The sequence below is a fragment of the Fictibacillus barbaricus genome, assembly GCF_031457135.1.
Taxonomy (GTDB): domain Bacteria; phylum Bacillota; class Bacilli; order Bacillales; family Fictibacillaceae; genus Fictibacillus; species Fictibacillus barbaricus_A.
Genome location: NZ_JAVDWA010000012.1, coordinates 1 through 57,671, shown reverse-complemented (window position 1 = coordinate 57,671; position 57,671 = coordinate 1). Strand labels below are relative to the sequence as shown.

Genomic DNA, 57,671 nt, shown 5'->3' with positions numbered 1-57,671 from the left:
GCCAGTTCACGAGCTTCTTCATCTGTCATTTCCGGCCAGAAGTCTACACCTGCAGCTTCTTTAATCGCATCTACCATGTGAACTCTTTTCCATTTAGGTTTAAGATCTACTTCATAATCACCGTATTTTACAGTAGTTGTGCCAAGTACATCTTGTGCGATATGCGCAACAAGGTTTTCAGTCAACTCCATAATATCCAGATAATCCGCATACGCTTCATACAACTCAATCATTGTAAATTCCGGGTTATGGCGAGTAGATACTCCCTCGTTACGGAATACACGACCGATTTCATAAACTTTCTCAAGTCCGCCTACAATTAGACGCTTTAAGTGAAGCTCGATAGCGATACGCATATAAAGTTCCATATCTAATGTATTATGGTGAGTAATAAAAGGACGAGCAGACGCTCCACCTGGAATAGAATGCATCGTTGGTGTTTCAACTTCTAAGTAACCATGGTCATCTAAGTAACGGCGCATTGAACGGATAATTTTAGAACGTGAAATAAAAGTATCTCTTACTTCTGGATTCATGATTAAATCCACATAGCGCTGACGGTAACGCTGTTCCACATCTTTTAAGCCGTGGAACTTATCGGGAAGCGGACGTAAAGATTTAGTAAGCAATTGAAAATCTTTAGCTTTAATAGAAAGTTCGCCTACTTTTGTCTTAAATACAGTTCCTGTTACACCAACCCAGTCTCCGATATCAATAGAATCAAACAATTCGTATTGTTCTTCTCCTACTGCATCTGTTCTTACGTAGATTTGGATTTTGCCTGTAAGGTCTTGAATATGAGCAAATCCCGCTTTCCCTTTACCGCGTTTTGTCATGATACGGCCAGCCATTGTTACTTCAAGCTCCAGGCTGTCTACTTCTTCTTTTTCTTTTTCTCCATATTCAGAAATAAGTTCGGAAGCTGTGTGGGTACGGTTAAACTTTGTACCAAACGGATCCATTCCTTTTTCTGTTAGAGCAGCTAACTTTTCACGCCGCACACGCAGCAAATCGTTTAATTCTACTTCTTGACTCATGGGAACACTCCTAGCTTTAGCAGTTTTGAATATCAATAATGGTATAGATTAATTCGCTGCCATTTGGCGCCTGAATACTAATGGTAGTATTTATGGTTTTTCCAAGGGCAGCTTTGGCAATCGGAGAATGTACCGATATTTTATTTTCACGCGGATCCGCTTCAAATGGATGTACAATCATATATGTATATCGCTCATGAAAAACGGTTTCCTCTATTGTAACTGTTGAACCGGCTTGTACAAAGTACCCAGATTCTTTTACAACAGGCCATGTTAAGGATCGTGATAACAAACTTTCAATTTCGTTCATTCTATTGATAATGAAATCTTTATCTGGCGAATGCCGAAATTCCCGCTTGCGTTTAGACAGTTCTTTCAGTTCATTTTCTAGCTTCCTGGTGCCTTCTTGTGTGAGTTTTAGCATATTCATATGCTATTCCCCCTGTAAATTTAATAGGCTATTTTGCAGTCATTGTTGGTAGTTGATCTCCGTTTCAGGATGCTCGCTTTCCGCGGGGCTGGCGGTGAGCCTCCCTGGCACTTTGTGCCTGAGGGGTCTCACCTGTCCACCTAATCCCGCTGGAGTCTCGCACCTTACACTCCAATCAACCTTGCATTTGAGGCAGTTTAAAAATTACCCTGAATCAACATTTTTTTAGAAAAGAGCCTTTTAATTAAAGAAAACACAGGCTGCTGCTATCTCGTTTTTAAGCAAACAACAGCCAGTCATCTGATGATCTGGCTGTATGTCACTATTGTCAGCTAATGATCTTTTGCTGACTTTCTTCCATTTCCAATTGATCTACGTAATCAAATAATAGCTTGTTCATATCGTTACGTGTTGTCATTTGGTTGACCCCGTTACGAACAGACCCTGTTTTCGGCAGGCCTTTTAAATACCAGGCCGCATGCTTTCTCATTTCTCTTACCGCTACGTTTTCACCTTTAATTTCGATCAAGCGATCCAAGTGCAGCATGCAGATGTTCATCTTTTCACGAGCATCCGGGTCCGGAACAATTTCGCCGTTTTGAAGGTATTGAACCGTTCGGTAAAGCATCCAAGGGTTACCTAGAGCGGCTCTTCCGATCATAACACCATCGACTCCATACTTCTCAAGACGTTCCTTTGCTTCTTGAGGAGTTGAAATGTCACCATTTCCGATTACAGGAATGGAAACATTCTTCTTTACTTCACCAATGATATCCCAGTCAGCAGTACCTTCATACATTTGAACACGAGTACGTCCATGAACCGCTACTGCCGCTCCGCCGGCACGTTCAACGGCTTGTGCGTTTTTTACCGCATAGATGTGATCCTCATCCCATCCGATACGCATTTTTACCGTAACTGGCTTTTGGACAGCATCAACTGTCGCAGCAACCATTTCATAAATCTTATCTGGGTCTAAAAGCCACTTTGCTCCTGCATCACATTTTGTGATTTTCGGAACCGGGCAACCCATATTGATATCTATAATATCTGCATTCGTATGTTTATCAACATATTTAGCTGCGGCGACTAATGATTCGCGTTCTCCGCCAAAAATCTGCAGGCTTAATGGTTTTTCCCTCTCATCGACATAAAGCATCTTTAGAGATTTTTCATTTTCGTACAGAATCCCTTTATCACTGACCATTTCTGCACAAACAAGTCCTGCTCCAAATTCTTTTGCGATCAATCGGAAGGCCGGGTTGCAAACACCTGCCATAGGTGCCAGAACAACTGGATTTTTCATTGTAATATCGCCAATTTTCAACAACCATATCACCTCGTTTCCATTCCGTCTTTCCATTTATCTTATTACTGTAGCTCTTCGACTTTAATACTGAATTGATCTGCAATTTTATAAAGCAGATCCACTTTAGGCTTTCGGCTGCCTCTTTCTACCTCGCCAAGAACGGATACGGATATTCCAATATCTTTAGCGAGCTGTTCTTGTGTATAGCCTTTTAACTTTCGGAACGCGCGTATGCGTCTTCCCAGTCGATCTTCTTCCATATGCGTACACCTTCTTTATCTCTTTGTTCGCAAAGGACTTGATGCAAAGAAATTGATCCCCCTGGATAAATATCATCTGGGGCAACTTCACTTAGAGGTATAAGAACAAATGCCCTTTCCAGCATACGTGGATGTGGAATTTCTAACACTTCCGTTTGTATACTTACACCATTATACAATAAAATGTCAAGGTCTATTGTTCGAGGTCCCCATTTTCGGATCCTTTTTCTTTCCAATTCCTCTTCCACTTCATGCAGTTTACTCAAAAGAGCATGTGGAGAAAGGGTGGTTTTCAGTTTTATAGCTAAATTTAAAAACAATGGCTGATCCGTAACTCCTACTGGATCTGTTTCGTAAATGGATGAAATTTTCTCAATCTCAATGTCATGGTACTCTGCCAATGATTGAATCGCTTTTTTGAGCAATTCTTCTCTGTCACCCATATTTGACCCAATTGATAAATAAGCCGTTTTCATTTTGCTATTACCCTCTGCCACGTGTGATTTCCACAGCTACCGAATCATAATGACCTGGGATTGGAGGATCCGGCTTGATTACTTTAACCGTCGTTTCATCTATGGAAGTGAACTTGCCAAGCAATGTTGCAGAGATGGATTCAGCGAGCGACTCTAGCAATTTCACTGAATCGCCTTCCATGATTTCCTTCACAGCGTCATAAACCTCTTTGTAGTTTACGGTTGCATCTAAATCATCTGATAATCCCGCTTTTGAAAGATCGAGCGTCAGCATCACATCGATATTAAACCGCTGCCCGAGTTTTTGTTCTTCCGGAAAAACACCATGATACCCGTAAAACTTCATACCGTTCACATATATTTTATCCATGGGTTTCAGCACCCTTCCCCAGCATAATATCCATCATCTTAGCCATTCGGCTCATTTCTTTAACGTCATGGACACGAATAATCGAACATCCTCTTTCGATTCCAAGACAAATGGTTGCACCTGTTCCTTCTACCCGTTCTTCAACCGGCAGATCAAGCGCTTTTCCGATCATGGATTTTCTTGAAGTTCCTAGTAAAACAGGATAGCCCATATTTACGACTTCATTCAGTCTTCTCATCGTTTCAAGATTTTGTTTAAAGGTTTTTACAAATCCGATACCTGGATCTAAGATGATGTTTTCAGGTTTTACCCCTGCCTTTACAGTGATGGCGATGCTATGTTCCAAGTCAGCGATTAAGTCAGGCATGAATTCTTGATAGTTCGTATCGAAACGGTTATGCATTAAAATAACAGGCACGTTTGTTTGGGCCATGACGTTAGGCATTTCAAGATCTTTTTTCGCACCCCATACGTCATTAATGATGTGAGCACCCGCTTTGACAGCTTCTAATGCTGTATGGGCTTTGTACGTATCAATAGAAATCGGAATATCTACTTCTTTTCTTAAAGCTTCAATAACAGGAATGACTCTCTCCAGTTCTTCTTCCGCAGTTACGTAAGATGCACCCGGCCTTGTTGATTCACCGCCAATATCTATGATATCCGCACCGTCGCTGACCATCTTTTTCGCATGGACAATGGCTTGTTCGATCCGATTATGATGACCTCCGTCAGAAAAAGAGTCAGGTGTAACATTTAAGATGCCCATAATATACGTCTTTTTCGAAAAATCGAGTACATACTCTCCGCATTTCAGCTTAGACTGCTTCATCATCAATTCATGCATGTTTCAATCTACCCTTTCACCAATACTCAAATTCGAGTCCGTTTTTCTTCCGTATGCTGACGGTATAAGTTTTGATATTTTTGAAGGATTTGCCCTTCATTTCCGGCAAATTCTTTCTCTTCCAAGCGGCGAACAGGCACAAGCTCCTGAATCGAGTTCGATAGAAATACTTCATCAGCACATTTAAGCTCATTTATAGTATAGTTCCCCGTTTCGACCGGAATGTTCAGCAGCTGTGAAGCATGAAGCATCCATTTTCTTGTAATGCCGTCTAAAATACCTGTTGATATACAAGGTGTGAACAGCACACCTTTACTAACCCAAAATAAGTTTGAAACCGTACCTTCGCTGACATAACCTTCTTTCGTTAAAAAGACACCTTCTTGCGTCAGTGGGTTTGTCAGTTCTCTTTTGCCTAAAATACTATTTAAATAATGATGCGATTTTAATCGTTTTTCACCCTCAGGCGTATTGCGGACTGTTTTTAGTGTAACCAGTTCTTTTTCAGCTGATTTAGCTGCTTGAGCCAGTGGTTTCGTAAAGAGTATAACCGCAGGCTGTTCATAAGGATCTGTCTGCAGTCCAATATCACCCGCACCTGCTGAAATGTTTAGACGAAAATAAGCATCACTTAATCCATTTTTATTTAATAGTGTGGTAACCATCTCTGTTACATCTGCTGTATTGATTTTTATTGAAATATTCAATTCTTCCAAAGCTTCATGAACCCTGTCGATATGATTATCAATTAAAAACGGAAATCCCTCGTATGTTCTGAAAGTCTCGAAAGCACCGAGTCCATACATAAATCCATGATCAAAAGGAGAAATCCTCGCCTCTTCCTTCGATACGATTTGTCCGTCTACATAGATGTACATGCATTTTTGCCTTTATAAAAAGTAATAAAATTCTTTAATAATTTCTTTCCGTCTTCCGTTAAGATCGATTCTGGGTGGTATTGTACCCCTTCGATCGGAAGTTCTTTGTGGCGAATTCCCATAATCTCTCCTTCTTCTGTCCAAGAAGAAATTTCAAAGCAATCCGGCAGGGTTTCTCTTTTAACAATCAATGAATGATAGCGCGTTGCTGTAAATCCATTATTGAGTCCTTCGTAAACCGTTTTCCCATCATGAAGTACCGGGGATGTCTTTCCATGCATTAAACGGCCGGCACGAACAACATCTCCCCCAAACACTTGGGCAATTGATTGATGACCAAGACACACGCCAAAGATCGGAAGTTTACCGGCAAAGTACTGAATCGCTTTTAAGCTTATACCCGCTTCATCCGGCGAACAAGGTCCTGGGGATATCATCAAAAATTCAGGGTTTAGTTTCTCGATCTCTTCAATCGTAATCTCATCATTTCGTTTTACGACAAGCTCCTCACCCATTTCACCTAAATACTGAACGAGGTTGTACGTAAAAGAATCATAGTTATCAATCATCAAAATCATCTCGTCTCATCTCCTCTCATGCTGTGTTAAACCAATATGGATCCGTGCTCACTTTGTTCTTTCGCACGCCACAGCGCCTCTGCTTTTTTTAAAGACTCTTTGTATTCGTTTTCCGGCACTGAATCAATTACAATACCCGCACCCGCTTGAACGTGTGCAGTACCATTTTGACATACCATCGTCCGAATTGCGATATTCATTTCTGTATCACCGTTAAAACCGATCCAGCCGATGCTTCCTGTATAAACACCTCTTCTGACCGGTTCAAGCTCTTCGATGATTTCCATTGTTCTCACTTTTGGGGCTCCAGTAATTGTTCCCCCAGGGAATGTGGCTTGAATGCAATCGAACGCATCACATTCAGGCTTTAGTTTGCCTACAACATTAGAAACGATATGCATCACGTGCGAATATCTTTCAATCACCATAAACTCATCTACGTTCACACTGCCGTAAACAGCCACTTTCCCAAGATCATTTCTTTCTAAATCCACGAGCATGACATGTTCAGCCCGTTCCTTCTCATTTTCGATCAATGTATTTGCAAGCTGAAGATCTTCCTCTTCTGTTTTTCCACGAGGACGTGTACCCGCGATCGGGCGAGTACTGATTAGATTCCCTTTTTTCTTTACGAGCAGTTCCGGGGATGCACTGACAAGCTGAAACTCCGGCGTTTGCATATATCCCATGTACGGAGAAGGATTAATTCTTCTTAATTCTTCATACACGTGAAAAGGTGCTGTCTGCAGTGCCTTGGATTGGCGGACCGAAAGATTTACCTGAAACACATCACCATCTGATATATACGACTGAATTTTTTTTACAGCCTCTACAAAAACATCCTCTGTCATGGACACATGCGTAAAGTCATTGCTATCTTGATACATTTTATCTGTTGACTCTATCGTCTTGACCGTACATGGCGTTTGCCACATTTCTTCAAAGGCGCGAAGTTTGCTCGAACTGTAGGAGTTCTCCTTATCCTCACTTAAAACGATAATCCAAAGTTTATTTGTTTCATGGTCATAAACAAATAGATCCTTGAACAATAAAAAATATAAATCAGGCAAGCCGAGGTCATCATTTGCTGAGTTCTCCAGCTTTTCAAATTCTCGCGTAAGGTCATAACTGAGATAACCGATGGCTCCGCCTGTAAAATCAGGCAGACCTTCTATTTGTTCGACCTGAAAATTTTCAAACCATTCTTTAAAAAGTTGATAAATGGAACCCTTTTGCACCGTAGTTCCGTTTTCTGTTTGAATTGAAAGCACATCTTCTTTTCCCGATACTTCAGCAAAAGGTGTAAGTCCGATAATGCTATACTTTCCAGTCCTGCCGCTCTCCAACAAAATGTGGCGTGGCTCTGTATCTGATAATGCTTTATATTTCTGAAACCATTCTTCTTTGGAAAGGGAAATACTCGTGTGCTGCACATGCCATTTTTTCTTCATCCCCATAAACGGTCACTCTCCCAAAAATCATCTTCTTCCATTGTACATGAGCTGATTTTAGTTTTACACAGCCAACTTGTTATTTCCTGTATTTTCAATTGCTGAAATAAATAAAAAAGCCCCCGGTAAGGGAGCATTTCAACAGGCAGATTTATGATCTATTCTTCAAATTTATAAAGAGCCGTACTTAAGTATCTTTCACCGTTACTCGGGATAACAGCAAGTACCTTTTTCCCTTTACCGAGTTTTTTCGCTACTTTTAAGGCAGCAGATATGGCTGCACCTGAAGAGATTCCGCCTAAGATACCTTCTTCACGCGCTGCTCTTCTCGCATACTCAAACGCTTCGTCATTTGTTACCGTCAAAACCTCATCATAAATATCTGTGCTTAACGTACCTGGCACAAAACCTGCTCCGATTCCTTGAATCTTATGCGGCCCTGGTTTTCCACCTGACAAAACAGGAGAATCTGTCGGTTCAACTGCGTAGATTTTAATGTCAGGATATTTCTCTTTAAGTACTTCACCTGCACCAGTAATCGTTCCGCCTGTACCGATTCCAGATACAAACCCATCAAGACCATCAGGGAATTGAGCAAGAATCTCTTTTCCAGTCGTTCTGCGATGCACTTCTGGGTTTGCTTGATTTTCAAACTGCTGCGGCATAAAGTATCCATTTTCTTTTGAAAGCTCTTCTGCCTTCGCAATAGCACCCTTCATTCCTTCAGGTCCTGGCGTTAAAACGAGTTCCGCCCCATAAGCCCTTAATAAGTTCCGTCTCTCTAAACTCATTGTGTCAGGCATGACAAGAACCGTCTTATAGCCTTTTGCTGCTGCTACCATCGCAAGACCGATTCCAGTATTTCCGCTCGTTGGCTCAACAATCGTATCGCCTTCTTTTAACTTTCCGTCTTCTTCTGCCGCTTCGATCATGGCTAAAGCGATACGATCCTTAACACTGCTGCCCGGGTTCATGAATTCTAGTTTTAAATAAACATCAGCCATGTCATCTGTCGCAAGACGATTTAACTTTACTACAGGGGTTTGACCAATTAAGTCCGTAACCGATTGTGCTACTCTAACCATCGTCATCACTCCTAAAACCGAGTATTTTTATTGGATTTATTGTATCAATTCTAAAAATCACCTGTCAATTTTTGTGCACTATTATAATGATACGCACATAGGGTGTTTTTCATGAGGTGAATCGCAGTTAACAAATACTATGGCTGTTTCAAATAATTTGTCGCTCTTGAAAGTTGTGAATCTCCGTTTCAGGATGCTCGCTTTCCGCGGGGCGGGCGGTGAGCCACGTTGAAAGACATTTGAAGTACTTGCTTCTGCGTCTCCAAGTAAACGCTATCGAAACGGGCTTCCTCGTCGCATGCCTTAAGAGTAAAATACTAAGGTGGCAGGCACGCACCTTTCACTCCAATCAACTTGTCAATGTTGTGAATGAGCTTATGAGCAAAAAGCAGCAAATAAAAAACGACTCAAAAGCAGCTTTTACTTTTGAGTCATTCCTAAATCTATTAATTTTTCGCTTGTTCAAGTAATTCTTCAAGTTCCTCTTTTGAGAATGTATACTTCGCATTACAGAAATGGCAGTGTGTTTCTGCTTTTCCGTCTTCTTCGATAATCTCTTTGATTTCTTGTTCTCCAAGGCTTACAATAGCTTGACCGAAACGTTCATGCGAGCATTTGCATTGGAACTTAACTGGAGATTTTTCAAGAATTTTCACCTGATCTTCACTTAACAGTTCAAAAAGGATTTCTTCAGGTGTCATTCCTTTTTCGATCAGACGTGAAATCGGAGGAATCTCTTTGATTCTTTGTTCTAATAGGTCAATGATTAAGTCTGAAGCATTCGGCAGTACTTGAATGATAAAACCGCCTGAAGCTTTAATTGAATTGTCCGGGTTAACGAGCACTCCAACACCTACAGCGGAAGGCACTTGCTCTGAAGAGGCAAAGTAATACGTAAAATCTTCACCTAATTCGCCCGAAACTAAAGGAACTTGCCCAGTGAATTTTTCGCGCATTCCAATGTCTTTAACGACTGATAAGAATCCGTTTTTCCCAACTGCGCGGGCTACATCGAGCTTACCGTGGCTGTTTAGCTCAAAGTGTGTTTGCGGGTTTGTTACATAACCGCGTGTTTCACCCTTAGTATTGCTATCTACGAGAATAACGCCAATTGGTCCGCCGCCTTCAATCTTAACGGTAATGCTGTTGTCTTCACCTTTCAGCATCATACCCATCATTGTTGAAGCCGTCATTGCTCTTCCTAAAGCAGCTGAGGCTGTTGGCCATGTTTCATGTCTTTTTTGTGCTTCACTAACCATTTCTGTAGTTGAAATCGCATAAGCTCGAATCTGTCCATCAAATGCAAGAGCTTTAATTAAATAGTCATTCATTTAAACTCATCCTTTAGACGTTCTTGTTTTTATCGTAAATCAATAATAGACCTTTAAGTGTTAAGAAAGGATCTACATGGTCAATAAGCGTACATTCGGCTGCGATTAGACTCGCAAGTCCGCCAGTCGCAATAACCGTTGGCTCTTCAGCAGATTGCTGCTTCATTCTTTTTACAATACCCTCAACTTGTCCCACATATCCATATAGAATACCAGCCTGCATGGCATTAATCGTGTTTTTGCCGATTACACCTTCTGGCTTCGCGATTTCAATACGCGGAAGTTTAGCGGCTTTTGTATAAAGTGCTTCTGTCGATATATTAATACCTGGCGCAATCGCTCCACCCATGTATTGCTTTTGTTCATTGATGTAACAGTATGTTGTTGCAGTCCCAAAATCAACAATAATAAGCGGTGAATCATATTCATGAATCGCTGCAACCGCATTAACGATTCGGTCCGCACCCACTTCTCGTGGATTTTCATATTTGATGTTCAAGCCGGTTTTAATACCAGGACCTACAACGATTGGACGCTGTCCGAAATATTTAACACACATCCGCTCTAAAGCGAACATGATTGGAGGCACTACGGAAGAAATAATGATCCCTTCAATTTCTTCTTTATGGATATTTACATGTCTAAACAAATCCAATACGAGCATGCCATACTCGTCTTCTGTTTTTTCTCGTGAAGTATGGATTCTCCAATGATGTTTTAATTCATTATTTTCATATAGACCTAAAACAATATTCGTATTCCCTACGTCGAACACAAAAATCATGAGTAATGTCCTCGCTTCTAATCTAAAGTTTCTCTAATAGTTTATACACAAAATGAGGCAGAGTAAAGCAATGAGGAATTTGCAATGAAAAAAGACTGTTGTCGCAAACATTGCTGCTCTTGAAAGTAGTTGATCTCCGTTACAGGATGCTCGCTTTCCGCGGGGCGTGCGGTGAGCCACCTTGGCACTTTGTACCTGCTGTGTCTCACCTGTCCCGCTTGTCCCGCAGGAGTCTCGCACCTTGCACTCCAATCAACTTGCTAATGCTGCGAATGAACGAAATTAGCCAAAAGCATTACCCTTTTAGAAAAGTGTCTTAAAAATACAAAAAGAACACCTCAATATTTTGAGGTGTCCTTTGAATAATTAATCTTGTTTTGGTTCCTCATCGTCCTTCTTGTTAAGTGTTACTTTAACATCATCAGAAGGAGTTGAGATCGTCTTTCTTTCTGGAAGTGTTCCTGTTTTAACAAGTTCCTTGATTTGAACTTCATCAAGGGTTTCAACTTTTAATAGCGTTTGAGCGATGATTTCTAGCTTAGGATTATGTTCAGTCAGAATCTGACGGCAGCGCTCGTAAGATTCTTTAATAATACGCTGAACTTCTAGATCGATTTCATGCGCGATCGCATCACTATAGTTTTGTTCATTGTTGAAGTCTCTTCCAAGGAATACTTGACCGCCTTGAGATGAACCAAATTGCATCGGTCCAAGACGCTCACTCATACCAAACTCTGTTACCATGCGGCGGGCAATGCCTGTCGCACGCTGGAAGTCGTTATGAGCACCAGTACTTACTTCGTTGAACGTAATCTCTTCGGCAACACGGCCTCCAAGAAGTCCTACGATTTTATCAAGCAATTCTGGCTTCGTCATGAAATATCGGTCTTCTTTAGGAAGCATAACTGTATATCCGCCAGCCTGGCCGCGAGGGACAACCGTTACTTTATGAACAGTGTCTGCACCTTCAAGGACTAGACCGATTACAGTATGACCCGCTTCATGGTAAGCGACGATATTCTTTTCTTTTTCAGAGATGACACGGCTCTTCTTAGCTGGTCCAGCAATGACACGGTCAATTGCTTCATCAATGTCATCCATATCAATTTTCTTTTTGTTTGTACGAGCAGCAACCAATGCCGCTTCGTTCAGCAAGTTTTCTAAATCGGCACCAGAGAAACCTGGTGTGCGCATAGCAATCGTTTTTAAGTCTACATCAAGAGCAAGCGGCTTATTGCGAGCATGTACTTGAAGAACTTCTTCACGTCCTTTTACATCTGGGCGGTTAACCGGAATTTGACGGTCAAAACGTCCTGGACGAAGAAGGGCAGGATCAAGAATATCAGCTCGGTTCGTTGCAGCAATGATGATGATTCCTTCATTGGCACCAAAACCGTCCATCTCTACGAGCAATTGGTTCAGCGTTTGTTCACGCTCATCATGACCGCCGCCTAAACCAGCACCACGCTGACGTCCAACAGCATCAATTTCATCGATAAAAATGATACATGGAGCGTTTTTCTTAGCATTTTCAAATAAATCACGAACACGTGATGCACCGACACCAACGAACATCTCTACGAAATCAGAACCTGAGATCGAGAAGAAAGGAACGCCAGCTTCACCTGCTACTGCACGAGCAAGCAATGTCTTACCTGTACCAGGAGGTCCCACTAAAAGAACACCCTTAGGAATACGTGCACCTAATGCTGAGAACTTGCGCGGATCTTTCAGGAACTCAACAACTTCTACAAGTTCTTGCTTTTCTTCATCTGCACCGGCTACATCTTTAAATGTAACTTTTTTCTTCTCTTCGTTATAAAGTTTCGCCTTGCTCTTCCCAAAGTTCATGACACGGCTTCCGCCGCCTTGAGCTTGATTCAACAAGAAGAAAAATAAAATAAAGATAATTACAAACGGGATAATCGATGTAAAGAATGTTACCCAGCCGCTCGTTTGTTCTTGCTGTTTAAATTCCACGTGTGAGCTTTTCGCAAGGCTTTTGATTTCATCTAACGTGTTGCCAGTAAGCGGTGCATTCGTCTGGAAGACTTCTCCTTCAGCAGCACCCTTCAGTTTTCCTCGAACAACGTAAACGCCGCCCTCAGGCTGATAAACAATACTTTCAACTTTGTCAGCTTGAATGTAGCTAGTCAGCTGATCATAGCGAATTTCTTTCACTTCATTGTTGTTACCGTTAAAGAAACTTACGACACCAACAACTACTAAAAAGATGAGTAAATAAAATATAGTATTACGGAAGATGCGATTCATTCCTTACCTCCTTAGGCGAACAATCAAATCGTATACAGTTCTGCTATTCTTTCGTTTCGTAAATCTCTGGTTTCAATACTCCGATATAAGGCAAGTTGCGGTATTTCTCGATATAATCTAATCCGTAACCGACTACAAAAGCATCGGGAACGATAAAACCAGCTTTGTCAGGCTTAATATCGATTTTTCTTCCAGTAGGCTTATCTAACAGTGTTACGATTTTAACTGATTTTGCTTTTCGTGCTTTAAACAATTGAACCAAATAACTAAGCGTTAATCCACTGTCGATAATATCTTCTACAATGATGATGTCTCGTCCTTCTAAAGTCGTATCTAAATCTTTTACGATTTTCACTTGTCCAGAAGAAACAGTAGAAGTTCCATAGCTGGATACAGCCATCAAATCAATTTCGAGATGGATATCCATGCGCTTAATAAGATCGGCCATAAAAGGAAGTGCTCCTTTTAAAACTCCTATCACTAGCGGGAAACGATCCTTATATTCCTCAGACAGCTCACTTCCAAGTTCTTTAATCTTGTTTTGAATCGCTTCTTCAGAAATAAGCGTTTCTAAAATTTCATCATGCATGTTTAACAAGCCTCCTAGACGTCATGGCGATTTTTTTGAAAGCGTAAGACTACCCATTGTTCAGAATGATTTATGTGATCGCTCTTTGCGGCAATCAGTCCGGGCAGCCATATGATCCTGCCGCTTGAGTCCTCGACAACCGGCCAAACTTTCCGTTCTTCCTGTGCCACTTTAGCATCAATAAATATATCTTTTAATTTCCGTGTACCAACGCCGGCAATCGCCATCCGGTCACCTGGTCTGCGGGTTCGAACTCTTAATGGGAGACTTACATCATTCTTCGAAAACACAAAAACATCTTTTCCCCTGATTGAAACGGGTTTATTCTCTGTAATTTCAGCAGATAAGCTGCCAATGGGCAATTCTACAAACCCAGGAAGTTCAAAAGAAAAATCATAAATCGATTCTTCTTTTGTTTTGATCGGCTCAAAACTCATAGAACATCTGTCATAAGATCGGCTTACAAAAAGTCCTGACGGAAAATGCAAAACACCGGATGGCTGCTCACTTTCGAGCAAACTTCGAAAGTTTTCCTTATGTACAGAGGAAAGAGATGAAGGAATTTTTTTATACAGATAGTTCAATATTAGTGTAATCCCTCTTTTTTGTAAAGGAATAGGCATTTTGTTAAACGAGCATACAGATAACTCTATTTTCCCCTCTGTTTTCGTTATTAAAACCTTTTCAATCGCTATTTTGGTTTGTTCGATTAAATACGTTTCATCTTCCGAAATAGTTTCACTTAAATACTGAAATCTTTCATGAACATACGGGTTTTCTTGTTTTAAAAAAGGAAGCACTTTTTTTCTGTAACGATTTCTTACGTACTTTTCACTATCGTTACTTGGATCAAATACAGGATGCAATTTTTCCACCTTACAATATTGCTCGATTTGAGCTCTTGTTATTCCTAAAAACGGACGAATAATCTCACCATTTGAAAAAGGCCGTTTAATCGGTATACCCGCTAAACTGTAACCTTCACTTCCTCTCGTGATCCTCATGAGCATCGTCTCTACTTGATCATCACCATGGTGTGCTAAAGCAAGGGCATCAGCCTTATGCCTTTTCATCACCTCGTCAAAAAAGCGGTACCTGCATGTCCTAGCCGCTGTTTGGCTGGACAGGTGATGTTCCTTTTGATAGAGAGCAACATCCCCTCGGCTGCCTTCAAACAAAATTTCTCTTTCCGAACAAAATTGTTCAACGACTTTTAATTCATTTTCGGATTCTTCACCTCTAAGCATATGATTGAATGAGGCTGCAATGACAGAAATCTTGTAGTAGGCTGACCGCTTCCATAAGAAATGCAGCAGCGCTAGTGAATCCGGACCGCCTGAAACACCTACAACAACTGTTTTTGCGGATGAGAGAAGCCGGTGCTTTTTTATAAACTGCTCCACTTCCTGCAACTTAATCCGCTCCTTCGTTCTAATTCTCCATCAAATCATATCAAAGAATCTATTCAACTTACACCATTACATCGTTTGTCCGAGCATATAGAACAAATAAACAACAAAAACAAAAGTAAATACAAGAAAGGTTTCAGCTAAAAAGCTTTTTTTCTTTTTCTTTTGCGCCTGTCTTGTAGCTGGTTTTTGATTATTTGATTTTGTCATTTGCTTCTGGTTTGTTTTGTTCTGGTCTTTCGCATTTAATAAAACGACAAGTTCATTCCTCATCTCTTCTGCATACTGGTACTTTCCGTTAAGTGCTTTTTCCAGAATGACAGCATATCGCTTTAGCATAGGGCTTGATGCTATTTTTTCTTGCAGCTGTTTATCTGGATCACTTCGTTTTGTGAAACGTGCAGGATAAGCCATGTTGATCATCACCATCGCAGCTGAGAATAAGTCATAGGAAGGTTCAGCCTTTCGGGAGCCCTTCCCCCAATAGCCTCGATCAAAGAACTCTGTATATTCTTTGATGGATCGGTCCATTACGGTTGTTCCACCAACGTCCATCCAGCGAATGCGGTATGGCGGTCCTGTAACAAGGAGATTGTCTGGTTTCAAGTCTCCAAAAGCCCATCCCGCCTGATGCAGCGTATGCAGATCCGTTAATAGCTGAACGAGCAATATTCCCGGCCAATCCAAGGACTTACCTTTCATAAAGTCAAACAGCGTCTCTCCTTTTAAGTATTCCATCGCGTAAAATGGATAGGTTGCTTTTCTTGTCTGCCAGTCATCAACCTCGACCAAAGAAGGTCCAAGGACTTTCCCCTGGACCTTAGAAAACCGCTTCAAAACATTTACTTCAGATGTAATCGACATCTGATCATGACCGATTTTTAGTGCAGCCAAACCATTCTTATGCTCCACAAGATAAACAGCACCTGTGGCTCCATAGCCTAAACGGCGCCGTACACGGTATATGGAATGGTTCCACTTGCCCCGAATTTCATCTCCGACCGTTAAATTACATACTGGACTCGCGCTCATATCCATCGGCATCATTGGATAAGAATCTCCTTTTCGAGGATCTTTTCTGTTGGAAAACCGCTATCCCTTCTTTAATAGCAGGACCTGTCGGCGTTATACCGCCGAGTGTTATCTTGGAAAAAATTTTTCCGATAGAATCCATTTTGGAAGACCAGCTTAATAGTTCCTCTACTTCTTTTTTCTTGCCGGGAAACGCATAAATAGAAAACTCATTATCACCAATTCTCGAATTCAGAGAAATAGAAAGATCGAGCAGAGATTCTTGTACCGTCATCATTTTATCTTCCATACTTCCTGAGGCATCTATTAAAATCAAAACCTCTAGATTCATCGTTTCTTGCATTTCATCTACAACTTCCATAACTTCCCCGCGCTTATCTGGAGGAAGATCATCCATCGAAGATTTACTTCCTAAAATCTGCTGCAGCTCTGCGTTGACGACTCCTTTGATCGTTTGTGTCATCGCCTTTTGGGTTACCATTTTTACGGTTTGTGAAAGCTGTGTTGCATATACGATCTGGCTGATGCCGCCTCCTGACATGGCAATGTCTTCTACTTCTTTTAATCCTTGTCTGTGGAATTCTGCCGTATTCTCGTTTAACACACCGATCACGTTTACGGTAATCCCTTGTTCATGGGCGAGCGCAGCCATTGCAATCGGATCTTCACCTTGGTTGGAACAGCCGTCTGTAATTAATAGAATTTGCCTTAACGTTCCTTTATTCCTCATTTCAAATCCCCTCTCAGTACAATTTTTAACTAGTATCATCTTTGTCAAATAAGAAAGGGTTTATACAGAGAAACTGATTCAGGGACAAACGGCAAAAGAGGCACTCTTTTTTCCAAAAGAAGCACCTCTTATTCTCCTAAACTATTGAGCTTTTTTACGCTGAACTTTTACCTTCGGCTGATTGGGTATCGTCGCCCATTTAGGTATATTTTTTTCGATCTTCGTGACAGCTACTGTCATATCGTCCCCAATAATATTATTGCCGGTTCGAATAACCTCCTCCATCAGAAGATCTGCTATTTCTTGCGGATCATCCGTATTCAGCTCTCTGATTTTCCGTTTCATCCACGCATCCAGATTTTCTACATGACGAGGAGCTTCATAAATTCCATCGCTCATCATGATGATGATGTCTCCCGCTTTTAACTGCTCGTCCACCACCTCCACATCAAAATCCTGAATGATTCCCATTGGCAGATTGCTGGCTTCCACTGTTCGGACTTGATCACCCCGTTTAATAAAACTTGGTGTAGAACCGATTTTCAAGAATTTAGCAGAAGCATCTTGAAGATCAATCATAGCCAGATCCAGTGTTGAAAATATTTCATCTGTCGTTCGCAATGATAAAACAGAGTTAATTGATTTAATCGCCACTTCTTCTTCAATTCCGGACTGAAGTATTTTTTGAAGCAATTGCAATGTTTCGTTGCTCTCTAAAAATGCACGTTCTCCATTGCCCATACCGTCCGCAATAGCAACCGCAAACTTGCCTGAGCCGATCTCCATCGTAGAGTGGCTATCACCTGATAGCCATGCGCCACCTTTCGCAGCTGATGCCATCCCTGTTTCGACTACGTATTCCCTGGCTGAATGGAACGTAATATGACAAAAGCCTGTTGCATAATGTGCACAGTCTTCATATGTCACTAAAATGGTTTCTTCTAGAATATCTGAAAGGATCGGAGCAATCAGTTTTTCAGCAATTCCCGATTCACCGCAATAAGGGATGGTCATTTCGATATCAACATTTGAGGTTTCTAAGCTATAGATGTCTACATGACCAACGTCTATACCCGATTGAAGTAGTGCATCTTTAATTTGTTCTTCCTGCATTTGATGATTTTCTTGTTCACGCTGAATTTCTTTTGCAAAGTCCCCCATTACTTGGGAAACGCCCATTAATTGATCCGCTACTAATCTGCGGCTTTCCTGAACTTGGATTCTTAATTTTTGACTCGCTTTATATTGAGATAATTCCTGTTTCATAAAGTCTGTTACCTTTTGCGGTTTTATACAATGCTTCTCCCATTCCCGCTTAAGCTGGCGGTCCTTAATTTCACCGTATTCTTCTTGCTCGACCATGATGTTCGTCATCAAATCATATGTGGTGTTAAAGTTCGCCGCCCAGCACTGTTCCTTTTTAAAACAAGTTTGACACGTTTTCTCCGTAATATTACTTAAAAACATGTCCACTTCACGTGAGCTGTCTTCTTCATTTACCGTAGATCCAACGGTTTGGAACGAATTCGATAAGGCTTGAAAAAGAGTAGAAAAACGCTCCACACGGTTCGCGGTTACATCTCTTATCTTCTTTAAATATTGCTGCTGATGCATAGAGTGCTCTCTCGTACCTGGCACATATTTAGAAATATTACTGATCGCTTTTTTAGGAGTTAAAAGAAAAAGCAGTACGGCAAAGCCTGATTCCATAAGAGTTGAAAGAATCTCGCTCCTTCCTTCCCCATATAACCCGATTAGTACTGTCCCAATGACCAAGCCCAAGCTGACCCCGAAACGTCTCCCTTCTTTAAGAAGACCCCCCAGCAGTCCAGAAAAGGCAAGCAAGCTCATCTGCGACAAACTGGCCACTTGAGCCAGACTGAGGATCATACCTGTCACCACTCCGACAGTGGATCCGATCGCCGCTCCGCCTACAAAAGCAAATAATAATACTAAATAACGGGATACAACATGTTCAACTGAAACATCCTGGATATGCCACCCGATTGTTCCGGTCATTACAGAAGCTAGCAAAATCATCAAACAAACAATTTCTTCATTTTTTAAAGACTGCGGTATTCTTTTATACGTTAAAAGAGGAATGCTTTGTAAGAAAATTAGCGTTAATACGAGACTTAGTCCTCCTTCTACAAGTGCGAGCATCGTATCGACACGTTCTAACCCGCCTTCGCCAAACAAGGAAAAGACTGTACGAGTAGCTACACTGGATCCTAATACCAATAGGGGCAGGCTCGAGATTTTGTTTTTGATGATAAAACTGCTGCCTTTCTGCAAGCAGGCATACACGAGCAAAGCGGTTAAGAAGAACAGAGCGTTTATTGGCTGATGGGTCATCGCACCGGCTAATACAGCAAATACGGCAATACCAGTCCTTTCCTTCCGCAAAACAAATACACTGGCTACAAAGGGTAAAGCAAATGGTGACATTTCAGCCAAAATCATAGCTCGTCCTAACAAAAAGCCAATTCCAAACAACAGCATTCTCCAATTAAAAATGCTCTGGTTCAAAAGCTGAAGTCCCTTTTTACTCGTTTGATAGACTGCCTGCTGACCTTTTTCTACCCATACCATTCCTCTGATCGGTTTGAGTACTTCTTGTTCTACCTTTTGCCACATCCTACACACCACCCGTTTCCAATTTGTGTAACTATTATAAACAGGTTTAGAACAAAGATTTTGTCAAAAGAGCAAAGCTTTCCAAAAATAATTCTCGACGACCTTCTCCACCATTTCACGAAAGAAAATCAAAAGAGGACAGCATTCGTATCAAAAAGAAAAATACTTGCTCTTTTTAAGCCGTATTAGGGAGAATAATGGGGAAAAAAATAAAGCATATTTTACTCATTGAATTAGATGAGAACCCTGAGCTAATGATTTACATAGAGGAATGCTGAGGATTAGGTGTTTACGGTCCGGTGGAATTCTCACTGTGTTATTGAATTTTTAAGTCTTTTTAGCTTCAAAAATAAGAAAAGGATGACTGAAAGTATGTTTTAACAACATCTTTTAAGTCATCCTTTTTCCATAGAGTATTATAAGATTAATTTCCACAAAGCATAAGAGAGTTTTAAACAATAAAAAAAGCGTCCTCATCGGCGCTTAGCATGTATGTATGGTGACCCGTACGGGATTCGAACCCGTGTTACCGCCGTGAAAGGGCGGTGTCTTAACCGCTTGACCAACGGGCCAATGGGATATGTCAGAAAAAAATGGTAGCGGCGGAGGGAGTCGAACCCACGACCTCACGGGTATGAACCGTACGCTCTAGCCAGCTGAGCTACACCGCCATTTTGTAAAAGACACAAGTGTTATAATACAAGAATAATAGAAACCTGTCAATCATTCTTAGAAAAGTTTTTTTATAAAAATTTTTCTAAGCTCTTTTTTATAAAATGGTTGTTACTCAATCTTATTTTATTGTCTTCAAAGACAGTGGATTGGAGTGCAGGTGAGACACTTATACGTGAAACGTACGAATGTGGCTCACCGCCTGCCCCGTGGAAAGCGAGCAGCCTGGAACGGAAATCAATTACTTTCAAAAGCAACAATGAATACGAAAACAGCCTTTCTAAACGATTGTTGCTTCTGGGACATTTTTGTAATTTGCTTTAATAAGAAAACAAACAAAAAGCACCCTTCAGATCAAAGGTGCTTAAAATTTATATTGTATGGAAGAATGAGCAATAAAAATGCATCAATTATCCTCTTCGGCCGCCGCGGCCTCCTCTTTTTGATTCAGTACTACGTTTTAAAGTAGTGAGTCGGTCTTCACTATCCTTAAGAAACTTACTCAACTTATCATCAAAAGACAATGAAGGAGAGTTGTTGTTTCCACCTCGATTAGAACCTTTACGGGATTTGTTAAATCCGCCTCTGGAAGGGGCTGGTCTAGAAGAAGCAACATTTTCCTTTGCTTTTTTTATAGACAAACCGATCTTACCATCCTTCTCGATACTCATAACCTTAACTTCGACTTGGTCACCAACTTTAAGAAATTCGTTGATGTCCTTTACGTAATTATCCGCAACCTCGCTAATATGCACAAGTCCTGTCGTACCCCCTGGCAGCTCAACAAACGCCCCAAAATGAGTAATTCCAGTAACTTTCCCTTGCAACTTGCTGCCTACTTCAATTGACATGCAAAAAATGCTCCTCCTTAAAAAATCTCAAAGATATCAATACTTATTATACATTCGAAAAAATCTGCGTGTCAATCAACGTGTAATGCTTTATTCTGGAAGTTTAAAGATGGTTTCACCAGGTTTTGACATAAAAAAGTCACGTCTGGCAATTTCTCCAATGTACTCTTTGTCATTTAGTTTATTCACTTCATCTTTAAGTTGTGCCTTTTCCTCAAGAAGAGCTTTATATTGTTCTTTAATTTCTTTTTGTTCTGTCTGCTTTTCATTTAAAAGGGAGAGTTGCTCGGCTATACCTGTAATAATTAAAAAAGCAAAAAAGGAAAATACGATAAAAGCCCCCGTCAAACGTCTATAAAGTCCACGTTTACGTTTAGCGATCACCTTTTCATGGCGCTCTTTATTCTGGATGTATTGTGAGTGAATCTCTGTTATTTTTTTTTGGCTCATTTTTTCGCGCTTCCCCTCCTTCACTTCTTTTTTCCCTTCCAATTGCTGACTTTATTCTTCAAGGAATGAAAAAACCCTGCAAGTTTTAAATATTTCTCTTTGAAATTATACCATTTTTGTTTCGGAATGAAACGCCATATGAGATTCCCGATCCACTTCAAAGGGGAAAAAATAATTTTTAACAGAATGAATATTAGTTTACGCAAGATATTCAGTACATATAAAATAATGCCTGACACAATCATAAACAACCATTTTATCGGCATAAGAATCATAATGTTAAGAAGCCGGGCAGCAAATTTAAATAGAGATACGATGACAGAAACAAACCATTCCAGCAGTTTCTTGTATATCCTATCAAATAATGCCCTATATGCTGCATACCCGCAAATCAAGGCTATAAAAATATAAAAACGAATTTCTGCATGATTCACATGAAGAAGAACATAAAAAACCAACAAAGCCTGTACTAACCAAAAAAGCAGATCGTTTAAAAAATGAAACCAATGCCATTTGCGCTTTTCATGGATGAATCGGCTATAGGTGTCTACCGCCATACCGATCCATATGCCCATGAGCACCATGGAGACCATCGTTTGAAACTGAACGGTTAAGGTCATTTGAACAGTTTGCCGAAGAAGCCTTTAGTCTTTTCTGTGCTTTGTTGGTCTAGGTAAACGAGGTCGAATACTTTCCCCTCGATATTTACAACTCCAGATTCCACATCAAGGTTTTTCATTTTTAGGTTCATTCCGCGAATCGCTAAAAACCCCATGGACGTCTCAAGCAAAAATTCTTCATTGTCGAAGCTTTCAACCTGCTTAACTCCAGTAATCTCTAAACTTTTACGACCTACCATTCTAACATCATGGTTAGGAGCAGCAGGCTTTTGGTTATACGTATTGTAATCATATCGTTGGTCCATACAATCCCCTCCTCTATTCCATACAAATGTATGAAACAAGCAGAAGAAATAGAACAAGCTGTACATAAAAGCTGAATAGGATTGTAAAAAACGAAGGGCTGTTTTCGTATTTTAGTAGTTGATTTCCGTTCCAGGTTGCTCGCTTTCCGAAAACAGCCTTTAGAAAAGAGCCAAACGAAAAGAACCTGAAGAATTCAGGTTCTTTTCTCAGTCGTTTTCGATTCGGTTTTCTTCGAGAACAGTGTACATATTGTCAGCGTCCTCTTTTTTAGTCGTATCCTTAAGCTCGTTTATTTTTACCTTAACCAGCTTTTGTCCAAAACGAATCGCAAGCTCATCTCCAACTTTCACATCAGAAGAGGCTTTTGCCTGCAGACCATTTATCGTGATACGGCCTTGATCTGAGATTTCCTTCGCCACGGTTCTGCGCTTGATCAGGCGGGAAACCTTCAGAAACTTGTCCAAGCGCATGCTTACTTAACAGCCTCTTTTAACTTGTTTCCTGCTTTAAATGCTGGAACAGTTGCAGCTGGAATTTGAATTTCTTTTCCTGTTTGAGGGTTGCGGCCTGTACGGCTTGAACGCTCGCGAGTTTCAAAAGTTCCAAATCCAACAAACTGTACTTTGTCTCCATCTTTAAGAGCAGAAGTGATTTCTTCAATTACACCGTTAACGACTGTTTCTACGTCTTTTTTTGTAAGACCTGATTTTTCTGAGATATTTGTTACCAATTCATTTTTGTTCATTTTTAATTACCTCCTAAGGTTTCTATCAAATAATTCGGTAGAAACCCTTTATAATTAAGGGTTTCATGATATTTCTCGAGAAAATATTCTCTATTTCTCACTATAATCCTTCTTCTATTAAAAAAAAATTATTTTGCCTCGTTCCATAAACGGTCCATTTCATCTAAAGAAACATCCTCAAATGAAAGGTTTTTTGTTTTTAGCGCCGATTCTATATAGGCAAAGCGTTTATAGAACTTTCGGTTCGTTGCATTCAATGCTTCTTCAGGGTCTATTTTATAAAATCTCGCTAAATTAACCACAGAGAACAGGAGGTCTCCTAGCTCTTTTAACTGTTCTTCCCCTTTTGTTTCCTGAAATTCTTTTAACTCTTCCAGAATTTTATCATAAACAGGTCCTGCCTCGTTCCAGTCAAAACCAACTTTGGCCGCTTTTTTCTGATATTGAACAGCTCTTTGTATCGCCGGAAGCCCTTTAGGAACTCCATCAAGAAGGGAATCTCTTTCTATTTTTCCTTTTTCATTTGCCTTGATCGCTTCCCAATTTGCAACGACTTCATCAGCATCCTCAGCGTTTACATCTCCAAATACGTGAGGATGACGGCGGATCATCTTCTCTGTCAGCGTTGAGATAACATCTTCAATTGCAAAAAAACCTTCTTCTTCCCCAATTTGGGCATGAAGCAGCACTTGCAGCAGTACATCTCCAAGTTCTTCTGCTATCGCTTCGTCATCTTCCTCATCGATCGCATCTAAAACTTCGTATGCCTCTTCGATTAAATATTTTTTTAAAGTGACATGCGTCTGTTTTTGATCCCATGGACAGCCGCCAGGACCTCTTAATGTTGAAATCACGTTTTTCAAAAAAGAAAAATCGCGGTATAGCATCGTTTCTTCTTTTACTGGCGGCACGTAAACAGCCGTCAAGTTATTCAATGTAACTGCTTGATCTAATGCATATAGCGGTACTTTCGTGATGGATTCGTTAGCACTTCCTGCAGCCGTAACAACAGTTACTTCAAAATCGTCCGGGTATTTCTCCATGAGCGTCAACTTTACTTCTGAGGCAATAAAAGCGTCATACACTTGTACAATGACAAGATGATGCCGAATTTGTATTTCATCTTTTTGCATACATGTACCGTCTACGATTTGACACCCTTCTATGGGATCGATTTTTAAAGCGGTATACATCTCATCCAGAAAACTTTTCCCGCCTGCCACCGTAACTTCTACATGGTTTTCTTCTGCTTTGTTTAGAAGTATTTGTACAGACTGCTCTGCTACAAGAGGATGTCCGGGTACCGCATATATGACATGATCGTTTGTTTGTGCAGCTTGAAAAAGTTTAGCAGCGATTTCTTCATAAACCGGTTCAAACCGATCATGTTTTTCATAGATTTCATCAAAGAAAACAAAAGATTTTCCCTCTGCTTCCAGTTCTTCAATCGCTGGATGATCTTTTGTTCTTGTATATACTGTTTCTGTATCCTTAATCAGCCGGTAGATCCCTAACGTCATTTGATCTAAGTTCCCGGCACCTAGGCCTATAACTGTAATCTTTTTCATTTATGGTCTCCTTTTTTAAATCGGCTTTTCATTTTTTTTACCATACTAACGGAATGAGACAATGACTCCCACTCTTTTTCAGAAAAAAGTTTGAATTTCATCATACAAAGAAGATAAACAGCTCCTCCAATACAAGCAGAAGTTAACGCAAGTATGGAAGCATGTTCTCTGCTGTTCATTTCAATCAGATAAGCCTGAGCTCCTGATAGCCACAGTTTAACAGCCATAATCATTGCGATTACCGAGAGTAAGTAAGATAGAATTGGAACATTTCGTTTTCCTAAAAAACGGGTGGTTTTTTGCAGTTTTATAAATTGAATAAGGGCTGCAATAAAAGTTGCGAATACTGTTGATACCGCTGCACCTAAGTCACCCCAAAAAGGAATGCATATCAAATTCCCTGCGATCTTAACGATTACTGCAGCAAAAATCGCTATAGCTGCATATCGCCCATAACCCATCCCTTGCAGCAGACCTGTTGACGTATAAATAACCGATACAAACAAGATAGAACTGCACAAGATTGCGAGTGCAAGTGAACCTTCTGTATTTTTGAACAGCATAACATTTAACGGCTTCATTATACATATCAGGCCAGCCGAAGCTGCACCGCCAAAAAGGAAAGATATTTTAACAGACAAAGCGGTTAAGGACCTAATCTCCTCATGCTTCTTCTTTTTCATGAGATTAGCGATCTCAGGTACAACTGCCAGCGCAACAGATGCCGCTGCAACCGTTCCTAACTGCAGAAGCGGCTGCCCCCTATCGAAAACCCCTTTTAAAAGCTTGGCATCATAAGCGTCCATGCCCTTACTTATTAATAAATTCACAAAAAGAAACGCATCTACCATTTGCATAAGTCCAAGCACCAAGGCACTTAACGAGAGATAAATACTGGATTTCAACAATTCTAAACTATACATAACCCTGAATTTTGCTTGGGAACTATAAGGTGGTGCAATGCCTTTTTTCCAAAACAAGAGCAAAAACAAACCGGATGCTGCTGATCCGAGAACAGAACCCGCTGTCGCTCCAGCACCTGTTGTATAGCTTGAATAGCCCTTTGCGACAAAATAGAAAGTAATAAGCAATATGCCTGATACACGTATCGTTTGTTCAATCATCTGTGATACAGCTGTCAGCTGCATATCACCATAACCTTGATACATCCCCCTCAAATAAGCAGATAGCGGAATGAATAAGAATAAAATGGAAATCACACGTATGGGCATATATAACCGGGCATCTCCCATAATGTTTGCTATGGAAGGCGCCGTAAAAAAAAGAAATAGGAAAGAAAGAATCCCTAAGAAACAGGATGTCCAAAATGATGTTTTTATAAGATGATCATTTATTGTCTTTTCAGAAGCTATCATTTTAGATAACGCCATCGGAAATCCAGTGAAAGCAACTGCGACTGCAATCGCATAAAACGGATAAGCTTGTTGAAACACATAAAAACCGAAATCTCCTGTCATATTTTGATAGGGAATTCGGTAGACGACGCTTAATAATTTAACGACAAGGCCAGCTGCGGTGAGCAGCATTGCACCTTCCCAGACAGAAGATGTTTTTGATTTCATGATTTACCTCTAACTATTCGGTGATTGTAATGTTTAAAAAGCTGCCTTCGCAAAATTTATTGCTCTTGAAAGGGTTGATTTCCGCTTCAGGATGCTCGCTTTCCGGGGGGTGTGCGGTGAGCCTCCTAAGCGCTTTGCACTTTCAGTAGTCTCACCTGTCACACTAATCCCCCAGGAGTCTCGCACCTTTCACTCTAATCAACTTTTCAATGTTGAGAATAAACAAAAATAAGTAAAAACAACAATCTTTCAGAAAAGAGCGTTTCAAAAAGATCCTTTAAAAAAAGCTAACAAAAAAATTAAATATATTTCCCGGGACGACACGAGTCGACAGAAACAGCTTTTATTCTTGAATTCATCGTATTATACCATAGTTAAAATGATTACTGAGAGAGAGGAAATTATCATTCAAATAGTTGGTGATTTAGAAGCAAGAAGGTCGAGGAAGTGAAGAGTTCAAGGCACGGATTGTAGTTCTCCTGCATGAGCACCGAGAAAACGAAACTGACGATGAGATTCGACGATCATCAATCAACAACAAAAAAAAGAAGAGCAATATGCCCTTCCTCTTAATGCTCCATCTGCCGCGCCAAAAATCCCGCTGCTGTTTCGGCCAGTTTTTGTTCCAAATCTGAGAGCTTTTTTCCTTCTTTGCCGATCATGACTACTGCACCAATCGGATCTCCGCCAGCAATGATTGGCGCGATGACATGGGATGTATTTTCTTTTATACCATCAATAAGCTCGGCTTCAGTTCCGTTGGATTCCACCGTAGTTTTACGGTCACTCATGGATGTTTCCACAACTTTGCCTATCGCTTTATTATGATAATCTTTTTTGGATCCGCCAGCTACCGCAATGTATGTATCACGGTCAGCAATAAGTACAACATGACCTGTACTGTCAGCAAGGCTCTCTGCATATTCCTTTGCAAAATCACCTAGCTCATTGATAGGAGAATATTTTTTCAGAATGACTTCTCCATCTCTGTCTACAAAAATTTCAAGCGGGTCACCCTCACGAATCCTTAGTGTTCTGCGGATTTCTTTTGGAATAACAACGCGCCCCAGGTCATCAATACGTCGAACGATACCAGTTGCTTTCATATAAATAAAGCCCTCCATTTTCGGATGATGATAGTTCACTGATGTAACAACAAAATGGTTCCTTCCTTGAAAGAATGTTCCATTTTCTAGGCTTATTATTTGTTACATCTCCTGTTCTATTCACGATTAGGAGGGCTTAATGAATTTTATGGTGTATTTGTTGTCTTTTCTTTCCTTGCATGCTTCATTTCTTTTAGGAAAAGATCGATTTGTTTCAATAAATCTAAATCTTTAACACGTTTGCGCGAAATGATTATTTTCATATAATTATTTTGCATGCCTAAATTAACGTGGCGTCCGATCTTGTTTGCAATGTCAAACATTTTAGCTCCATCTACAGAGGCTGTGGACTTCTCATTCAGCAGCATATTTACATTGTCTTGCTTCTGTTCAATTGAAGTGATGCCTTCTTTCTTTGCACGGAGCTTAATCCCTGCTACGAGCAACAAACATTCCACTTCAGCTGGATAATCGCCAAAACGGTCAACAAATTCATCTTGTAAGTCTGAGATGTCTTTTAATGTCTTAGCCGCCCTGACATGTTTATACATTTCAATCTTTTGCTTCTCATCCGCAATATAGCCAGAAGGGATATATGCATCCACTTCGATGTTAAGTTCCACTTCTTCTTCGACTTCTTTTGGCTTCGTACCTTTGCGTTCTTCAATGGCTTCTTCAAGCATTTGTGAATAGAGATCAAAACCAACGGAATCAATAAAGCCATGCTGCTGGGCACCTAGAAGGTTTCCGGCACCGCGAATGGAAAGGTCTCTCATCGCAATTTTAAAACCGGAACCAAGCTCTGTAAATTCTTTGATCGCCTGCAGCCTTTTTTCTGCTACTTCCGTCAAAACTTTATCTCGCTGATACGTAAAGTAGGCATAAGCAACCCGATTTGATCGCCCAACCCGTCCTCTGAGCTGATAAAGCTGTGACAAGCCCATTTTATCTGCATCGTACACGATTAACGTGTTTACATTAGGGATATCAACACCCGTTTCAATGATGGTTGTAGATACTAGCACGTCGTAATTGCCTTCTAAAAACTCAATCATTACGGTTTCAAGTTCGTTTTCTCCCATCTGACCATGTGCATATGCAACACGGCAATCCGGAACAAGCATAGAGATTTGTTCAGCCATCCGTTCAATAGAATCTACACGGTTATAAAGAAAATAGACTTGGCCGCCGCGTCCCATTTCTCTTTCGATTGCTTCTCGAACAAGTGAACCGTTGTATTCCATCACATATGTTTGAACAGGAAAACGGTTCTCGGGCGGGGTTTCGATTACTGATAGGTCTCTTACACCGAGCATCGACATATGAAGCGTACGCGGAATAGGAGTGGCAGTTAAAGTCAGCACATCTACGTTCGATTTCAGTGTTTTAATTTTCTCTTTATGTGTCACACCAAAACGCTGCTCTTCATCAATAATAAGCAGTCCGAGGTCTTTGTACTGAACATCTTTTGAAAGCAGTCGATGTGTACCGATCGCGATATCAACTGTACCTGCACCTAAGCCTTTAATGACCTCATTCTGTTCTTTTTTCGACCGGAAACGGCTTAAACTTCCGATCGTAATCGGAAACTCAGAAAACCGCTCACGGAACGTTTCATAGTGCTGTTGAGCAAGGATAGTAGTCGGCACGAGAAAAGCAACTTGTTTCCCATCCATGATTGCTTTAAAAGCGGCACGTATAGCTACTTCTGTCTTTCCGTAACCTACATCACCGCACAATAAACGGTCCATCGGACGGACGCTTTCCATATCTTTTTTGATCTCATCGATTGCACGAAGCTGATCATCTGTTTCTTGGTATGGAAAACTGCTTTCAAACTCGCCTTGTTCTGCGCCATCTTCTGTAAACGCATAACCACGGCTAGCCTGTCGTTCTGCATAAAGCTTAATCAAATCATCTGCAATATCCTGAACAGAAGATTGAACTCTGTTTTTTACTTTTTTCCAGTCACTTCCGCCGAGTGAGTAAATCTTAGGTTCTTTACCTTCTGAACCAACATATTTTTGAACTTGGTCAATCTGCTCAACCGGCACATAAAGCTTATCGTTTCCGGAATATTTAATGTGAAGATAGTCTTTATGAACCCCTTTGATTTCAAGGGTCTCAATTCCTAAGTATTTTCCGATCCCATGATTAACATGAACGACATAATCGCCAACTTTTAGTTCTGAATAGCTCTTAATCCGCTCAGCATTTGTCATACGCTGTTTTCTAGCAGGGCGTTTCGCTTTTTTCGTAAATACTTCTTCTTCTGTAATTACAGCCAGCTTTTGCTTAACAGATTCAAACCCGCTCGCTAAATCCCCAATGATAATCTGAGCTGTTTTAGGCTGTATCTCTTTATTGCTGTCTATTACGGCTGCATCCAATTCATAATCGGCCAGTACTCTCTCCAGCCTGTTGGCGCGTTCTTTATTTAATGCAATAAACACAATAGAAAATCCAAGCTTTTTCCATCGGTCCAATTCGCCTTTTAATACATTCATCTGTCCATGGAAATTTTGCATGCTTTTGTATTCCACGTTAATGATATTTTGGGGCTGTGTATAAGGGACATGTCTCAAAAACAAAGACAAATAAATAACATGAAAACTCTTTTTATCGCCAAAGAGCATATGCAAGTCAGGAGAAATCTGCAGATCCTGGACAAGCTCCCCGTGTTCAAGAAGGGCTGTCTGCCATTCTGCTTCCTCTTTATCTAATTGCTGGATCGTTTCTTGAATACGTCCGATTTCATCCATCACAATTAAGGAATCAGATGAAATATATTGCAGTAAGCTCGCTGGCTTCTCATAAAATAGCGAGGCGTACTTATACATACTCTGGAACTTATGTTTTTCACGCAGCTGTCCGATCTCAAAGCTGATATTTTCAACTAATAATTCTTTTAACGAATCATCTTTTAATTTTTTCAAAGTCGAAGCTAATTTCTTTTCGATGTTATTCGCAGATTGCTCAAAATGTTCACTGAATAAAATTAACTCTTCGGCAGGGGTAATGATAATCTCTTTTACTTTATCTTTTGAACGCTGTGTTTCCGCTTCAAAGTAGCGTATGGAATCAACTTCTGTATCAAAAAGTTCGATACGCAAAGGATCCTTTTCAGTGAGCGGAAAGATATCAATAATCCCGCCCCTTACGCTAAACTCACCTGGGGATTGGACCATAGACGTTCTCTCGTATCCCATTGCCACAAGCTTATTTAAAATCTGATCTGAATCCAGCTCTTCTCCTAAGCGAAAAGATAAACTAGCTTTCTTCCAAACGTCAGCCGGCGGTAAAAATCTTCTTAAGCCTGCAACAGGAGTAATTATGACCCCATTTGAACCGGAAGATAAAAAATTCAGCGTTTCGATTCTTTGGCTTTTAAGTTCAGGACTCGATATCGCCATTTCTGATGAAAGCAAGTCATTGACCGGATATAAATAAACCTTATCTTCACCAAGAAGAGAGGCTAAATCTTCATATAGTTTTTGTGCTTGATACAAATTATGTGTGATCACCAGCTGTGGTTTTCCAGTAGTTTCATGCAGACTGCTGATAAGCATTGTACGGGCAGAACCCGAAAGACCTGCAACAAGCTGTTCTTTCAGTCCGGCATTAATACCGTCAAGTATGGATTGATAGTCTTCTCCCTGACTAAAATATTTTTTTAAACCTAACAAATCTTCCTCCCCCTTACAAGGCCGTCCGTTGCTATAGATTGTGATAACAAAACAGAAAAAGGCTTTGGTCCTCACATGCCAGGCCAAAGCAATACCTTATTGAATAAATGATTTTAGTGTATGAAATTCAGGATAACGTTCTAGTGTTTCCTGACAATCCTCACAAACGATAGTGACTTCTATATCTCCATTCTCTTTATAGGAGAGTAATTCCTGCCGCTCTTCGGCACTTAACGCTTCAAATCCAAGCTGTGAAACATTTACAGTATGGTGATCAATCGTGCCGACGTGTGTGCTGCAATGCCTGCACTTGTAATGAATAGCCATGCCATGTCCCCTTTCAGTTAGCTTATACACTAACCATTATGAGCGGAACACGTAAAATCTATTCTTACCCGTTAAACTTATTCATGACTTTATCGAAAGATGTATGTACAAAAGCTTCACACGCTTTAACTGCACGTTCCACTCCATCCATTACATCTGCCTGCTCATCTTTTGAAAAACGATTCAGCACAAAATCAGGAACAGCCTGCCCATTTGTTGGACGCCCAATCCCGAATCGGATGCGTTTAAATTCTTGTGTACCAAGGTGAGCAATCATAGACTTAATTCCATTATGCCCGCCTGCACTGCCTTTTGTTCTCAGTCTTAACTTACCCGGCAACGTATCTAGATCATCATAAACCACTAACATGTCTTCTTCAGGAATCTGAAAGTAATCCATGAACGGTCCAACACATTCACCAGAAACATTCATATAAGTCAGCGGTTTTAATAGGAAAATTTTCTCCCCATCAACAATACCTGTTCCATATAACCCTTTAAACTTAGATTGCTGCATCTCAATGTTTAGGGATTCGGCCAGTCGGTCAATGACTTCAAATCCAATATTATGACGGGTTCCATCAAACCGAGGTCCAGGATTCCCGAGCCCAATAAACAATTTCAACTTATGTTCACCTAACCTTTAACGATCTTAAGAACATTATACATGAAATCATGTAATCTAAGGCTGTTTTCGCATACTTTGTTGCTTTTGTAAGTAGTTGATTTTCATTCCAGGCTGCTCGCTTTCCGCGGGGCAGGCGGTGAGCCACATTCGTACGTTCCACTTATAAGTGTCTCACCTGTCTAGCTGCAGCGGTTAGCCCCTCGAGGTCAAAAGTTTAATGGTCCTGAAGGCAAAAAGCGCCTTCTTAGCCCATTTCCCTTTTGCTTGTCGGGGCTGAACAAACCGCTTCCGCTTTTCGGACTGCCCGCCTGTCCCGCAGGAGTCGCGCACCTTTCCCTTCAATCAACTTTACAATGAAGAACTGCAAACCCTTTCTGTAGCAACATTCAACAATCTTTTAGAAAAGCGCCAATCATAAAGAAAACATGGCTGACGCCAAGCCTTTTCCGTCAGCTTTAGCTGCACTTATATTATTGACCTTTTACCTTTTACTTAATGCCGAATTGAACGCCGCCTGTTAACAAATGATATTTTCTGATACTAGAAAAAAACGCAGCTATTTAAGCTGCGCTTTATCCATTTATTCGTCTTTCTTGTCTTCTTGACTATCTTGTGCAACAGATTCAGATGATTCTGGTGCATCTCCAGCTTCATCTGCTTCTTCTGTTTCCTCATCTGTTTCTTCATCTTGAAGTTTAGGAGGTACCACACTCACGATTACTTCATCTTCTTCATGAAGAATTTCATATTTGTCCCCCGTCGGCAAATCCTTTACTGTTAAAGAATCACCAATTTCAAGAGAATCCACGGCTACTTCAAGCTGTTCAGGGAAATCAGCCGGCAATGCCTTAACTGAAACTTCAGCAAGGACACGCTGCAAAATGCCACCTTCTTTAACTCCTGCAGAATCACCTGTTAGAACAACAGGAACTTCCGCTTCTGTTTCTTTATTTAAATCTAACGCAATAAAGTCTATGTGTGTGATTGCATTTTTTAATGGATGTACTTGCATTTCCTGTACCATGACAGAATAATTCTTTCCGCCCACTTTTAATTTAAGAATGCCGTTTTTACCGACTTCTCTATAAGCCTTAATAAATTCTGGCTCATCTACTGATAGGGAGACTGACTCTGTTCCATAGCCATAAAGGTTTGCTGGAACGTGCCCTTTACTTCTTAATTCAGTTAAAAATGATCGTTTATCTGTATTACGTTTTTCGACTGTTAAATTAGTTGCCACTTATAGTTCCACCTTTCCTATTTCGGGTCTCTATTAAGGATTACCCGAAGTGGTCGGTTTTAAAACTTAAAGTTTAATCGCTAGTCTCATTCAAAGGTGCAATATTGTTGTTTTCGAAAATAGTTGATCTCCGTTCCAGGATGCTCGCTTTCCGCAGGGGGTGCGGTATTCGAGGAAGTATCTTTGCTCCTGCGTCTGCAAGCATATCAATCCAAGCAGGCTTCCTCGTCGCATGCCTTGCAAGGAGAATTTTCATGTGGCTGGCACGCTGCGCGCCATGAAGGGTCTCACCTGTCCCACTCATCCTGCAGGAGTCTCGCACCTTACACTTCATTCAACTCGTCGATGAAGATAACGTATAAAAAGCGTCAAAAGCAACAAACTTTAAGAAAAAGTTTGTTGCTTTTGACAAATTACTATTCGATATAAAAACTGATTTCTCCGCTCAGAGTGCTGCTCCAGCAAAATTCTCGCATTTTTTGTTGCAATTAATTTTTTATCGTTTTTTAAATCTTAATCAAACAGCTTAGAAACTGACAGTTGTTCGTGTACACGAATGATTGCTTCACCAAGTAATGGTGCTACTGAAAGCTGTGTTACTTTGTCAATTTTCTTTTCTTCTGGAAGAACAATTGTATTTGTTACGACTAATTCTTTAATTTGAGAATTTTGGATGCGGTCCATAGCCGGTCCTGAAAGAACAGGGTGTGTACAGCATGCATAAACTTCTTTAGCGCCATTTTCAACTAAGGCATTTGCAGCTAAAGTAATCGTTCCTGCTGTGTCGATAATATCGTCGATTAAGATGGCTGTCTTTCCTTCGATATTACCTACAATGTTCATCACTTCTGAAACATTCGGACGAGGACGTCGCTTATCAATAATAGCAATCGGCGCCTTTAAACGGTCTGCCATTTTACGCGCTCTCGTTACACCGCCATGGTCCGGAGAAACGATAACGATATCATCCAGTTCCTTGTTATCAAAATAATTCGCTAAGATCGGCACACCTAAAAGCTGGTCTACCGGGATATCAAAGAATCCTTGAATCTGAGGAGCATGTAGATCAATTGCGATTACACGTGTTGCTCCTGCTGTTTCCAATAGGTTAGCAACAAGTTTCGCCGTGATTGGTTCACGAGCACGTGCTTTACGATCTTGTCTCGCATATCCATAATAAGGCATAACAACATTGATCGTTTTTGCAGACGCACGCTTTAGTGCATCGATCATAATTAAAAGTTCCATTAAGTGCTGATTAACAGGGTCGCTCGTGGATTGAATGACATAAACTTCACACCCGCGAATACTTTCTTCAATATTAATCTGAATTTCCCCGTCACTAAATTTCGTTACAGAGCTTTCTCCCAGTTCAATACCGATGTGCTGAGCAATCTCTTTTGATAATTCTTTGTTTGAATTTAATGTGAAAACTTTTAATGTAGGATCTACATACGTACTCATTGATGGATTCATCCTTCCCCACTCTTAATATTTATTGGTTTTGTTTTTCTTTAAGCTTTTGAACATAATTCTCTTTAACCGTTTGACGGGCTCTTGCAATCGATAATGATTCAGATGGCACATCCTCCGTAATGGTAGAACCTGCTGCAACATAAGCATTTTTCCCAACCGTTACAGGAGCTACAAGGTTAGAATTACAGCCGATGAAAGCACCATCTTCTACTTTTGTAAGGAATTTGTTTTTTCCATCATAATTAACTGTAATGGATCCACAGCCTAAGTTTACATCTTTACCAATCTCAGCATCACCAATATAACTTAAATGAGAAGCTTTGCTGCCAGTGCTCATAACAGACTTCTTCACTTCAACAAAGTTTCCAATCTTCACATTGTTTTCTAAGACAGATTTTGGACGAATATGAGCAAAAGGACCAATCGCTGTATCGTTACCCACTTCACTGTCGTGGACAACAGATTGACGGATTGTATTTCCGTTTCCAATTACACTGTCTTTAATTTCTGAATGCGGACCAATGATGTTTTCTTCTCCAATTTTTACATTCCCTAAAATAACTGTGCCTGGATAGATCACAGTATCACTTCCAATTTCTGCATCATCAGAAATATACGTTTGTTCTGGATCAATCAAGGTTACGCCATTTCTCATATGACGTTCATTAATGCGCTTTTTCATAATGCTTTCTGCTTGTGAAAGTGCTACCCGATCATTTACACCTAATGTTTCGTTAAAGTCAGGTGTTGTATAAGCAGCAATTACTTCTCCAGCATTCTGAAGGATTTCAATAACGTCTGGCAAATAATATTCACCTTGAACATTATCATTGTTCACTTGTTTTAACGCTTCAAATAGTGCTTTATTATCAAAACAGTACGTTCCTGTGTTGATTTCATTCACCATGCGTTCTTCTTCTGACGCGTCTTTATGCTCCACATTACGTTCAACAGTCCCTTGACTGTTACGGATGATACGCCCGTAGCCTGTTGGATCTTCAGGCTTGGCAGTAAGGATTGTTGCTTTAGCTCCCGTTGACTGATGTTCAGCGATTAGCTTTTCCATCGTCTCAGACTTGATTAAAGGCGTATCACCGCAGACAACCAAAGTGATTCCTTCTTCGTTTGCTAATGCTTCATCTGCTTGCATAACTGCATGTGCTGTACCGAGCTGCTCTTCTTGCAAAACATACTCAATTTGATCGCTGCCTAGTTGATCTTGAACTTTTTCAGCTCCATGACCGACAACGACAACCATTTTCTCCATCTCCAGAGAGTTAACCTGATCCACAACATGCTGAACCATAGGCTTTCCGCACACAGAGTGTAATACTTTATATAATTTGGATTTCATTCTTGTTCCTTGACCTGCAGCAAGAATGACCGCATAACGTTTTGTCATAGTGAACCTCCATCCATCTTCCTATTTCTAAACATACCATTACGAATATATCTTAAAAGAGTGGGCATTTCAAGGAGTGGAGGAGGATTGTCAATGGATTGATAAAAAATCGGAAAATTCACAGGCAATATATGTATCGAGGAGAACGCTTTCCATACAAAAAATGGGCAAATAAAAAGAACCTAATCATTGTAGTTGACCAGGTCCTCAATTCTTATAAGGAATTAAGAAGCTCCTGCTTCTTCTAAAGCAGACTCCATTTCTCCCATACGGTGATATTCTGTTAATACCGCATTTTGGATCTTCTCACGAGTTGTTGAAGTGATCGGATGCGCGATATCTCGGAACTCTCCATCTGGTGTTCGTTTGCTTGGCATAGCCACGAACATTCCATTATTGCCATCAATTACACGAATATCATGAATAACAAATTCATGATCGATTGTAATGGAGGCAATCGCTTTCATACGGCCTTCTGTATTTACACGGCGTAATCTAACGTCTGTTACTTCCACTTACAAACACCACCTTTTTCCAATAATAAGAACGTAATACTACAATTCTTCAACATTTTACAAAATCCTTCTTTGAATAATAAAAATTTTTAAAAAATTTAAATTAGAGGTTTATATAATGAAATATCGGTTTTAAATCATCACGGTTAAATGAATATAGGCAAAAAAAATAAGCCCCTTTGGAGGAGCTTATTTCACAACTGCAATCACTTCAATTTCAACTTTTGCATCTTTTGGAAGGCGTGCTACTTCCACACAAGAGCGTGCTGGTTTATGCTCAGAAAAATATTGGCCGTAAACTTCATTTATATCTGCAAATTCATTCATATCTTTAATGAAGACAGTGGCTTTGATCACCTGATCTAGTGATGAACCCGCTTCATCTAAAACAGCTTTTAAATTCTGGAATACTTGATGAGTCTGTTCTTTCACATCGCCTTCAAGCATTACTCCGTCTTTCGTAAGCGGAATCTGACCTGAACTAAAAAATAACTGATTTAATACGATCCCTTGAGAGTATGGGCCGATTGCTGCAGGTGCTTCTGAAGTATGAACTGTTTTCATTAGGCATTCCCTCCATTTAAAAAATAATTTCCTTTTTCAACCTCAATTCGATTCTCTTTTTCATTCACTTTAGCTAAACGGGCAATCGAAACATAATCATCTACTAACCGTTCCGATACTTCCTGTGCTTCTACAAGAACTCCAATCCCTTCAATATGAGCCTGAAATTCTTCAATTAAACTGATCATGCCTTTGATCGTTCCTCCGGCTTTCATGAAATCATCAATAATCAGCACGCGTGCCCCTTGTTTGATGCTTCTTCTTGCTAGTGCCATCGTCTGGATTCTTTTTGTAGATCCAGAAACATAATTGATACTGACGGTTGAACCTTCTGTCACCCTGCTGTTGCTTCTTACGACAACGACTGGAACGTTCAAATAACTTGCTACTGCATAAGCGAGCGGTATCCCCTTCGTCGCGATCGTCATGACGACATCAATCTTTCGCGAAGAAAAAATGGAGGAAAATAACCGGCCCACTTGGTTAACAAGTCTTGGGTTACCAATAATATCTGTTACATACAAATATCCTCCAGGCAAGATGCGGCTTGGATCTTCTAATAGCTGAATCAACTCACTCACTGTTGTTTCAGCTTCTGCTTGATCGATGCCAGGAATATATTTAACTCCGCCTGCTGCACCTGGAACCGTTTGAACCAACCCTAATCCGTGCTGTTCAAAATGATCTTTAATAATCGCTAAGTCTTCACTGATAGAAGATTTTGCGGATTCATACCGTTCAACGAAATAGGACAAAGGAATGAGCTGATGGGGATGGTGAAGTAGATAGGCTGTTAAATCTACCATTCTTCCGCTTCTTTTTAATTTCATAATATCCTCCAAAACCGAATGTTTGAAGATAATATAACATTTTTATACGGATTTTATCAATCATTCCCCTAAAAGACGAACCGCATAAACTTCATGGCAAAATCCTCTAAGTCCGTTATAAACCCTTTGAAGTCTAGACTCATGCTGAAACAATCCGAATACGGTTGGACCGCTTCCGCTCATTAATACAGCATCAGCACCTAGCTTCATCATTTGTTCTTTTATATGCTTTACTTCCGGATACATATGGAGGGTAACGGATTCTAATACATTTCCTAACAAATTGCAGATTTGTTCATAATCCTTTTCTTCAATGGCGCGAACCATTCCATCTACATCTGGATGTTTTACATGTTTTAGCTTTAAATTACGATATACTTCTCCTGTTGAAACACCGATTGGGGGTTTAGCTAATAAAACCCAGCATGGCGGCGGTGACGGGATGTGGTGAATCTTCTCCCCGCGCCCAGTAGCTAAAGCAGTTCCGCCATAAACACAGAATGACACATCAGAACCGATCTTTGCTCCTAGTTCTGCCATTTCGTCCATAGAAAGCCCTAAGCCCCAGAGTTCGTTCAGTCCTTTTAAAGTTGCAGCCGCATCACTGCTTCCCCCCGCTAAACCTGCAGCAACAGGAATATGCTTTGCAATATGTATGGAGACACCTTTTTTCACGCCAAACTTTTCTTTTAGAAGCTTAGCTGCCTGATACGCCAGATTTCTTTCGTCTAAAGGTACAAAACCACCCGAGCTCTCAATTTTAATTTCATCTGTTTCTAATAAAGTCAGTTCGATTCTGTCAGCCAAATCAACTGTGGTCATGACCATAGCAACTTCATGAAAACCATCTTCTCTTTTTCTTAACGCATCTAGAGACAGATTAATCTTTGCCGGAGCTTTAATGGATACTTTATTATTCGTCATCTTTATCCCTGCCTAAAAATCTTACACAATTTTGATATTTTTAATAGTAACACAGTATGATGTGTTATATGTAATGAAAATCAAACATATAGCAAAACCGGAGAGCTGTCTCTACTCCCCGGTTTATCCATATCGCATCATGTTGCTTATTTCGATTTATTTAAACCTTGTTCAGCTATCTCCAGTGCGCGTTTCACCATATTGCCAGCATCCTTCGAGCTAATGCCTCCCCAGCCTTCACGCTGTACCGTATCATAAAACCCCAGTTCTTTTGCAATTTCTGTTTTTAGCGCTTCCGACATCATCGGTTTTTTCCCGCTCATGATGAAACCCCCTTTCAATGATGCGATACGATTAGTATCTCCAGAAAAGGGGGTTTAGTTGCTCTAACTTTTATATATGTATGTTTTAATTTAGGTGTTTTCCTTAGGTGCTATAAAAAAAGGGTAAAAAAATAGCAGTAAAAAGTTCTTACTGCCCGATTGCTGCTTGTGTATCTTCTAAGAATGTAAGTTCTACTGTTTCTGTGAGTACATCCGCGTAACTATAAGAAACACGTTCAAAAGCGTTGGTGTCCTGATCTAATTTGATAATAAAAACCGCTGGGTATGTTTCTTCAAGCGTCCCAAGTCGTTCGATTGTTTTGCGTCGTCCGCCGTTAGCCCGTAAAGAAAGTCTTCTACCCACGTTAGACTCTAAAGAGCGTCTAATGTCAACAATTGTTTTACCCATTTAGGCTCCACCTCACTTAGACAAATTATAACACAAATCGTGTTTATTTGTCAAAATAAAATTTTTATTATAGCAAGCAAAGTAATTTCATGTCAATGACTTATTATCCTTTTTTTACTTTTTTTAGTATGGCTCCTATTTTATTTTTTATGTATAAAACAGGAGAAAAGCGAAAAAACCCCGGAAATCCGGAGTTTTAGGGCTTTGTTTTAATTGGCATTCCTGTTCTGAGAAACCCTTTTGATTCGACACCACCTAAACCTTCTTTACCGGTAAGTGTGTTTCTCAAAACGTCCATAACGTTCACTCTGTCCATAAAAGAGGTTAAACTAATTTTCGACACGATGTATACAGGATCAAGTGCATGTATGTTAATCCGGGCTGGTGAACTCGCAAAGTTGGATCCCACTTTAATGAGCGACTCAAAATGGGATTGGCATGCACCGGCAAATATCATAAGATGATCAAGATTTGTATACTTTCTTCTAACTTCTCGAACGGTTCTAATAAAATATTTAGTATGGCGGTATGCATTTACATCAGAGGTGTCGCCTTTGGATTTCAAATAGGCATCATGACCCGTGATTACGAGAATGTCTGGTCTGACTTCTTCTACGAGTGCTGGAACTTTATCAGGCATCTCTGTTTCTTTCATATGGATCCCATACACCGGAACACCAAGCTTTTTATATAGTTCTAAACATTTATTTAAATAAAGCGGATCTCCGTCAATGTGAAGGACTCTGCCTGGCAGTTCAAAGTAAGATTGGTCATACTGATACCCATTTGTCGAAAGGTACTCCCTTTTTTGTCTAAGTAAGTAATAATCTTGCCTAAAAAGCTTTAATGATGATTCTTCTTTCTCTTTTACAACTTGACGGTGTTCAGACATATGCTTATCATCTACAACAAATAAATCGTCAATAGGAGCATCCGCCCATAACCTGAGCTCTTCTCCTGCTAGTTCTGCAATGGTTCGATCTTCACTAAAACCTACTATCCGGAAAAGCAAATCACGTTTGTAAGAATTCCTGCTTACAATGGATCCAATCTCTAGTTTCATTTTACTCCCCCTATTTGGAGTAACAAGCTCCTCTGCTCAGAATGTTCCTTTTATATGAGTATGTTTGGGCAGGGGGAATAATGAGGTTTATTTTACAAGCGGCAAAAGAGCATCTGCCAATTTACCGAATTCTTCTATTGTTAATGTTTCTCCGCGGCGTTTAGGATCAATTCCGATCTCATCTAAAATCATTTGAAGATCTTCTTTCTTCTCTTTTGAAACCACCCCGCTGATCAAGTTATTCCAAAGTGTTTTTCTTCTTTGCGCAAAAGAAGAACGGACCACTTCAAAGAAGAACTTCTCATCTTTTACTTTAACAGCTGGTTCTTTTCGAATCGTCAATTTAATGACAGATGAATCCACATTAGGTGCGGGTACAAAAACAGTTTTAGGCACCTTAATCATCGTTTCCGCGGTTGCATAGTATTGGATGGCTATCGACAGGGAATTGTAATCCTTCGTTCCTGGCGATGCAGCCAGACGGTCAGCCACTTCTTTTTGGATCATACAGACGATTCCTCGAATCGGAAGCTTATCTTGCAGTAATTTCATGATAATCGGAGTCGTCACATAATAAGGCAGGTTCGCTACGACCATTAAATCTTGCCCTTCTTCAAAATGCTCAGAAATCACTTGATGAATATCAGCCTTTAGTACATCTGAATGAATCACATCAACGTGCGGATATGGAGCTAATGTTTCTTGTAAGATTGGCAATAGCCGCTGATCTATCTCAAAGGCTACTGCTTTTTTTGCAGACCTTGCAATAAATTCAGTTAAAGCCCCAATTCCTGGTCCGATTTCTATAACACCAGAATCCTCTGTGAGTTCTGCTGCATTCACAATATTATTTAATATGTTGCGATCAATTAAAAAGTTTTGACCTAAGCTTTTCTTAAACGTAAAACCATGCTTTTCTAATATGGCTTTCGTGGATTGGGGAGTTGAAATGTCTTTTCTCATGCCCGTCCTATTCCTCCTCAGTTCTATAGAGCGCCTCTAAGGCTTGCTGAAATTCTTCACGTGTAACACGAAACATATTTAAACGCTTATGCAATTGTTTTGCATTCATATAACCGATCCGCAGCTGTGAGCCTATTAACTCACGTCTCCTTTTTGAATCAGGGCCGCCCGTTAAGCCTGCTGCTATTAAATCTTCCCATGGAATCGTATCAATCTCTTCTCCGACCATTTCTTCTCTTACGTGAGATAATGCTGCAATGATCGCCTCGTTTGTAGCGTGTTCTACTCCAACACCCTTGTCTCCCTTGGCAATTGCATCTTCTTTTGCTAGGTAGGCATGCTTGCAGCCAGGAACAAATTCAGAAACGATCTGGCGAATTCTTTTACCCGGAAAATCAGGATCTGTAAATACAATGACCCCGCGTCTTTCATAAGCTATTTTAATTCGGTTCAAAGTGTCCTGACTGATTTCAGAACCATTTGTTTCTATTGTATCTGCCATTACTGCCCGTTTAATGGCTAATGTATCACACTTGCCTTCAACCACTATTATTTCTTTAATTTTTTTCATGATTTCCTCCAAAACGGTGAAACCTTTTTCAGTTTAGTTGCGTCTAATGGGTAGAACGAAAAAATAATCTTTTACTAGTATAACCCAGGCGTCAAGAAAGTCTAGATTCGCATATGTAAATCACCATTTTAGCTGCTTATTTATTGTTTAAAACGGTAATCCTCCGGGAAAACTTAACCTAAGTAAGATCGACGCTTATCATTCAAAAAAAGTTGTTCATATAGAAACGAGCAAAACTTGCACGAAGACAGCGAGTTGCGACGAGTAACCGCAGGAGCAGCGAGAAGGTCGAGGAAGTGAAGTTCAGAGGAGCGGAATGTAGTAAACCTACGTGAGCACCGCAAGAACATAACAGACGAAGAGATTCGACGCTTATCAATCAAATAAGTTGTTCATTTAGAAGCGAGAAGGTCGAGGAAGTGAAGTTTTGAGGAGCGGATTGTAGTAAACCTACATGAGCACCGCAAGAACAAAACTGACGAAGAGATTCGACGCTTATCAATGAACAAACACAAAAAAGCACAGGGATTATAGAACCCCCATGCTTAGTAATCATTTTGTTATTACTTAATGATTCGTATTCTTATGGTCTTCCTACCCCAGCTCTCGGCTTGAGATTGAGATGAAAAGAACACATCAATTCTATTGCCTTTAATCGCTCCCCCAGTATCTGAAGCAATGGCATATCCGTAGCCCTCAACATAAACCTTAGAGCCAAGTGGAATAACGCTCGGATCCACGGCAATTACTTTTGCTCCTGGATTCGCTTTTAAATTAAAGCCTGTTGCTGTTACACCGGAACATCCTGAACAATTAGCAGTATAGGCAGTACTATTCACAACAATCTCTCTGTCCCCTGAATTGCTAGGTGCCTTACTACGTGAAACAACCGGCTGTGGTTTTGGCTTAGCTTTTGTACCGATCGCCACAATTTTATCTTTACTTTCAGTTAACGTTTTTGTCGTAACGAGTTTTCTGGAAACCTCTTTTCCGTTTTCCTTAACAACCTCGAAACTTTTTTGCACTTTGCCTTTTTCGCCGTCTTGAACGACACTCTGTTTCCCTTGTGTTAACCCGCTATCTTTGCGGTTAACCGTAGCAAACGGTGTTTCTTCTTCCACTACATCGGTGACCTTTTCTACTCGGATGACATTAACCTGCGTTTGGCCAGTGATTTTCTCTGTCTTTACAGGCGATACTTTATCTAATTCACCTAATGATACCTTTTGTTGCTTCAAAAGGTCAGCGACGGTAGTCGAAGTGGTCCAAACTTGCTGTGATTTTCCACCAACAACAAGATTAACCGGAAATGCTGATTCAATCTCTACGTTTGTATGATTTTGAATTTTAGCAGTAAGACCTGGCTTAATGACATCATGGTCATTTAGCGTTAACTGTTGTTCTTTAACAAACTGTTCAACAGTTTTTGCTGTCGTCCAAACGGATTTCTTTTTCCCGTCTACATTCAGGACAACTTTATTCGCTTTAACATAATCAATCTTCATGTTGTCTTTTACCTTGGCGTTTAGCCCTGGCCTGACTAGATCATGCTTATTTGGATTTATGTGATTTTCGCTTAGAAGTTCTCTTACAGTGTCTGCATGAGTGTTAACTTCCGTCTTCTTACCGTTTAGCATAAGTGAAACTTCAGACTTTGTCGTGTTATATCCTACAAATCCTGTTGTTACTGCTAAAACCAGAAGAGCGGCTACAGAAAGAGATAGTTTCTTTCTGGTAAAACTCGAGAACAAAGCAATCATGTTTTTGTACATCAGTTTTCCTCCCCTACAAGCAATGCATTATAAATATCTTTTTTCTCTCTGTCAAATCACCCTCCTTTTCGTCATTAATTGACCCAAGGCTAATTATGAACGGAAAAGAAGGAAAAAGGGAAGAAAAAGAATTTGACAAATTCCCTGTCCCTTTTGTCATATTTTGAAAGATTCTTGCGATATTCTTCACATATTGCTAGTATCCGACAACATCTCTTATCGAGATATGTTAAAAATTTTAAAAGCATTGTCGGAAGTTTTTTTGATGATCTCCTCAAGTGGAAGCTCTTTTAATTCTGCCAATGTTTGAGCGACGTATTTTACATAAGATGGTTCGTTTCTTTTTCCTCTCAATGGATGAGGACTTAAGTAAGGACAATCCGTTTCAATTAAAAGCCGGTCCATAGGAACATCCTTCGCGACTTCCTTTGGCTTTTTGGCATTCTTAAACGTTACTGGTCCACCAAAGCTTATGTAAAAATTCATTTCCATACATTGACGGGCAACCTCAATGCTCCCGCTGTAGCAATGCATAATACCGCCAACTTCATGAGCATTTTCTTCCCTTAAGATATCAACAACATCTTGTGTAGCTTCCCTGTTATGAATAACGATTGGGAGCTTCACTTTTTTGGCAAGCCGGATTTGGCGCCGAAACACCTCTTTTTGAACGTCTGCAGGTGACTTGTCCCAATGATAATCAAGACCCATTTCTCCAAGAGCAACTACCTTTGGATGTGCAGCAAGTTCTTCAATCCATGCCAAATCTTCATCGGTCATGTCAATTGCATCTACTGGATGCCAGCCGACACAAGCATAGATGAAATCATATTCTTCAGCCAGTTTCATCGCTCCGCGTATCGTTTCACGATCAAAACCAACAACAACAATATGGGTAACTCCTTCATCCAGTGCCCTCTGAATGACCTCTTGCCGATCTTCATCAAACTGTATTGCATTGATGTGTGCGTGTGTATCAAACATAGCAGACAATCCCTTCAACTTTACAAATCTTATCACAATTACCATTCAATTGGGTAACAACCGTATTACAATATAATTACATAATGGGTATTAAGTCCTATTTTACCTTTAAAAAACCTAAACAATTCTAGTCTTTAGCACTAAAAAAGCAGGGATACCATCCCCGCTTTTCTTCATTTATTTCACTTTTGCACCATTCGGAAGAGAAGGATCAACGGTTGCTAATGTTAATTGTCCTTCAGATGATCCAGCTAAAATCATACCTTGAGAAAGTTCACCACGTAATTTAACTGGTTTTAAGTTTGTAACGCAGATCACTTTTTGGCCTACAAGGTCTTCTGGTTTATAATATTGCGCTATTCCAGAAACGACTTGTCGTTTTTCATACCCTAAATCTAATTGAAGCTTTAATAATTTATCCGTTTTTTTAACAGGTTCAGCTTCTATAACAGTCGCTACCCTTAAATCAACTTTCATAAAGTCATCGATTGAGATTTCAGGTTTTTCATCAACAGGAGCTGTTTCTTCTTTCTTTACTTCTGGCTTTTGTTCTTCAGGAGCGGCAAGAGTGCTTCCCATTGAATCCTTGATAAACTGAACTTCCACTTCTGTTTCTAAACGAGGGAAAATCGGATCTCCTTTTGCAATAGATGTATCAGCAGGAATTATGCCGAATTCTTTTAAAGATTCCCATTCTGTAAGGTTGGAATTTGAAAGTCCAAGCTGATCCCAAATTTTTGCTGGTGTTTCTGTCATAAACGGCTGGATCAGCACAGAAACGATACGAAGGGATTCAGCAAGATGATACATGACGCTAGCCAGTTCACCTTTTCTTGCTTCATCTTTCGCTATTACCCATGGCTGTGTCTCATCGATATATTTATTCGTTCGGCTGACAAGCTGCCAAATCGTTGAAAGAGCAATTGAAAACTCAAGTTTTTCCATTGCCTCTTCTGTTTTTCTCACAGTCTCAGAAGCAAACTCTTCCAATGTACCGTCAAATTCTGTTACGCGTCCTTCATAGGAAGGAATCTTCCCATCAAAATACTTTCCGATCATCGCGATCGTACGATTCAACAAGTTGCCTAAATCGTTCGCTAAATCTGCATTTACTCTGTCAACAAAGCTTTCCGGAGTGAACACGCCATCTGAACCGAATGGTACTTCACGAAGCAAATAGTAGCGCAATGGATCTAATCCATATCGATCAATAAGTACATTCGGATCGACCACATTACCTTTAGATTTCGACATTTTTCCATCTTTCATTAATAACCAGCCGTGAGCGATAACTTGCTTTGGCAGCGGAAGTCCTAAAGCCATAAGCATTATCGGCCAATAAATCGTATGGAAGCGCACTATTTCTTTACTCATTAAATGTACATCAGCAGGCCAGTATTTTTGGAACTTCTCATCGTTATCACTGCCATACCCTAAAGCAGTAATATAGTTAGAAAGCGCATCGATCCATACATAAATAACATGCTTTGGATTCCCTGGTACTTTTACACCCCAGTCAAAGGATGTACGAGATACAGCCAAGTCTTCTAATCCTGGTTTAATAAAGTTGTTGATCATTTCACGCTTTCGAGATTCTGGAAAGATGAAGGAAGGATTTTCTTCATAAAAAGCGAGCAAACGGTCTGCATACTTGCTCATACGGAAAAAATAGCTTTCTTCTTTTACTTTTTTGACTTCGCGTCCGCAATCTGGACACTTTCCGTCTTCAAGCTGTCTTTCCGTAAAGAAAGATTCACAGTCTGTACAATACCATCCTTCATATTCACTCAAATAAATATCATCCTGATCAAGAAGCTGTTGAAAAATCTTTTCGACAGAATTTTTATGACGTTCATCAGTTGTACGAATGTAATCATCGTAAGAAATGTTCATCTTTTTCCACAACGCTTTAATATCATCAACGATTCCGTCTACATATTGCTGCGGGTGCAGTCCTTGTTCATTTGCTTTCTTTTGGATTTTTTCTCCGTGTTCGTCTGTTCCTGTTAAATACATAACGTCAAAACCTCTAAGACGTTTATATCTTGCCATCGCATCTCCGGCAGTTGTCGTGTATGCGTGGCCGATATGAAGCTTCCCGCTAGGGTAATAAATCGGTGTTGTAATATAGAATGTTGGTTTTGCCATGATTGCAGCCTCCTCAAGGTATTCTCTTTATAGGAAAAAAAGCCCCTCAATTTAGGGACTATTCGTCTTTTAAACAATTAGAAAAAAATAACACTTACGGAAAATGTATCTTTTTTACAAAAACTATAAAAAACTGTTTACATTAGGACATAAAAGTAAAAAAGCAAGCGAAAGATTTCTATGTAAATACTTTCATTATTCTCTTTTCTTCCTTCAAAATATACCTAATGCATCGAAAGTGTGTCAAGGTAAACAGGCTTAAGGTTGAAAGGAATAGATGAATAGTATTTTTTGTTGTTAGTTTTGTCGAAATTTGACGATTCATCACAATTCCATTTTCCAGTAATATTTTTTCATCTTTTACACTTATTTGAATTTTTTATGACAATATATGAATAATTCTTCCATTATCATGTTTAAGAAGTATTATTAAAAGGTATATAACAAAGAATTCAACTGGTAAAGTTCTGAAAAATGTTTATGTCAAAACTATTGACGGCAATTGGAAATCTTGGTAAGATGTACTCGTAAGATTTTGTCGAATTCTGACGATTGATTGAGATAGATAGGGAAATATTTTTATATATTAGGAGGAGAAAATTTTATGAAATCTACAGGTATTGTACGTAAAGTTGACGAACTAGGACGCGTGGTTATTCCGATCGAGCTTCGCCGTACTCTAGGTATTGCAGAAAAAGATGCTTTAGAAATCTATGTGGATGACGACCGTATCATCCTTAAAAAATACAAGCCTAACATGACTTGTGCAGTAACTGGTGAAGTTTCTGATGACAACTACACAGTTGCCGGCGGAAAAATCATCCTTAGCCGTGAAGGTGCTAAAGAAGTTATGGAAGAACTTCAAAAGCAATTACAAACTGCAAAGTAATCCAATGAACATCAAGAGCCTTCGCTTAGAAGGCTCTTTTCTTTTTGTCTCTTTCTAATAGATTGTAGTTTTTGAATCGTATTGGTCATTTTCATCATTGACATGTTGGAGTGGAAGGTGCGAGGCTCCAGCAGGAGAAGCAGGACAAGATAGACCACTCAATGCGCGCGCCGCGGAAAGCGAGCACCCTGAAACGGAAATCAATGGCTTTCAAAGACAACAATAAATGCGAAACAGTTTTTATAAAAACTACAACCCGTGATATTCTTGATAAACGTCCCTCTTTGGTACATTACGGTCAGTAGCCGCTGATTTAATAGCATCTTTCGGTTTTTCACCTTGATTGATATAGTGCTCAACATGATCTGTTATGGACAATGCTTCCCACCACGCTTCAGCTTCTTCATCTTGAAAATCTTTATTGCCGCTGCCTTCAACGACTAAACAAAATTCTCCTCTGATCTCAGCATCTCCTTGATTTAGAAAATCTGAAACTTCATTTAGTGTGCCGCGTGTGATTTCTTCAAACTTTTTTGTCAGTTCGCGAACGACTGCAATTTTACGGTTCTCCAATACTTCATTCATCGCTTTAATGGTTTCTTTTAGACGATGTGGTGCTTCATAAAACAACAAAGTGGAAGGAAATCGCTTAAGCCGTTCTAACTCTTCCTTTTTTTCTTTTTTCCCTCTAGGCAAAAAACCATAGAAGGTAAATAGTTCTGTATCTAAACCAGACGCAACGAGTGCCGGTAAAGCTGCATTCGCACCTGGCAAAGGAATAACCGGAATCTGTTCTTCTACACATTGAACAACAAGTTCATATCCGGGATCTGAAATTCCCGGCATGCCTGCATCTGTTACTAATGCGATTTGTTTGCCTTCTTTTAAAGCCTCCAATAACTTCATTCCGCTTTGCATTTTGTTATGGTCATGATAACTCGTCAAAGGGGTGCTGATCTCAAAGTGGTTGCATAGCTTTTTTGTTTGTCTCGTATCCTCAGCAGCGATTATGTCGGATTCCTTTAGCAATCGAACTGCACGGAACGTCATATCTTCCAAGTTTCCGATAGGTGTTGGAACAAGGTACAAGGCACCTGACCCATTTTCATTATGGAAGCTCTTTTGTTGCCACATATGAAACACTTCCCTCATTTATTATTCGCTCTTTCGCAGATCGGTTCAGTTTTTTTATTGCAAACTCTGCTTTCATCGCTTCTGTTTTTGTTTGAAAAGATTTCTGATACACTAGCCGGAAAGGTCCTCTTCCTCTTGTATATTTTGCACCTTTTCCTTCTTCATGTTTACGCAGCCGTTGAGAAAGTTCATTTGTATAGCCTGTATAGTATGTACCATCTTTGCATTCTAGAATATATACAAAGTGATTGTCTTCGTTATTCCCCATAGAACATCCTCTTTAACTCCGGCGTATATTCACCATCGTTACCATATACAGTCAGGGGCGGCAGAATGTGCAGATCAGGTCTGCCGTTCTTTAAACCTTCTATTAAAAGCATATTCGCTTCACTGTCTGCTTTTGGATAAATCAACTGCAGCTTTTTAGGCTCAAGCTGATAGTGTCTCATGTATGCTAATATTTCCATAAGACGGTTCGGACGATGAACCATCGACACTTTTCCGCCTTGTTTCACAAGCTGGCTGCTGACACGAATGACATCTTCTAATGAACAATGGATTTCATGCCTGGCAATGGCTAAATGTTCATTTAGATTGTAATCTTCTTGATTCATGGAAGGAAAGTAAGGCGGGTTGCACGTCAGCGCATCGAATGTTCCATATCCATAGTGGGCAGGCGCTTCTTTTATATCACCTAAATCGATCTGAACCTGTTTTGTTAATTCGTTTAACGCCACACTTCTTTGGGCCATGCTATACAGCTTTTCCTGTATTTCCACTCCCGTTATATGAGCATTAGATCTCTTGCTTAGTAGAAGAGCAACTGCACCATTCCCGCTGCAAAGGTCGATAATCTTCCCCTTTTGTATCGGAACCCAAGCAAAACGGCTCAACAAAACCGCATCCAATGAAAAGGAAAAAACAGAAGGGCTTTGTATGATTTTTAAATCCTCGTGTACTAAGTAGTCAATTCTTTCGTTTGGAAGGAGCTGTGTCACATAAACTCCCCCTTTCTTCTGATAATAAAGTTGTTTTCGTAACCTTTGTTGCTTTTGAAAGTGGTTGATTTCCGTTCCAGGATGCTCGCTTTCCGGGGGGGGGTGCGGTGAGCCTCCTAAGCGCTTTGCACTTGCAGAAGTCTCACCTGTCCCACTAATCCCCCAGGAGTCTCGCACCTTGCACTACAATCAACTTGGTCCTTAAGAATATGAACTAGATGTGCCAATAGCAACAATCTCTTAGAAAATAGCCTTTAGAAAAGAACTAATAATAAAAAGCCTTCCCCTTAGGAAAGGCGTTTATTTCTTATTTAAAAATGAAAGACAGAACAAACAATCTCCCTCAGAACGAATACTTCCGTAGTGAAGGTTGCAAATGTGGAATCCTTCTTGGTACAGACGAGCTAAGTTATCATAACCTTCGCCGATATCGGTTGATTCTTTTTTCCCCTTAGAAGTTGAAGTACTTATTTTCGTACTTCTTTTTCCGTCGCGGTTTAGTTTGTTTCTCAAGTTTTCATTTTCCATCATGAGATGGTGGTTTTCTTCGATTAGTGCCGCTAAATGGGTTTTTAAATCCTCAAGCTGATTCGACAACTCTGTAATTTGCACTTCCATTTGCACGACACGGGAAAATACACTCTTTTTTTCCAAGAATTCCACCTCTTTTACTCTGTGGCCTGACTGATTAGTTCCTCTTTATTGCCTGCTAGCTCGTCCAATGTAAATTCTGTTGTTCTTTCCATTGAAGGGATGTTTACTTGTATCAGTTTCTCAAGTAAGTTCAAGCCAACAACGCGGCCAACACCATGAGGCGTCATAATTTCCTCACCCACATCAGGCATTTCTTCTTTTGCTTCTTCGTAATAGTCATTTTCATACTTTAAACAGCACATTAAACGGCCGCAAAGCCCGGATATTTTGGCCGGATTTAATGATAAGTTCTGATCCTTTGCCATTTTGATCGAGACAGGTTCAAAATCTCCTAAAAAGGTAGAACAGCAAAGCATTCGCCCGCAAGGACCAATACCGCCCAGCATTTTTGCTTCATCTCTGACACCGATTTGTCTGAGTTCGATTCTAGTTCTGAAGATAGAAGCTAGATCCTTTACTAGTTCACGGAAATCTATTCTTCCATCTGCAGTGAAATAGAAGATAATTTTGTTTCGATCAAATGTATATTCAACATCGACCAGCTTCATGTCCAGCTGGTGCTCAATGATTTTTTCCTCACAACTATTAAACGCTTCCTTAGCGGCTGCTTTATTTTCTTCTACAGATAATATATCTTTCTGTGTCGCGAGCCGAACGACTTTCTTTAAAGGAAGAACAACATCATTCTCCCCGACTAGTTTCTTATCGATAACTACCTTGCCATACTCAATTCCACGCGCTGTTTCAACAATGACGAACGCGTCTTTTTTCACTTCAAGGTCGCCGGGGTCGAAATAATATACTTTACCCGCTTTTTTAAAGCGGATTCCCACTACCTCATACAAGGTTTTATCCCTCCCGTAATCGTAAAACCAATTGCTCCATCACCATAAGTGGGCTCACATTGCTTCTGAGTCTCGATTGAGCAGTTAAAATCGATTGCAGTGCTTCTCCCGTCTTCCGCTGGGACGTTTGAAGAGCCTGGTGCTCTAATGCTTGAAGCTGATCGAAAAACACAACGTTTTCCGTCTTTGATAAATGTATAGATAAAAGATCCCGATACCAGATCAAAAGTAAGTTTAAAGCTAATCGTAACTGTTCTTTTTCTTTGAAAAAACTAAGATATTGATCTTGTAATACTACAAGACAATAGTCAGGCCGCTGCCTTAGTTCCTCTGTCAATTGTATCACTTTGGCTCTTGCTTGTGCAAACCACTCTTCCCTACAAATTTCGAGCGCTTCTGCATAATCCGACGTGAGCGAAGAAGCTAATGCCGCAATCGGCTTAGGTATTTCTTGATCTATCAGTTTTTGTAAAATCCCCTCTGGTGCAAGGGGAGAGAAAGATAGCGTTTGTGCCCGGGAACGGATCGTTTCAAGCAGATGGTGTACCTGCTCCGTTAATAATAACGCGATTGTATCCGAACCTGGTTCCTCCAAAAATTTCAGCAAACTGTTGGCAGCTTGGACAGTCATCTTATCTGCATGTTCGACAATGTATACTTTTTTTGAAGATTCCATTCCACTATAAGCAAATTCTTTTTGCAAGCTTCTAATTTGATCGATTTTAATGGACTGCCCGTCAGGAGTAATGATATGTACATCTGGATGGTTGCCGGATGTTATCCTTTTACAATTTGAACAGTTTTCACACGGTTCTCCATCGATGGCATTTTTGCACAAAAAAGCTTTTGCTAATACTTTTGCAACAGCCATCTTACCTGTTCCATGTGCTCCTTCAAAAATATAGGCATGAGCGAGGCGCTGCTTTTTGATGCTGTTCTTTAATTGTTTAACAACACGAGGCTGTGTCTTGCTCGTTTCTTCCCAGCTCACCATCTATTTCACCTGCTACGTATATAAATTCACTAACAACCCTTTGATTTCACCGATTTTGTCTAAAAGATGGATGGATTCTTTTTCCTGGCTCAGTACCATTTCGGTTACTTGAATCAATCCTTCATCCACTTCCTTCACAAGTTTCAGTGTTCTTGATCTTCCTTGTTCATTCCAGCTTTTGTTTTGCTTTAATTGCATTCCAAAATCAACGGCTTCTTTTACAAAGCGCTGGACTAAGTTCTTATAAACCTGCAAGTCACGTACGGTTTGGGATTGAAGCAGTCTTTTTCCTTGTGTTTCAATATCTCCCAAAAGACGAGTCAACTGTTCAGACTGCAGTTTATCACTTTGTTTCGAGATCGTTTCTCCAAACGAGATCGATGGTTTCTTATCTGTTTTCCCATCATTTTGTTTCGTATCAAGAACAGGCCGGATATCTTGACCAATTTTCATAATTATCCCTCATTAGAAGTTTGATTGTATTAAAATTGCTGAAAGTTTTCAACCGGCAGAACAAAAACGGTAGCACCGCCAACTTCTACTTCAACTGGATAAGGAACGTACGCATCTGCATTTCCGCCCATCGGAGAAACTGGAGCAACCATTTGATTGCGGCTTTTGCAATTTTCACGAATGATGTCCATGACATCCTCTATTTGAGCATCTTCCACTCCAATCATAAACGTTGTGTTTCCGGCTCTTAGAAATCCACCTGTTGTAGCGAGCTTTGTGGCGCGGTAATCCTTTTCAACAAGTGCATCTTGAAGTCGGCTGCTATCTTTATCTTGAACAACGGCTATAATCATTTTCATGGCAAATGCCTCCCTTTACTTTTCCTTATGATTCGCTAAAAGTACCTCTAAATCCTTTGCGATCTCGAGAAACACTGTATCTGGATCTTGTTCTCCGTTTATACGGATAATTCGCTCTGTATTGTTTGAAAAGATATGCTGAAACCCTTCTCTAACACGGTCATGGTAAGTAAAATCTTTTTGTTCAATACGGTCCAGATTGCCATCCCCATAACGAGCTTTCATTCTTGACCTGCCTACTTGAGGAGAGACATCAATAAAATAACTTCTGTCCGGTACTAACCCGCTAGTAGCGATATTGTTTACTTGTAAAACACGCTCTTCTCCCACACCAAGGCCAAACCCTTGATAGGCAAGTGAAGCATCAACAAATCGGTCACATAAAACAACCTTTCCCTGTTCTAAATTAGGAATAATTTTTTCGTGAACGTGCTGAGCTCTTGATGCTGCATACAGTAATACTTCTGTCAGATCATGCATTTCCTGATGTTCAGGATCTAAAATCAGTCCGCGAATCTTATCACTGATCCTTGTTCCGCCTGGTTCACGCGTTTGGATAAAATCAATATGATGCTGAGCCAGATAATCAGCCACCTTTGAAACTTGTGTTGTTTTTCCTGATCCATCTGGACCTTCTAGCGTAATAAATAAACCTTTCAATGCTCTTGCTCCTTACTGATATCAAATACATACATCTCGCCGTTCTCGGTCGTTCCCTGGAACTTGGCACCTTTATCTTTTAAAGAAAAATATAGACGAATGCTTTCTGACGTAATTTTCTCTCCTTTTGCGATTAAAGGAATTCCTGGAGGATACGGTATGACCGCCTCAGCTGCTATATAACCTGCCGCAGCTTCAATTAGCATTTTTTGAGGATGCATTTTTTTCATTTGTGTATACGTGAGCTCCAGCATAGTTACAGCCGGGAATACAGGTACATTATTTTCGAATAATTCTTTATTTCTATATATCGAAAGCTGATCTGATAATTTATGAAAAACTTTCTTTAAGTCAGTTATTGAATCCATCATGCCAAGAGGAAGCACTAACAGTACATTCCGATCATCAGCTAGTTCAGAATATATTCCTTCTTTTTCTAAAAGACTTTGAAGTTCATATCCTGATATTTCCCTGTCTGACTGAATCGTAATCTTCAATGGATCTGACACATATCCCTTTAAATTTTTTACAACATGAAGATGGGGCAATGAATGGATAAATCCCTTAAATGTCTGTGACTGGTTTATGATGTTTGTTACGTCTTCATCCGATAGACTCTCCATATATAGACGGCTTAAGTCCAGTGAAGCCATCACGAGATAAGAAGGGGAACTCGATTGAACCATCTGCAAAGCATGTGATAAGCGATAGGCGTCTATGCGATTGCTATTTACGTGTAAAAAGGCACCCATCGTTAAAGCTGGGAGGGTCTTATGCGCAGACTGCACAACAACATCCGCCCCTTGTTGTATCGCCAAGTTCGGCATACCTTTTAGTCCGAAATGTGCTCCATGTGCCTCATCCACTAAAACGATTCCGCCTTTGTCATGAATGATCGAAGCAATATCCGATATATCTTGCTGCATTCCGTAGTAAGTGGGGTTTGTGAGTATGATACCCTTTGACGCTGGAAATTCCCTTAAAGCTTCTTTTATTGTTTCAACCGGAACTCCTAATGCAAAACCGCCCTCTTCATCCACTTCTGGGGATAAAAAAACAGGTGTAACACCCGCAAGCTCAAGACCATTAAGAACTGATTTATGACAGTTTCTCTGAACGAAAACCACATCATCTTGTTTAAAAGAAGCCAATATCATTGCGAGATTACCTGCTGTACTGCCGCCAATAAGAAAATAGCTTTTACGCACACCATAAAAAGAGGCAAGCTGTTCCTGGGCTTCTTTAATCACGCCTTCTGGATGGTGAAGATCGTCGAGTCCATTTAGTTCTGTTAAATCAAGAGGTAAAACCGAATTAAAAAAAGCTGCTCCAGACTTCTCGAATATTTTGCCATTTTTATGACCCGGAACGTGAAAAGACCAGTTATTGTTCTTTGTATGATGAACTAACGCTTCAAATAGCGGTGCATTTTTCATATATAAAAATCCTTTATCTTATACGTATGTAATGTCCTTACACATACTTCATTCTATCATAGATGCTAGCCTCAAAGAATTTTAAGACACAAAAAAAACAGGCTGTTTTGCCTGCTTTTTAGGATGATGCATTTACCAATTTTAGTTTTCTTAGCTGAGATAAATAATGTTTATAGTAATCATCGTTTGTTTTTGCAGTGAGAATTTTTTGTTCACATTCCTGGCAAATAAATTGATGAAGAATGTGTAAGCCTTGATTCTTATTTTCCTCACAAACCATGCACGTTTCCCCGTATTGTCGTGTCATCTTCATTCTTCCACCTCCATAATGCCATTGTTGCCAGAATTGTTTATCGATATACGTTTTTTCAAATAATTTGAAGTTTCTTTTAAAATGTATGAAATTCTGGCTCTTGTTGTGTCTGTCTTTATGGTAATCGAGAAAATAAACCAAGTATGTGCTTCTTATATAACCTTTTATCCCCGGTGGGACAAGGCTTTAAACAGCTGAATGTTCTATAAACTGCATATTGAAATAAAATTACAATATTTACAAGTATTGGACTTAAATGTTAGAATATTATGAAAATAGAGGGGAGGTCATTTCATGAGAAAAATGCTTTCAACTTTGATTCAATTTGCCGTAGCAAGATGCCCGCATTGCGGTGCATTAGCCAATGGGTGTAAAGGAAGCTGTGACAGCTGCGGTAAAGTATTTCGTTAATGAAGAAGTGGATATGATATCGATCAAATGACTTTTTAAAAGAAACATTTGCTTACCATTCTGCATTAGTCATTCTCTATGGTATACTGTAAACAAACCTTTGAAACTTAAATCTTTTTACTTACCTGTTCCATCGCCCTGCTCGATATTTCGAGCAGGGTTTTTTATTGTGTTTATTGAAAGGCTGCTTTAGTAGACTTGGTAACCTTCTATTACAACGAGACGAATAGTTGATTACCTTTTTACGTTGATTTTAGAAAAGAGCCTAAAAAAAGACAACAAAAAAAACAGGCTCTATACAGAACCTGTTTAATCATTCATATAGAATTATGCTTTTTGAACGTTAGCAGCTTGAGCTCCACGAGCACCTTGCTCAACGTCAAAAGTTACTTTTTGGCCTTCGTCTAAAGACTTGAAACCATCAGTTTGGATTGCTGAGAAATGTACGAATACATCGTCTCCGTTTTCGCGTTCGATGAATCCAAAACCTTTTTCTGCGTTAAACCATTTTACTGTACCTTGTTCCATGTTTGTTGCCTCCTAGTGCGTTACCACACAAATATATTACTATCCTTGCCCATAGTGATTCTCAAGAGTGAAAATCGAATCTCATACTATCGTTAACACCGAACAAAAATAATTCTATATTCATCATAACAGTAAACAGGAGATAATGCAAACCCATATGATGTTTGATTGAAGAAGTGCGACAGATTTGCCTTAAATGCGGGTAGCGAATTTTGTTGAATCATGTCGGTTCGTGGTTAAACCAAAATTAACGTGGATAAATGGCCGCTGACCGTGGAATTATTGATGATTACCGTGGATATAGGGAGTTGCGTGCGCTTTTAGGGGTTTGTGTTGAGATATTTTTATAAGGTTGGAAGATGGAATGGTCCATCTTCTTCCTTTATAGTCTTATTTCAACTTGTTTTTGGAAAAGTTTTTAGCTTTTTTTAGCCGAATCTTACTTCTCCATACGAAAAGGAAGATGGATCGTCATCCATCTTCCTCCTCTTTATTATCTTTTTAGCTCTGAACTGGATATTCCCACACTTTGCTTTGACAATCCCACATTTTTTGATGGCCATCCCACACATTTCAGCTTGATTCCCACACTTTTTCATGAGAAACCCACGAACCGCCATCAATCGACAAGATCATAAGAAGATGTATGGATCATCTTCCACCTTTTTTGGTTCATTTCTTATTTTTTCTATACAAAAAAAGAAGATGGATTTTCATCCATCTTCCTCGTTTGCTCAGCGACGTCCTACTCTAACAGGGGGAGA

The 57,671-nt window shown here is 40.0% G+C and carries 59 protein-coding genes and 2 tRNA genes (1 of these 61 running past the window's edge); 1 reads left to right on the top strand and 60 read right to left on the bottom strand.

What is annotated here, in order from left to right:
* From lysS to metG, 48 genes are all read right to left on the bottom strand, one after another.
* Positions 1–1,037, bottom strand: the 5' portion of a protein-coding gene (gene lysS, locus J2X07_RS19140; RefSeq protein ID WP_310262579.1) for a lysine--tRNA ligase. Its footprint begins 457 nt before the window's first position; only the first 1,037 of its 1,494 coding nucleotides appear in the window; its start codon is at positions 1,035–1,037; its stop codon lies beyond the left edge, outside the window.
* 16 nt (positions 1,038–1,053) lie between these two features.
* Entirely contained in the window at positions 1,054–1,467 is a 414-nt protein-coding gene (locus J2X07_RS19135) for a GreA/GreB family elongation factor (RefSeq protein ID WP_310262575.1), read from the bottom strand.
* A gap of 328 nt (positions 1,468–1,795) precedes the next feature.
* Positions 1,796–2,797, bottom strand: a complete 1,002-nt coding sequence (gene dusB, locus J2X07_RS19130) for a tRNA dihydrouridine synthase DusB (protein WP_310262573.1) — start codon at positions 2,795–2,797, stop codon at positions 1,796–1,798.
* 41 nt (positions 2,798–2,838) lie between these two features.
* On the bottom strand, positions 2,839–3,036 hold the full coding sequence (locus J2X07_RS19125; protein WP_310262570.1) for a helix-turn-helix domain-containing protein: 198 nt from the start codon (positions 3,034–3,036) through the stop codon (positions 2,839–2,841).
* The gene (gene folK / locus J2X07_RS19120; protein WP_310262567.1) at positions 2,988–3,512 is read right to left on the bottom strand and encodes a 2-amino-4-hydroxy-6-hydroxymethyldihydropteridine diphosphokinase; all 525 of its coding nucleotides are present in this window, start codon (positions 3,510–3,512) and stop codon (positions 2,988–2,990) included. The genes J2X07_RS19125 and folK overlap by 49 nt, the downstream gene beginning before the upstream one ends.
* Positions 3,513–3,519: 7 nt before the next feature.
* The gene (gene folB / locus J2X07_RS19115; protein WP_310262564.1) at positions 3,520–3,882 is read right to left on the bottom strand and encodes a dihydroneopterin aldolase; all 363 of its coding nucleotides are present in this window, start codon (positions 3,880–3,882) and stop codon (positions 3,520–3,522) included.
* Positions 3,875–4,729, bottom strand: coding sequence for a dihydropteroate synthase (gene folP / locus J2X07_RS19110; protein ID WP_310262561.1), 855 nt, complete (start codon positions 4,727–4,729; stop codon positions 3,875–3,877). The genes folB and folP overlap by 8 nt, the downstream gene beginning before the upstream one ends.
* Positions 4,730–4,755: 26 nt before the next feature.
* Positions 4,756–5,607, bottom strand: a complete 852-nt coding sequence (pabC, locus tag J2X07_RS19105; RefSeq protein WP_310262559.1) for an aminodeoxychorismate lyase — start codon at positions 5,605–5,607, stop codon at positions 4,756–4,758.
* A complete protein-coding gene (gene pabA, locus J2X07_RS19100; protein WP_310262556.1) occupies positions 5,592–6,185 on the bottom strand; it encodes an aminodeoxychorismate/anthranilate synthase component II in 594 nt (197 codons plus the stop codon). The genes pabC and pabA overlap by 16 nt, the downstream gene beginning before the upstream one ends.
* A 26-nt stretch (positions 6,186–6,211) precedes the next feature.
* A complete protein-coding gene (locus J2X07_RS19095) occupies positions 6,212–7,636 on the bottom strand; it encodes an anthranilate synthase component I family protein (RefSeq protein WP_310262585.1) in 1,425 nt (474 codons plus the stop codon).
* A gap of 158 nt (positions 7,637–7,794) precedes the next feature.
* Positions 7,795–8,721 (bottom strand): cysteine synthase A, encoded by a 927-nt coding sequence (gene cysK / locus J2X07_RS19090; RefSeq protein ID WP_310262553.1) that lies wholly within the window; start codon positions 8,719–8,721, stop codon positions 7,795–7,797.
* A 446-nt stretch (positions 8,722–9,167) separates the two neighbouring features.
* Positions 9,168–10,052 (bottom strand): Hsp33 family molecular chaperone HslO, encoded by an 885-nt coding sequence (gene hslO, locus J2X07_RS19085; protein WP_310262550.1) that lies wholly within the window; start codon positions 10,050–10,052, stop codon positions 9,168–9,170.
* Positions 10,053–10,065: 13 nt separating this feature from the next.
* Positions 10,066–10,836, bottom strand: coding sequence for a type III pantothenate kinase (locus J2X07_RS19080; RefSeq protein ID WP_310262548.1), 771 nt, complete (start codon positions 10,834–10,836; stop codon positions 10,066–10,068).
* A 366-nt stretch (positions 10,837–11,202) separates the two neighbouring features.
* Complete coding sequence (gene ftsH, locus J2X07_RS19075) at positions 11,203–13,110, bottom strand: ATP-dependent zinc metalloprotease FtsH (protein WP_310262546.1); 1,908 nt, start codon at positions 13,108–13,110, stop codon at positions 11,203–11,205.
* A gap of 43 nt (positions 13,111–13,153) precedes the next feature.
* A complete protein-coding gene (gene hpt / locus J2X07_RS19070; RefSeq protein WP_310262543.1) occupies positions 13,154–13,699 on the bottom strand; it encodes a hypoxanthine phosphoribosyltransferase in 546 nt (181 codons plus the stop codon).
* Positions 13,700–13,713: 14 nt separating this feature from the next.
* The gene (gene tilS / locus J2X07_RS19065) at positions 13,714–15,102 is read right to left on the bottom strand and encodes a tRNA lysidine(34) synthetase TilS (protein ID WP_310262582.1); all 1,389 of its coding nucleotides are present in this window, start codon (positions 15,100–15,102) and stop codon (positions 13,714–13,716) included.
* A gap of 75 nt (positions 15,103–15,177) precedes the next feature.
* Positions 15,178–16,155, bottom strand: a complete 978-nt coding sequence (locus tag J2X07_RS19060) for a protein kinase domain-containing protein (protein ID WP_310262540.1) — start codon at positions 16,153–16,155, stop codon at positions 15,178–15,180.
* On the bottom strand, positions 16,118–16,870 hold the full coding sequence (locus J2X07_RS19055; RefSeq protein ID WP_396194670.1) for a VWA domain-containing protein: 753 nt from the start codon (positions 16,868–16,870) through the stop codon (positions 16,118–16,120). The genes J2X07_RS19060 and J2X07_RS19055 overlap by 38 nt, the downstream gene beginning before the upstream one ends.
* Positions 16,871–17,011: 141 nt before the next feature.
* Complete coding sequence (spoIIE, locus tag J2X07_RS19050) at positions 17,012–19,507, bottom strand: stage II sporulation protein E (protein WP_310262534.1); 2,496 nt, start codon at positions 19,505–19,507, stop codon at positions 17,012–17,014.
* 497 nt (positions 19,508–20,004) lie between these two features.
* Positions 20,005–20,079: transfer RNA gene (locus J2X07_RS19045), tRNA-Glu, on the bottom strand.
* A gap of 22 nt (positions 20,080–20,101) precedes the next feature.
* Positions 20,102–20,178 (bottom strand) — tRNA-Met (locus J2X07_RS19040).
* A 411-nt stretch (positions 20,179–20,589) separates the two neighbouring features.
* The gene (locus J2X07_RS19035) at positions 20,590–21,030 is read right to left on the bottom strand and encodes a S1 domain-containing RNA-binding protein (RefSeq protein WP_310262531.1); all 441 of its coding nucleotides are present in this window, start codon (positions 21,028–21,030) and stop codon (positions 20,590–20,592) included.
* 90 nt (positions 21,031–21,120) lie between these two features.
* Positions 21,121–21,480 carry an FtsB family cell division protein gene (locus J2X07_RS19030; protein ID WP_310262528.1) on the bottom strand — a complete coding sequence of 120 codons (360 nt, stop codon included), beginning with the start codon at positions 21,478–21,480 and terminating at the stop codon, positions 21,121–21,123.
* A 20-nt stretch (positions 21,481–21,500) separates the two neighbouring features.
* Entirely contained in the window at positions 21,501–22,100 is a 600-nt protein-coding gene (yabQ, locus tag J2X07_RS19025; protein WP_310262525.1) for a spore cortex biosynthesis protein YabQ, read from the bottom strand.
* Positions 22,097–22,405 (bottom strand): sporulation protein YabP, encoded by a 309-nt coding sequence (yabP, locus tag J2X07_RS19020; protein ID WP_310262521.1) that lies wholly within the window; start codon positions 22,403–22,405, stop codon positions 22,097–22,099. The genes yabQ and yabP overlap by 4 nt, the downstream gene beginning before the upstream one ends.
* A gap of 207 nt (positions 22,406–22,612) precedes the next feature.
* Positions 22,613–22,876: an RNA-binding S4 domain-containing protein gene (locus J2X07_RS19015; protein WP_310262519.1), complete on the bottom strand. Its 264-nt coding sequence runs from the start codon at positions 22,874–22,876 to the stop codon at positions 22,613–22,615.
* A 2-nt stretch (positions 22,877–22,878) separates the two neighbouring features.
* A complete protein-coding gene (locus J2X07_RS19010; RefSeq protein WP_310262516.1) occupies positions 22,879–23,151 on the bottom strand; it encodes an HU family DNA-binding protein in 273 nt (90 codons plus the stop codon).
* Positions 23,152–23,279: 128 nt separating this feature from the next.
* Positions 23,280–24,719, bottom strand: a complete 1,440-nt coding sequence (gene mazG, locus J2X07_RS19005; RefSeq protein WP_310262513.1) for a nucleoside triphosphate pyrophosphohydrolase — start codon at positions 24,717–24,719, stop codon at positions 23,280–23,282.
* On the bottom strand, positions 24,716–26,302 hold the full coding sequence (locus J2X07_RS19000) for a putative polysaccharide biosynthesis protein (protein WP_310262510.1): 1,587 nt from the start codon (positions 26,300–26,302) through the stop codon (positions 24,716–24,718). Before J2X07_RS19000 ends, mazG begins: the two co-directional genes overlap by 4 nt.
* Positions 26,303–26,871: 569 nt before the next feature.
* Positions 26,872–27,408 (bottom strand): stage V sporulation protein T, encoded by a 537-nt coding sequence (gene spoVT, locus J2X07_RS18995; protein ID WP_310262507.1) that lies wholly within the window; start codon positions 27,406–27,408, stop codon positions 26,872–26,874.
* A 146-nt stretch (positions 27,409–27,554) separates the two neighbouring features.
* Positions 27,555–31,094, bottom strand: a complete 3,540-nt coding sequence (gene mfd / locus J2X07_RS18990; RefSeq protein WP_310262504.1) for a transcription-repair coupling factor — start codon at positions 31,092–31,094, stop codon at positions 27,555–27,557.
* A 96-nt stretch (positions 31,095–31,190) separates the two neighbouring features.
* Positions 31,191–31,421 carry an anti-sigma-F factor Fin family protein gene (locus tag J2X07_RS18985; RefSeq protein ID WP_310262502.1) on the bottom strand — a complete coding sequence of 77 codons (231 nt, stop codon included), beginning with the start codon at positions 31,419–31,421 and terminating at the stop codon, positions 31,191–31,193.
* A 64-nt stretch (positions 31,422–31,485) separates the two neighbouring features.
* A complete protein-coding gene (gene pth, locus J2X07_RS18980; RefSeq protein ID WP_310262500.1) occupies positions 31,486–32,046 on the bottom strand; it encodes an aminoacyl-tRNA hydrolase in 561 nt (186 codons plus the stop codon).
* A 583-nt stretch (positions 32,047–32,629) separates the two neighbouring features.
* A complete protein-coding gene (locus J2X07_RS18975; protein WP_310262498.1) occupies positions 32,630–33,289 on the bottom strand; it encodes a 50S ribosomal protein L25/general stress protein Ctc in 660 nt (219 codons plus the stop codon).
* A gap of 513 nt (positions 33,290–33,802) precedes the next feature.
* Positions 33,803–34,753 carry a ribose-phosphate diphosphokinase gene (locus J2X07_RS18970; protein WP_310262495.1) on the bottom strand — a complete coding sequence of 317 codons (951 nt, stop codon included), beginning with the start codon at positions 34,751–34,753 and terminating at the stop codon, positions 33,803–33,805.
* Between the two features lie 31 nt (positions 34,754–34,784).
* On the bottom strand, positions 34,785–36,167 hold the full coding sequence (gene glmU / locus J2X07_RS18965; protein WP_310262493.1) for a bifunctional UDP-N-acetylglucosamine diphosphorylase/glucosamine-1-phosphate N-acetyltransferase GlmU: 1,383 nt from the start codon (positions 36,165–36,167) through the stop codon (positions 34,785–34,787).
* 224 nt (positions 36,168–36,391) lie between these two features.
* On the bottom strand, positions 36,392–36,682 hold the full coding sequence (gene spoVG, locus J2X07_RS18960; protein ID WP_310262490.1) for a septation regulator SpoVG: 291 nt from the start codon (positions 36,680–36,682) through the stop codon (positions 36,392–36,394).
* Positions 36,683–36,871: 189 nt separating this feature from the next.
* Positions 36,872–37,246, bottom strand: a complete 375-nt coding sequence (locus tag J2X07_RS18955; RefSeq protein ID WP_310262489.1) for a RidA family protein — start codon at positions 37,244–37,246, stop codon at positions 36,872–36,874.
* Entirely contained in the window at positions 37,246–38,076 is an 831-nt protein-coding gene (gene purR / locus J2X07_RS18950) for a pur operon repressor (RefSeq protein ID WP_310262486.1), read from the bottom strand. Before purR ends, J2X07_RS18955 begins: the two co-directional genes overlap by 1 nt.
* 60 nt (positions 38,077–38,136) lie before the next feature.
* Complete coding sequence (gene ispE, locus J2X07_RS18945) at positions 38,137–39,000, bottom strand: 4-(cytidine 5'-diphospho)-2-C-methyl-D-erythritol kinase (protein WP_310262484.1); 864 nt, start codon at positions 38,998–39,000, stop codon at positions 38,137–38,139.
* A 146-nt stretch (positions 39,001–39,146) separates the two neighbouring features.
* A complete protein-coding gene (locus J2X07_RS18940; protein WP_310262481.1) occupies positions 39,147–39,323 on the bottom strand; it encodes a small, acid-soluble spore protein, alpha/beta type in 177 nt (58 codons plus the stop codon).
* A 148-nt stretch (positions 39,324–39,471) separates the two neighbouring features.
* Entirely contained in the window at positions 39,472–39,732 is a 261-nt protein-coding gene (gene veg / locus J2X07_RS18935; RefSeq protein WP_066238125.1) for a biofilm formation stimulator Veg, read from the bottom strand.
* A gap of 196 nt (positions 39,733–39,928) precedes the next feature.
* Entirely contained in the window at positions 39,929–40,795 is an 867-nt protein-coding gene (yabG, locus tag J2X07_RS18930) for a sporulation peptidase YabG (RefSeq protein WP_310262473.1), read from the bottom strand.
* Between the two features lie 87 nt (positions 40,796–40,882).
* The gene (rsmA, locus tag J2X07_RS18925) at positions 40,883–41,758 is read right to left on the bottom strand and encodes a 16S rRNA (adenine(1518)-N(6)/adenine(1519)-N(6))-dimethyltransferase RsmA (RefSeq protein WP_310262470.1); all 876 of its coding nucleotides are present in this window, start codon (positions 41,756–41,758) and stop codon (positions 40,883–40,885) included.
* Between the two features lie 7 nt (positions 41,759–41,765).
* Positions 41,766–42,329 carry a ribonuclease M5 gene (gene rnmV, locus J2X07_RS18920; protein ID WP_310262468.1) on the bottom strand — a complete coding sequence of 188 codons (564 nt, stop codon included), beginning with the start codon at positions 42,327–42,329 and terminating at the stop codon, positions 41,766–41,768.
* A 563-nt stretch (positions 42,330–42,892) separates the two neighbouring features.
* Positions 42,893–44,101, bottom strand: a complete 1,209-nt coding sequence (locus J2X07_RS18915; protein ID WP_310262465.1) for a ubiquitin-like domain-containing protein — start codon at positions 44,099–44,101, stop codon at positions 42,893–42,895.
* 216 nt (positions 44,102–44,317) lie between these two features.
* Positions 44,318–45,085, bottom strand: coding sequence for a TatD family hydrolase (locus J2X07_RS18910; protein WP_310262462.1), 768 nt, complete (start codon positions 45,083–45,085; stop codon positions 44,318–44,320).
* A 177-nt stretch (positions 45,086–45,262) separates the two neighbouring features.
* Complete coding sequence (gene metG / locus J2X07_RS18905; RefSeq protein WP_310262459.1) at positions 45,263–47,233, bottom strand: methionine--tRNA ligase; 1,971 nt, start codon at positions 47,231–47,233, stop codon at positions 45,263–45,265.
* A 604-nt stretch (positions 47,234–47,837) separates the two neighbouring features.
* Between metG and J2X07_RS18900 the strand changes: the two genes are divergently transcribed.
* Positions 47,838–48,122, top strand: coding sequence for an AbrB/MazE/SpoVT family DNA-binding domain-containing protein (locus tag J2X07_RS18900; RefSeq protein ID WP_310262457.1), 285 nt, complete (start codon positions 47,838–47,840; stop codon positions 48,120–48,122).
* A 249-nt stretch (positions 48,123–48,371) separates the two neighbouring features.
* On the opposite strand, the gene rsmI is transcribed toward J2X07_RS18900, so the two are convergent.
* The 12 genes from rsmI to cspC all read right to left on the bottom strand — a co-directional run bounded on the left by rsmI (position 48,372) and on the right by cspC (position 56,907).
* The gene (gene rsmI, locus J2X07_RS18895; protein WP_310262454.1) at positions 48,372–49,256 is read right to left on the bottom strand and encodes a 16S rRNA (cytidine(1402)-2'-O)-methyltransferase; all 885 of its coding nucleotides are present in this window, start codon (positions 49,254–49,256) and stop codon (positions 48,372–48,374) included.
* Positions 49,231–49,524 carry a GIY-YIG nuclease family protein gene (locus J2X07_RS18890; protein ID WP_310262452.1) on the bottom strand — a complete coding sequence of 98 codons (294 nt, stop codon included), beginning with the start codon at positions 49,522–49,524 and terminating at the stop codon, positions 49,231–49,233. The genes rsmI and J2X07_RS18890 overlap by 26 nt, the downstream gene beginning before the upstream one ends.
* Positions 49,514–50,254: a tRNA1(Val) (adenine(37)-N6)-methyltransferase gene (locus tag J2X07_RS18885; RefSeq protein WP_310262450.1), complete on the bottom strand. Its 741-nt coding sequence runs from the start codon at positions 50,252–50,254 to the stop codon at positions 49,514–49,516. The genes J2X07_RS18890 and J2X07_RS18885 overlap by 11 nt, the downstream gene beginning before the upstream one ends.
* Before the next feature lie 300 nt (positions 50,255–50,554).
* Positions 50,555–50,908 (bottom strand): DNA replication initiation control protein YabA, encoded by a 354-nt coding sequence (yabA, locus tag J2X07_RS18880; protein WP_310262448.1) that lies wholly within the window; start codon positions 50,906–50,908, stop codon positions 50,555–50,557.
* 14 nt (positions 50,909–50,922) lie between these two features.
* Positions 50,923–51,753: a PSP1 domain-containing protein gene (locus J2X07_RS18875; protein ID WP_310262445.1), complete on the bottom strand. Its 831-nt coding sequence runs from the start codon at positions 51,751–51,753 to the stop codon at positions 50,923–50,925.
* Between the two features lie 4 nt (positions 51,754–51,757).
* Entirely contained in the window at positions 51,758–52,747 is a 990-nt protein-coding gene (gene holB, locus J2X07_RS18870; protein ID WP_310262443.1) for a DNA polymerase III subunit delta', read from the bottom strand.
* A gap of 12 nt (positions 52,748–52,759) precedes the next feature.
* Positions 52,760–53,200, bottom strand: a complete 441-nt coding sequence (locus J2X07_RS18865) for a YaaR family protein (RefSeq protein ID WP_310262441.1) — start codon at positions 53,198–53,200, stop codon at positions 52,760–52,762.
* Positions 53,201–53,229: 29 nt separating this feature from the next.
* The gene (locus tag J2X07_RS18860; RefSeq protein WP_310262438.1) at positions 53,230–53,559 is read right to left on the bottom strand and encodes a cyclic-di-AMP receptor; all 330 of its coding nucleotides are present in this window, start codon (positions 53,557–53,559) and stop codon (positions 53,230–53,232) included.
* 15 nt (positions 53,560–53,574) lie between these two features.
* The gene (gene tmk / locus J2X07_RS18855; RefSeq protein ID WP_310262436.1) at positions 53,575–54,219 is read right to left on the bottom strand and encodes a dTMP kinase; all 645 of its coding nucleotides are present in this window, start codon (positions 54,217–54,219) and stop codon (positions 53,575–53,577) included.
* On the bottom strand, positions 54,216–55,655 hold the full coding sequence (locus tag J2X07_RS18850; protein ID WP_310262433.1) for an aminotransferase class I/II-fold pyridoxal phosphate-dependent enzyme: 1,440 nt from the start codon (positions 55,653–55,655) through the stop codon (positions 54,216–54,218). The genes tmk and J2X07_RS18850 overlap by 4 nt, the downstream gene beginning before the upstream one ends.
* Before the next feature lie 118 nt (positions 55,656–55,773).
* Positions 55,774–55,968 (bottom strand): sigma factor G inhibitor Gin, encoded by a 195-nt coding sequence (locus tag J2X07_RS18845; RefSeq protein ID WP_310262430.1) that lies wholly within the window; start codon positions 55,966–55,968, stop codon positions 55,774–55,776.
* 738 nt (positions 55,969–56,706) lie between these two features.
* On the bottom strand, positions 56,707–56,907 hold the full coding sequence (gene cspC, locus J2X07_RS18840) for a cold shock protein CspC (protein ID WP_066292827.1): 201 nt from the start codon (positions 56,905–56,907) through the stop codon (positions 56,707–56,709).
* Between the last annotated feature and the right edge of the window lie 764 nt (positions 56,908–57,671).

Bases quoted from the DNA above. Each gene is read 5' to 3' on its own strand.
- rsmA (WP_310262470.1), bottom strand. From the start codon at position 41,758: ATGAGAAAAGACATTTCAACTCCCCAATCCACGAAAGCCATATTAGAA.
- rsmI (WP_310262454.1), bottom strand. From the start codon at position 49,256: ATGTGGCAACAAAAGAGCTTCCATAATGAAAATGGGTCAGGTGCCTTG.
- J2X07_RS18910 (WP_310262462.1), bottom strand. From the start codon at position 45,085: ATGTTTGATACACACGCACACATCAATGCAATACAGTTTGATGAAGAT.
- yabP (WP_310262521.1), bottom strand. From the start codon at position 22,405: ATGGACCAACGATATGATTACAATACGTATAACCAAAAGCCTGCTGCT.
- spoIIE (WP_310262534.1), bottom strand. From the start codon at position 19,507: ATGTGGCAAAAGGTAGAACAAGAAGTACTCAAACCGATCAGAGGAATG.
- J2X07_RS19060 (WP_310262540.1), bottom strand. From the start codon at position 16,155: ATGATGCCGATGGATATGAGCGCGAGTCCAGTATGTAATTTAACGGTC.
- J2X07_RS19080 (WP_310262548.1), bottom strand. From the start codon at position 10,836: ATGATTTTTGTGTTCGACGTAGGGAATACGAATATTGTTTTAGGTCTA.
- J2X07_RS19015 (WP_310262519.1), bottom strand. From the start codon at position 22,876: ATGCGCTTGGACAAGTTTCTGAAGGTTTCCCGCCTGATCAAGCGCAGA.
- mazG (WP_310262513.1), bottom strand. From the start codon at position 24,719: ATGAAAAAGATTACAGTTATAGGCCTAGGTGCCGGGAACTTAGATCAA.
- veg (WP_066238125.1), bottom strand. From the start codon at position 39,732: ATGGGTAAAACAATTGTTGACATTAGACGCTCTTTAGAGTCTAACGTG.
- J2X07_RS19135 (WP_310262575.1), bottom strand. From the start codon at position 1,467: ATGAATATGCTAAAACTCACACAAGAAGGCACCAGGAAGCTAGAAAAT.
- J2X07_RS18940 (WP_310262481.1), bottom strand. From the start codon at position 39,323: ATGAGCGGGAAAAAACCGATGATGTCGGAAGCGCTAAAAACAGAAATT.
- metG (WP_310262459.1), bottom strand. From the start codon at position 47,233: ATGGCAAAACCAACATTCTATATTACAACACCGATTTATTACCCTAGC.
- rnmV (WP_310262468.1), bottom strand. From the start codon at position 42,329: ATGAAAAAAATTAAAGAAATAATAGTGGTTGAAGGCAAGTGTGATACA.
- J2X07_RS18985 (WP_310262502.1), bottom strand. From the start codon at position 31,421: ATGGCTATTCATTACAAGTGCAGGCATTGCAGCACACACGTCGGCACG.
- J2X07_RS18955 (WP_310262489.1), bottom strand. From the start codon at position 37,246: ATGAAAACAGTTCATACTTCAGAAGCACCTGCAGCAATCGGCCCATAC.
- J2X07_RS19030 (WP_310262528.1), bottom strand. From the start codon at position 21,480: ATGAGCCAAAAAAAAATAACAGAGATTCACTCACAATACATCCAGAAT.
- hpt (WP_310262543.1), bottom strand. From the start codon at position 13,699: ATGCATGATGAAATTTTAGAAACGCTTATTTCTGAAGAAGCGATTCAA.
- J2X07_RS19010 (WP_310262516.1), bottom strand. From the start codon at position 23,151: ATGAACAAAAATGAATTGGTAACAAATATCTCAGAAAAATCAGGTCTT.
- ispE (WP_310262484.1), bottom strand. From the start codon at position 39,000: ATGACGAATAATAAAGTATCCATTAAAGCTCCGGCAAAGATTAATCTG.
- cspC (WP_066292827.1), bottom strand. From the start codon at position 56,907: ATGGAACAAGGTACAGTAAAATGGTTTAACGCAGAAAAAGGTTTTGGA.
- J2X07_RS18890 (WP_310262452.1), bottom strand. From the start codon at position 49,524: ATGGGGAATAACGAAGACAATCACTTTGTATATATTCTAGAATGCAAA.
- J2X07_RS19125 (WP_310262570.1), bottom strand. From the start codon at position 3,036: ATGGAAGAAGATCGACTGGGAAGACGCATACGCGCGTTCCGAAAGTTA.
- pabA (WP_310262556.1), bottom strand. From the start codon at position 6,185: ATGATTTTGATGATTGATAACTATGATTCTTTTACGTACAACCTCGTT.
- glmU (WP_310262493.1), bottom strand. From the start codon at position 36,167: ATGACAAAACGTTATGCGGTCATTCTTGCTGCAGGTCAAGGAACAAGA.
- J2X07_RS19035 (WP_310262531.1), bottom strand. From the start codon at position 21,030: ATGTCAATTGAAGTAGGCAGCAAGTTGCAAGGGAAAGTTACTGGAATT.
- J2X07_RS18865 (WP_310262441.1), bottom strand. From the start codon at position 53,200: ATGAAAATTGGTCAAGATATCCGGCCTGTTCTTGATACGAAACAAAAT.
- yabQ (WP_310262525.1), bottom strand. From the start codon at position 22,100: ATGACCTTAACCGTTCAGTTTCAAACGATGGTCTCCATGGTGCTCATG.
- J2X07_RS19000 (WP_310262510.1), bottom strand. From the start codon at position 26,302: ATGAAATCAAAAACATCTTCTGTCTGGGAAGGTGCAATGCTGCTCACC.
- spoVT (WP_310262507.1), bottom strand. From the start codon at position 27,408: ATGAAAGCAACTGGTATCGTTCGACGTATTGATGACCTGGGGCGCGTT.
- J2X07_RS18915 (WP_310262465.1), bottom strand. From the start codon at position 44,101: ATGTACAAAAACATGATTGCTTTGTTCTCGAGTTTTACCAGAAAGAAA.
- J2X07_RS18845 (WP_310262430.1), bottom strand. From the start codon at position 55,968: ATGAAGATGACACGACAATACGGGGAAACGTGCATGGTTTGTGAGGAA.
- J2X07_RS19055 (WP_396194670.1), bottom strand. From the start codon at position 16,870: ATGAGGAATAAAGGAACGTTAAGGCAAATTCTATTAATTACAGACGGC.
- folP (WP_310262561.1), bottom strand. From the start codon at position 4,729: ATGCATGAATTGATGATGAAGCAGTCTAAGCTGAAATGCGGAGAGTAT.
- pabC (WP_310262559.1), bottom strand. From the start codon at position 5,607: ATGTACATCTATGTAGACGGACAAATCGTATCGAAGGAAGAGGCGAGG.
- purR (WP_310262486.1), bottom strand. From the start codon at position 38,076: ATGAAATTAAAAAGAAGCGGAAGAATGGTAGATTTAACAGCCTATCTA.
- J2X07_RS18900 (WP_310262457.1), top strand. From the start codon at position 47,838: ATGAAATCTACAGGTATTGTACGTAAAGTTGACGAACTAGGACGCGTG.
- yabG (WP_310262473.1), bottom strand. From the start codon at position 40,795: ATGAAACTAGAGATTGGATCCATTGTAAGCAGGAATTCTTACAAACGT.
- folB (WP_310262564.1), bottom strand. From the start codon at position 3,882: ATGGATAAAATATATGTGAACGGTATGAAGTTTTACGGGTATCATGGT.
- J2X07_RS18860 (WP_310262438.1), bottom strand. From the start codon at position 53,559: ATGAAAATGATTATAGCCGTTGTTCAAGATAAAGATAGCAGCCGACTT.
- cysK (WP_310262553.1), bottom strand. From the start codon at position 8,721: ATGGTTAGAGTAGCACAATCGGTTACGGACTTAATTGGTCAAACCCCT.
- folK (WP_310262567.1), bottom strand. From the start codon at position 3,512: ATGAAAACGGCTTATTTATCAATTGGGTCAAATATGGGTGACAGAGAA.
- holB (WP_310262443.1), bottom strand. From the start codon at position 52,747: ATGGTGAGCTGGGAAGAAACGAGCAAGACACAGCCTCGTGTTGTTAAA.
- J2X07_RS18850 (WP_310262433.1), bottom strand. From the start codon at position 55,655: ATGAAAAATGCACCGCTATTTGAAGCGTTAGTTCATCATACAAAGAAC.
- ftsH (WP_310262546.1), bottom strand. From the start codon at position 13,110: ATGAATCGCATCTTCCGTAATACTATATTTTATTTACTCATCTTTTTA.
- hslO (WP_310262550.1), bottom strand. From the start codon at position 10,052: ATGAATGACTATTTAATTAAAGCTCTTGCATTTGATGGACAGATTCGA.
- J2X07_RS18970 (WP_310262495.1), bottom strand. From the start codon at position 34,753: ATGAGTACGTATGTAGATCCTACATTAAAAGTTTTCACATTAAATTCA.
- J2X07_RS19095 (WP_310262585.1), bottom strand. From the start codon at position 7,636: ATGAAGAAAAAATGGCATGTGCAGCACACGAGTATTTCCCTTTCCAAA.